The sequence below is a fragment of the Arthrobacter sp. 10T413_2 genome (assembly GCF_056394205.1).
On record NZ_JBFTHK010000014.1, the window covers coordinates 1 to 48,711 of the forward strand.

The following is a 48,711-nucleotide window of genomic DNA, read 5'->3' on the forward strand; positions in this document are numbered from 1 at the left end:
TTGGTGGTGATGACGATGCCGGCCGGGACCGTGGGGTTGTTGGACGTCTTGGTGGTGAGGGAACCGGTCAGTCCCTCTTGGTGCAGGAGGTCGCGGGCCGCCGCCTCCGTCCGGCCGKGCAGGTCCGTCGGGATGGCGATAGTGCTGGGGCCTTCGGAGATGTTCAGGATGATGTCCGAGTTGGCTTCCAGGGAACTTCCCGAGGACGGCACCGTGCCAATGGCAGTGCCCTTCGGAATGGTGTCGTGCTGCAGCCGTTTGAGCTGCGGCTTGAATCCGGCGTTATAGAGCCTCTGCAGAGCCTCTGATTCCGTCAAGGACGTCACGGTGGGTATCAGGACCTTGGCCGCCTGCGGCGGGCTTTGGTTCATGAGGTTGTACAGCCACAGGCCGCCCCCGGCCAGCACCAGCATCGTCAGGACCACCAGGGTCGCGATCCAGGTGCGGCGGCGGGACTTCTGCCGCTGCGTGCGTTCGCGTTCGACCGGCAGCGCCAGGGGCAGGCTCCCGGTGTCCGCGGTGCMGTACAGTTCGGTGCCGGCAGGCTGCAGCACGTGATCGTCCAGGGGCGCTTCCTCGGCGGGCCGCAGCCGGCCGCCGGGGGACTCGTCCAGGAACTTGGCCCCGGTCAGCGAGAAGGCTGCCGTGGGTGCCAGCGGGTCCTGACGGGAAACGGCGTTGGTGGGGTCGGTTGGGGCCTCACTGGCCGCCGGCGCGGCAACCGGTACACCGTTGCGCGCGGCCCGCAGGGCCCGGCGGAAGGCAGCCGCGTCCTGGAAACGGTCCGCGCGGTTCTTCTGGAGCGCCTTCATCAGCACGCTGTCCAGCGCTTCGGAGACCTCCGGGTTGAGGCTGCTGGCCGGCTCAGGGATTTCACGGACATGCTGGTACGCCACAGAGACCGGGCTGTCCCCGATGAACGGCGGCCGGCCGGTCAGCATTTCATACAGGAGGCACCCGGCGGAGTACAGATCGCTCMGTGCGTCGACCGTTTCACCGCGGGCCTGCTCCGGGGACAGGTACTGGGCCGTGCCCACCACGGCCTGCGTCTGCGTCATAGTGGCCGAGGAGTCCGCCATGGCGCGGGCGATCCCGAAGTCCATGACCTTCACGCTGTTCGATTCCGGGCAGAACATCACGTTGGCGGGTTTGATGTCGCGGTGCACGATTCCGGCCTTGTGGCTGTAATCGAGGGCGGACAGCACACCCAGGGTGAAGTCGATGGCCTGATCGATGGTGACTTCCTTGGCCCTAACCAGGTCACGGATGGTTTTGCCGGAGACGAATTCCATCACGATGTAGGGCACCCGGACGTTGTCTTCGCGGTCACCGGGGACGGCATGGTCCCCGGTGTCGAAGACAGCCACAATCGAGGGATGGTTGAGCGCGGCGACGGCCTGGGCTTCGCGCTTGAACCGGGCCTGGAACTGGGGATCCCGGGCCAGGTCCGGGCGCAGCAGTTTGACGGMRACAGTGCGTCCCAGCCGGGTATCGAGACCGCGGAACACGTCCGCCATGCCGCCGCGGCCGATCAGCTCACCCAGCTCATAGCGTCCGCTGAGGACGCGCTGCGTGTTCACAGGGCGATCCTCCCTGTGCGACGGTGTGCGGGGTGTGTTGTTCATGATTTCTTAGGGTGCCGACTTGGTAGGTGAAGGCGTTGTGGCCGAGGCCTTGGCGAGGTGGTAKGTCACGACGCTCCCGGAGGCTACCTTGCTCCCGGACGCGGGTTCCGAGCTCACAAAGGTTCCCGGGTCTTCCTTCTTGTTCGTAGGGCTGACGTCGGCTCCCTTGGCCCAGCGCAGTCCGGCGTTTTGGATGGCCTGTTGGACTTCGGCCTCGCTGGCGCCTGCCGGAATGGACGGGACGGCGACCATTTCCGGACCCTTGGAGTAGCTCACGGTGATCGTGGTCCCGGGCTGGACCGGACCGGAGGGGTCAATATTGGTGACCGTACCCGGTGTCGCGTCGTTGAAGACCTCGGCGCCGGTGACTTGGAGTCCCTTGCCGACCAGCTCGTTGCGGACGTCGGCGTAGGGGCGCCCCAGGTAGGCGTCCGGGATCAGGTTGATGGCTGCCGGGGTGGACTCGGTGGGCGTCGCGGAAGTGGCGGTGGGGGTGGGGGTCTCGGAGGGCGACGCGGACGACGGCGAGGGGCTGGCGCTGCTCGGCTTCACGCTGCTGGACGTGGGGGCACTTGTGACCGGCGCCTGTGAGGGAAAGAGGTTACCGGCCTGGCTGATGACTACACCGGCCAGGGCGAAAACGACCAGCAGGATCAGCGCAATCAGCGGCCAGGTCCACGGGCTGCGCTTGTGGCGCTGCGGTTCCTCGGCGTGTTCGTCTTCCTCGTCGTATTCTGCCTCGTCCTGCACCCAGTTGCGCTCGGCGGCCAGGGCGTCGGCGCGGTTGAGCGCGTTGCGTGCCCCKTAGCCGCTGGCTGCTGCCGCGCCGGCCGCAAGGCCTGCCGCCGCGCCGGCACCGGCGGCGMCGACGACGGGCAGCGCGGAGGTTGCCGACGTCGACTTGTCCTCCGCGGCGCTGGAGGCAATGACGCTGGTGGCTGCCGTGGGGAGATCKACCGGGGCCGTGATGGGCCCGGTGGCCGCGTCGAAGAGGAGCATGCCCGGAACAGCTGCGTGGGCCGCCGCGATGTCACCGTTGCGAATGGCCTCAGCCGCCTCGGACAACTTGATGGCGTCAGCAGGGCGGTTCCTCGGATCCTTGGCCAGCATGGACATCAGGAGCGCCCGGACGGGCCGGGGCAGTGTCTCCGGCAGCGGCGGCGGCGCATCATTGACCTGGGCCAGCGCGATGGCGATCTGGGACTCCCCGGAGAACGGCCGGTGGCCCGTGAGGCACTCGTAGCCGATCACGCCCAGGGAGTAGATGTCCGAGGCCCCGGTGGCCGTCTGCCCCGTGGCCTGTTCCGGTGCGAGGTACTGGGCGGTGCCCATCACCTGGCCGGTCTGGGTCAGCGGAACCTGGTCGGCCAGGCGGGCGATGCCGAAGTCGGTGACCTTGACGCGCCCGTCCGGGGTGATGAGCAGGTTTCCCGGCTTGATGTCGCGGTGCACGAGGCCCTGGGCATGGGCGACGGCGAGGGCACGCGCCGTCTGCGCCATCATCGAGAGGGTACGGTCCGGGGAGAGGACCTGCTCGTGCTCGATGATGCTGCTCAACGGCTGGCCCGGAACCAGTTCCATGACGAGGTAGGCCGAGCCCTCTTCCTCGCCGTAATCGAAGACGTTGGCGATACCCACGTGGTTCAGGAGCGCGGTATGGCGTGCCTCGGCGCGGAACCGCTGCAGGAACCCGGGATCACCCGTGTATTCCTCCTTGAGCACCTTGATGGCGACAATGCGGCCAAGGATCAGGTCTTTGGCTTTCCAGACTTCTCCCATGCCGCCGATCGCAATGCGTGTGGTCAGCTGGAATCTGCCGCCGAGGGTGATTCCTGAAGTAGGCCTCACTTATTCAACACCGCCTCAAAAATCTTCTTCGCGTTCGGACTGGTTAGGTTTGCGCCGGTGGTGATGTCTACGCCTTCCATGACGATGGTGACAGCCACCTGCGGGTCATTCGCCGGGGCAAACCCGGTGAACCATGAGTTGTTCAGGCCGTTGCCGAGTTCCGCGGTTCCGGTCTTGCCGGCCACCTGGACGCCCGGCACGGCTGCCCGCTTGGCGATGCCGTCATCAACGACGCTGACCATCCACTCGTTGATCTGCCGCGCAATCTCCGGCGTCGTGGAGGTGCGCAGGGCCTGCGGTTTCGGCTCGCTGATGGTCCGCAGGTCCGGGGCGCGTACGGCCTTGATCAGGTTCGGCTGCATCTGCACGCCGTCGTTGGCGATCGCGGCCGTCATCGTGTTGATCTGGAGCGGCGTGGCCCGGACGTCCCGCTGGCCGATCGAGGACTGCGCCAGCCCGGCGTCGTCCAGCGGATCGCTCGGGAAAAAGCTCGGCGCCGAGTCCAGCTTCAACTGGTCGCCGAAGTCCTGCCCGAAGCCGAACTTTGAGGCCTGGTCCCCGATGGCCTGCTGGCCCAGGTCCAGCGCGATGCTGGCGAACGGCGTGTTGCAGGACTGCTGCAGGGCAAACGCGAACGACGCCGTGCTGCGGGTGTAGCAGTTGCCTCCCGCGTAGTTGGGAAGCTTGTATTCGATGCCGGGGAACGACATCTCCGCCGGGTTGGGCAGGACGCTGTCCTTGTTGTACTTGCCCGACTTCAGCGCCGCCGCGGTGTCGATGAGCTTGAACACCGATCCGGGCGCCAGCAATGCGCCCGTGGGGCCGCTGACGTTCTGGTTCAGGTTGATCCCGGGGATCTGGTTGAGCTCGTTGTAGTTGGACTGTTCGGCCACCGGATCCTGCGTGGCAATCAGGTTGGGGTCATAGGAGGGCTTGGAGACCATGGCCAGGATTGCGCCGGTCTTCGGGTTGGTGACCACGATGGAACCGCGCTGGCCGTCCGGGATGAKGTCGTAGGCCAGCTTCTGGATCTTGGGGTCCAGTGTCAGCTCCACGGAGGCGCCCTTGGGCTGGTTGCCGAGGAACAACTGGCCAACCCGGTCCAGGAACTGCTGGTCCGAGCTGCCGGCCAGCACGTCGTTCATCGATTTCTCAAGGCCGGTGAGGCCGTAGTTCTTGGAGAAATATCCGGTGACGCCCGCGTAGAGCTCGGGCTGGGAGTAGGTCCGCTGGAATTTGCAGCTCTCCGTGGCAGGCACCGATTCTGCCACCGGGGTGCCGCCGACAATGATGGCGCCGCGGTCGTTGCAGTAGTTCTGCAGGATGGCGCGCCTGTTCCAGGCGTTGGCTTGGAGCTCGTCCGCGCCAACCACCTGCACGTAGCTGAGCGCGCCGAAGATCAGCACGAACATCGCGATGGCGGCGATCCATGAATTGCGGATGGCCTGGTTCATAGCTGTTTCACCGCCTCGGTGGGTGCGAAGGGACTGGTTTGGGGAGCGGGAGCGCTGGAAGGCGCCGCGGGGAGGTTCTTTCCGGCGCCTGGTTCCTGGCCGGGTGGCAGCGGCGTCGTATCGACCGGCCGGCGCGCGGTGTGCGAGATCATCAGCAGCAGGCCCACGATGATCCAGTTCGCCAGGAGGGAGGATCCGCCGGCGGCGAGGAACGGCGTCGTGAGTCCGGTTAGCGGGATCAGGCGCGTGACGCCGCCAATCACCACAAAGCACTGCAGCGCGATCGCGAAKGAAAGTCCGGTGGCCAGCAGCTTGCCGAAGGCGTCGCGCGTGCCCAGCGCGGCGCGGAAGCCCCGGGTGAACAGCAGCAGGTACATCAGGACGATCGCGAAGACGCCGATCAGACCGAGTTCCTCACCGAATGAAGCAATGATCATGTCGCTGTTGGCAAACGGGACGAGGTTGGGCCGGCCCTGGCCGAGGCCGGTGCCGACCAGCCCGCCGTTGGCCATGCCAAACAGGCCTTCGACGATTTGGAGGCTGCCGCCGAACTCCCGGCCGTAGACCTCAGGGGTAAAGGCATTAAGCCAGCCGTCGATCCGCAGGGCGACGTGCGAGAACGCCTTGGCTGCCACGAAGCCGCCTACCACCATCAGGACGAGTCCGATGATGACCCAGYTGATGCGGCTCGTCGCGACGTAGATCATGACGAGGAACAGGCCKAAGAACAGGATCGAGGTGCCGAGGTCGCGCTGGAAGACGAGCACACCGATGCTGACGAGCCAGGCGGTGATCATTGGTCCCATGTCTTTGAACCGCGGGAACTGCACCGGGCCGATCTTGCGGCCGGCCAGCAGGATCAGGTCCCGGTTCGAGGACAGGTACCCGGCAAAGAATATGGCGAGTGTGATCTTGGCGATTTCACCCGGCTGGAAGGTCATGGAACMGATCTTGATCCAGACGCTCGCGCCCAGGACTTCTCCGGCCGAGATGCCCGGAACCAGCGGCAGGACGAGGAGCGCCGCACTGACGGCCAGCGAAATATAGGTGAAGCGGCGCAGGATCCGGTGGTCCTTGAGAAACCAAATGACGACGATCGCGACCGCCATGGCCACCAGGGTCCAGCGGAGCTGGTTGTTGCCGGTGTCTTCGCCCACCCTGTCCAGCCGGTGGATCATGGCAAGGCCCAGTCCGTTGAGGGCGACCACGAGCGGAAGTATTACCGGATCGGCATATTTCGCGCGGATCCGCAGCACCACGTGGAAGGCCAGTGCGGCTGCTGCCAGGAGGCCGGACTGGAACCAGAAGTCAGTGTCGAACGCTTTTTGCCGGTCCACGCCCACGAGGGCCTGGGCGCCGATCCCGACGGCGAGGGCCAGGACCAGCAGGACAAGCTCCACGTTCCGGCGCGGCTTGGGCACGGGGTCGATGGGTGTCATTTGGCCCCCTCGCAGTTCGTTGTCKGGGCGGGGGACGCCGAAGGTTTGGCCGCTCCCGGCGCAGCCGTAGCGCCGGGTGTCGCGGTGGCGCCCGGCGACGCTGTGGCGCCGGGGGTGGGAGTGGCGCCGGCCGTCGCGGAGGGGGAAGGCGTGAGGCATTCGTCGGCCGGGGCTGTGGTACCGGTGCGCTCAAGGTTCTTGACGATCCGCTGTGCGTCGTRGAGATMGCGGGCAGGCACGGTCTGTCGAACCCGCTGCTGCGAGAATTCCGGAAGGTCGGACATCTTGATATCGGTCACCGCTTCGAGAGTGGAAAGCTGGATGGGTCCCAGGCGCTGGGAGACCCCGTTGAAGATGGCCACATGCTGATCGTGCTCGCCGATGTAGTAGCGCGTCTGGGTCCAGGCGTAGCCAAGCCAGAGCCCGATTGCCAGCAGCGCGACGATGGCGGCGGCAATGGAGACCGTGAGCCAGCGGCGCGGCCKCCCGGCGGGCTTGGATTCTTCGGTGTCCTCGCGGGCCTGTTCCGACTTGTGCGTCAGGACTGTGGCCGCGCGACGGGCCACGGTGCGTCCGGCGATCGACGGAATGGACCCTGATTCCGCCGCTGCGGCCGCAGCTCCAACAAGCTCGTGCGGACGGGTGGAGAGCTCTTCGCGCAGGACTTCGGCCGAGAGGTGTTCGCCCAGATGCGGGTCCGTAGTGGTCTCGGGTTCTTTGTTGCCGGCCGTCTTGTCCGCTTCCTTGCCGTCGGACCCGGGGGCGGGGGCGGGGGACTGATTGCCCGGCGCGGCTGCGGACCCGCCAGCGGCGCCGGCGTCGTTTTTCTTCCCGGGCTCGGCAGAGGACTTCGCGGCACCCACCGCATTGCCGGTCAGCGCTCCGGGCAACGGGGCGGCGGCTGAAGTCCCGGCGCCGGGGGCTGCCGGTGCGGGGACGACGTCGACGGCGGCGGTCCGGACGTCGTCGGGCGTCTGGTCGCCGATGTCCAGCACCACAACGGTCACGTTGTCCGGGGCGCCGGCTTCCAGGGTCAGTTCAATCAGTAGGTCGGCGCATTCGTTGAGGTCTTTGGTTTCCCGAACCGTGCGCTCCACGACATGGCCGGCCACGTAGTTCAGACCGTCCGAGCACAGCAGCCAGCGTTCCCCGGGCTGGACGGCGAGGGTGTCGAGGTCCAGCTCAGGGCTGGCATCGACGTCGCCCAGGACCCGCATAAGGACGTTCTTGTGCGGGTGTGTTTCGGCTTCTTCGGGCCGCAGGCGGCCTTCGTCGATGAGCCGCTGGACAAAGGTGTGGTCGATGCTGACCTGTTCCCACTCGTCGTTGCGCAGCCTGTAAGCGCGGGAGTCTCCGATATGGGCGAAATGAAGCTTGCCCTCGGCGAGCAGCAGGGCCGTGACTGTGGTGCCCATCCCGGCGAGCTTCGGATTGATATGGACCAGCTCGGACAGCAGGGAGTTGGCGGTCTGGATTTCGTCGGCTAGGACGGTGCCGGCGTMGCCGTCGTAGTCATCGTGATCCAGGTGAATCATGTCCAGGACGGTCGCTGCCGACGCGACATCGCCGCCGGCGTGGCCGCCCATGCCGTCGGCGACGACGGCGAGGTGCCGGCCCGCGTAGGCAGAGTCGTCGTTCTTGGCGCKGACGCGGCCGACGTCCGATCGCGCGGCGTAGCGCATGATGAGAGGCCGCTTCGGGGCAGTTGCCTTGCCTTCGGCCCTGTCTGCGGGAAGATCCGGGGCAGCCATGGCTACGGCCTCAATTCAATGACCGTCTTGCCGATTCTCACGGGGACGCCCAGCTCCACCGGGAGGGCCCGGGTCAGCTGCTGGTCTGCCAGATACGTGCCATTTGTGGAGCCGAGGTCCTCGATGAACCAGCGGCTGCCMTGCGGGAACAGGCGGGCGTGGCGGCCCGAGGCATAGTCATCCTCCAGGACAAGGGTGGCTTCCTGCGCCCGGCCCAAGAGGATGGGGCTCGCCGCCAGCGGGAGCGTGGTGCCCTTGAGCGGACCCTCGGTCACCACGAGTTGGCGTGCCTGCTGCTTGACGGGCGGGGGCGGGGGCTCAGCGAGGGACGGGTTCTTGCGCACCTGCCGTGCCGTGGGGGCTCCGGCCGCTGCCTTGCGGCCGATCATGAGATCCCGGCGCATGGCCGAGACGATGCCGAAGATCAGCACCCACAGGAGGATAAGAAACCCGAAACGCAGGGCCGTAATGGTCAGTTCGCTCATGCGCGTCCGCCTGTTGTGGCGGGCAGTAGGCGGAAAATGATTTTGGTCCGTCCCATCGTGATTGTGGCGCCGTCAGTAAGTTCCGAACTGCCCACGATCTTTTGGCCGTTGACATAGCTGCCGTTCGTGGAGCCGAGATCGATCGCCTGGGCTGAACCCGGCCCCGTCCGGATTTCCAGGTGGMGGCGCGAAACACCGGTGTCGTCAATGAGGATGTCCGCGTCCGAGGACCGTCCGAGGACGATCGACGGCGCGTTGAGAGAATAGCGCTGCCCGTCGATGTCAAGCACGGGTTGAAGCTGCGCGGGCTGGCGGGTCGGAGCKGCTGGCACATGGCCGTGAACTCCCGGATGGGCCGGGACGKAAGGCGCAGAGGCCTTCTCGGTCCGCGAGGTGATGTCGAAATTTCCGGCKCGCTGCTCCTCATCGCGGCGGAAACTGATCCGGACCGGTCCCTGGAGGGTGTAGCCCTGGCTGCGGACGTGGTTGATGACGACGTCGCACAGTTCTTCCGCAAGCGGGGTGCCCCATTCCTGGGCGCGCTGGAAGTCGTCGGGGCTGAGGAGAACATCAAAGACGTTGGGGGCCAGCGTGCGTCCAGCGGCAATGGTGATGGCCTTGTTGTCCACTTCGCCACGGAGCCGGCTTGCGATTTCGACAGGCTCAACCTGGGCACGAGAGCCGGTGGAGAAGACGCCGCGGACGGCCTTTTCGATGCCGCGCTCGACTTTGTCCAGCAATCCCATGGTCCTTCTCCTTTCCTGATGGCTGCCGGGCAGCGTTCGTTCCGGAACTCGGTTTCCAACTTTTGCGAGCCCGCTGTCCGCGGACACTCCTACATCAGATACTACTGGGCGTGTCTGGGAATGGCCTCAATGGACGCCCCCGGTGCGACGCCGAAAACAGCCCCGGCCACGCCCTGAAGTGCGCGGACATCCCCGGTGCGGCCGTCCCGACGGTACCCGACGCGGGGCCCGGCAGCAGGGCGCCCCGACCTCCGAATACATTGGGAACCGGCACCCATCCGGCCCGATTGGTATTTTCCCGCAATTGTCCGTTATGCTTGATCTCGCTGCTTTTACGAGGTTGGCGGTCCGGGAAACCGGCCCTATCCGAGTGGAAGAAGTTGCGCGCGAGTGGCGGAACGGCAGACGCGCTGGCTTCAGGTGCCAGTGTCCGAAAGGGCGTGGGGGTTCAAATCCCCCCTCGCGCACGCAATCGAAAGAACCCCGGTCTTCGGACCGGGGTTCTTTCGTTTAACCCACGCGGGGCGCATGCGGTCCGGGGGCACTTTGACACCCACACGCCGCGGACACCGKACCTAAGGGTCGGAATCGTGTCCAAAGGCGCCCCGGTCGGCGAGTGTTGGCCGGATGCACCGGGAATGCATGGGCTTCCGCCTTCCAGGTAGGGCCACTTCGCGATGGCGCGCATCAGGGTCTCCACCCGAGCGGCGCCGCCCAGCACTGGGAAGCACGCCCCTCCCATGCACACGTTATGTCCTATTACCCTGAGGCGAGACTGCTGGCTGCCAACCCCGTAACCGCCGATAGCCCCTTTTCCCCTGCTACGCGCCCGGTGGCGCAGGCGTGGGCTCKAACTGCCAGCCCCCGAACGAACCGAGAGTTAACTTCGCGGAAACGGCAAGGCGCGGATTCCTGAAACAACCGTTCCCTAGGGTCAGTGCCAGACGGCCCCGCGGGGGCCGCTTTTCATGTGACCGCCTTCCGGTTTGGAGAAGAAGAATGACGGCTTTTGGTTCKGAATTGCGCCCTACACGTCGGATGCTGCTGGCAGGGATTTCCTCCGCGGCACTCGTAGCTCTCGCCGGCTGCGGKGGTGAGACCAGCGCCGCGCCGGCGACGGCCAGTGGTGCGGCGGGGGATCTCGGCGCACTGGAGGTCCAGTTGTCGTGGTTGAAGAACTCGGAGTTCGCCGGCGAATATTTCGCCGATAGTAAGGGCTACTACAAGGAGGCGGGCTTCACGGCGGTCAACCTGATTGCCGGCGGTCCGGGCGGCGCCTMAGCCGAGACCATGGTCCTTTCCGGCAAGGCGCTCGTTGGTACGTCTTCACCGGTGGGAGTGGCCCCGGTGGTGCTCAATGAGAGTGCGCCCTTGAAGATCATCGGCTCCACGTACCAGAAGAACCCCTTCACCATCGTGTCGCTCGCCGGAAAGCCGATCACCGCCCCTGGCGACCTCGTCGGTAAGAAGATCGGAGTCCAGGCGGGCGTCAACGAGACACTCTTCGATGCCCTCCTCGAGGTCAACAAGATTGATCCGGCCAAGGTCACGAAGGTGCCAGTGCAGTACGATCCCCAGCCGTTGCTCAACGGCGACGTCGAGGGGTTCTTCGCCTACCTCACCAACGAGGTCCTGACGCTCGAACTGGGCGGGCACAAGACTGCGGTGCTGCCGTTMGCTGACAACGGTCTGCCCTTCATCGCCGAAAGTTTCGTGGCCACGGAAGATTCCATCAAGAACAAGAGGAAAGAGCTGAAAGCCTTCMTGACGGCAACCATCAAGGGCTGGAAGGACGCGTTGGCGGACCCGGCGGAATCAGCCAGGCTCGCCGTGGAGGTTTACGGCAAGGAACTCGGCCTCACCCTCGACAAGGAAAGAGCCCAGGCCGAGGCGCAGAACAGCAAGCTCATCAAGACCTCGGACACGGACACCAACGGCCTCTTGTCCATCTCCAAGGACCTCATGGAGAAGAACATCGAAATCCTCAAGCTGGCCGGCTACGACACCACGGCCGAGAAAATCTTCGACATGAGCCTTCTCGATGAGGTCTACGCAGAGAACCCGACCCTTAAGTAGCCGTGCCCGGAAGCAAGCAGGACGAACGTAAGTAGGACGAATGACTGACGTGAGCACGGCTGCCGTCACCCACGGCATGCTGTCCGGAACCGGCATATCGCTCAGCYGGCTGGGCAAGAGTTTCAGCATGGGCCGTAAGAGCGTCGTGGCCCTGGAAGACGCCAACCTGATGACATCGAAGGGAACGTTCCTGTCCCTGCTCGGCCCCTCAGGATGCGGCAAGTCCACCATTCTGAGGATCCTTGCCGGTCTGGAGACCCCAACCTCGGGCCAGGTCACCGTGGACGGTCACACTCCGGCCGAATTGCGTACCCGGCATGAACTGGGCATCGCCTTCCAGGATCCGGCCCTCTTGCCGTGGAGAAACGTGGCCGCCAATATCCGCCTGCCCTTCGAAGTGGCCGGTCTGCCCGTTGATCATGCCATGGTGGACGAGTTGGTGGGCCTGATCGGCTTGAAAGGGTTTGAAAAGGCCAAGCCTGCGCAGCTCTCCGGYGGGATGCGGCAGCGGGTCTCCATCGCCAGGGCGCTGGCACTCAAGCCGTCAGTGCTCCTGCTGGACGAGCCGTTTGGCGCCTTGGACGACATGACGCGGCAGCGCCTCAACCTTGAACTGCTGCGGATCTGGACCGAAAAGCCGGCCACCACGCTCATGGTTACCCATGGAATCGCGGAGGCAATGTTCCTCTCCGACGTGGTGGCCGTCATGAGTGCAAGGCCCGGCCGGATCAAGGAGATCATCACTGTTGACCTGCCCAGGCCAAGGACACCGGAGATGATGCGGACGCCKGAGTTCCATGCCCTGTGCGACAGGGCTTCGGAGTTGCTGTTCGGCGACGCCGGAGCTCCCCGTGAGGAGGGATCTTCCCTTGACGAGGACTGACGCGAAGACTGCGGCCGTTTCCCGGCCGCTTCCGACGTGGGCGGCGGCGGGAATCGGGGTGGCTGCCACCGTTGCGCTCTGGTGGCTGGCCGCGGGCACCGTCCTGGCCGGGGTGGGAGCCACAGCCGATGGCACGGGCGGCGCCGTACCMACACCGGGCGAGGTTTTCCGCCAACTGGGGAGCGACGGCGTCGGCTTCTACTGGCCCAATCTTGTCGTCACGCTTGCGGAGGCCTCGGCCGGCTATTTTTGGGGGAACCTTGCAGCGCTCCTGCTGGCGGGCAGCGTTCTGGTGCTGCCGGCGCTGGAGCGGCTGGTCACCCAGCTGGCCGTCATCAGCTACTGCCTGCCGATCGTGGCCATCGGGCCGCTGGCCTTCATTGTGATCGGATCGCCCGCGCGCGGCCAAGCGTCGGGAACGGCCGTGCTCCTGGCCGGCATCTCCGTCTTCTTCACCACCGTCGTGGGCGCCTTGTCCGGATTGAAGAGTGCGGACCGGGCGAGCCTGGATCTCATTTCAGTCTACGGCGGCGGCCGGTTCCAGCAGCTGATMAAGGTGCGGCTCATTTCGGCGCTGCCKGGGGTCCTCAACGCGCTCAAGATCGCCGTTCCCGCCGCCGTGCTGGGGGCGGTCCTGGGCGAATACGTGGGAGGAGTGGACCGTGGGATCGGGCCGGCGCTGGTCAACGCGCAACAGAACCTGCAAATTGCCCGGGCCTGGGGGGTTGCCCTGGTTGCGGGACTCCTGGCCGGCGCGGGCTACGGTGTGTTTGCCGTCATCGCACGGTTCGTTGCCCCTTGGTCCGCAGGCCGCAGGGGAGTCTCGTGATGACGCGGCAAGCCTTGAGTCTCGCATTGAGAAGCTTCGGCCGTGCGGCCCTGGGGCTGCTGGTCTCGCTGGCCGTGGTGCTGGTGCTGTGGGTGGCACTGCTGAAGCTATTCAATATTTCMCCCTTCGTGGGCAAAGGCCCACTGGATGTCTTCAACTTCCTCTTTACCGTCCCGGCATCGGTCGGCAACCGGCTGGCCGTTCTGCAGAACCTCGGCCAGACCATGATCGATGCCTTTCTCGGGTTTGCGGCCGGGATGGTCGGCGCCGTAGTGGTCGCCGGCGTCTTTGTTCTCTTCCGCGGGGTTGAGACCGCCCTGATGCCGATCGCCATGCTCCTGCGTTCCGTGCCGCTGGTCGCTTTGGCGCCCATCATCATCCTCATTTTCGGCCGGCAGGAACCAGCCGTGGCCGCGATCGGGGGGATCGTGGTGTTGTTTCCCGCCTTGGTGACGATCGTCTTCGGGCTGCGCTCGGCGTCGCCGGCCATGCTGGAGGTGATCGATGTCTACGGCGGTTCCCGGTGGACGGCCCTCCTGAAAGTGKCTTTGCCATMGTCCCTTCCGGCCTTCTTCACGGCAGTCAAAGTCTCCGTCCCGGGAGCGGTTACGGGGGCACTGCTRGCCGAATGGCTCGCCACCGGCAAGGGGATCGGCTACGCGATCATCTCGGCCGTCTCCCGCGCCAAAAACAACGAGGTGTGGGCCTCGGTGGTGGTCATCACCCTCGTGTCGATCATCCTGTACACGAGCGTGGCGCTCTTGGAGGACGCCATGCTGAGGAGGTCCGGGCAGGCGCCGTCGACGTCGTCGTGACTGGACCGGTGCGCCCGAAGGGCCGGGGCCGCGCTTGGCCGTACTGTTCCCGGCTGGAGTCCGTACGCTACGCGGTCCGCAGTGCCCCGAGTCCGGCCAGGAGTGCCTCGAGCCCCAGGCTGAAAGCGACGTCGGCCGGTTTTTCGTGGCTGTCCTCGGCCAGGCGCTGGACGGCGGAGGTGAAATTCGGCGTCGAGGACGCCATGCTGCCGGAATCGAAGATGTCCGCCGGCGCCGTGGCGTCGTAGGCCGAGCCAAAGATGAAGGACTCGAGCGCCACGATGGCCGGAATGATGCGCTCTTGCGGGAAGCCCGCGCGGCTGAAGCCGGCGCTGACGGCCTCGTACATGGCAAGCGTCCTGGGCGCATCGGCGACGGGCAGTACGGCGATGACGGGGATCAGGGGCGTGTGCTTGGAGAACACGTCGCGGTAGCTCCAGGCCCAGTCCCGCACGGCCTGCTCCCAGGGCCCGGACTCGAACGCGGCGACGTCCACGAACGAGGTCAGGTGGTCCTGGACCAGGACCAGGACGTCCCGCTTGGAGGAGACATGGTTGTACAGCGCAGACGGCGCCACGTTGAGGGTTCTCGCCAGAGCCGCCATGGTGAAGCCGTCATAGCCGCTCTTGCCGATCAGCTGCAGGGCCGCCAACGTGATGCCCGCCTGGTCCAGCACGGCCGCGGCGGGCCGGCCCGCGCGGCGGCGCGGATTGGTGGCGGAGCTGTGCGGATCCGCGGGGGCGCTGGTTGCTGCCGTCATTCCGGGCCTTTCTGCTCAGCTTGGCTGGCGGTTTCGGATGTTCCCATTCTGCTCCCACTTTACGGGCGAAGTTTTCTTTAGGCGGGGGGTCTTCCCCAATCCGGCAGAAAGTCCTATCATCATAAATGAACGTCATTCATTTAGTGGTCCGCATCACCTGAGCGGCCACGGGGAGGAAACATCATGCTGGAACTTGACCGCGACGTCGTCATCGTCGGAGCAGGCCCGTCCGGGCTGACCGCCGCACGCCAACTGAAGAAGGCCGGACTRACCGTCGCAGTGCTCGAGGCACGGGACCGCGTCGGCGGGCGGACCTGGACCGACACGATCGACGGCGCCATGCTCGAAATCGGCGGCCAGTGGGTTTCGCCGGATCAGACGGCGCTCCTGGCGCTGATCGAAGATCTTGGACTGCAGACCTACTCCCGCTACCGCGATGGCAAGTCCGTCTACATCGGCGCGGACGGCAAGCGCACCCTCTACACCGGGGAGACCTTCCCGGTCAGCGAAACCACGGCCGCCGAAATGGACAAGCTCACGGCCCTGTTGGACTCCCTCGCCGCCGAAATCGGTCCCGAGGAGCCCTGGGCACACCCCAAGGCCCGCGAGTTGGACACCATTTCCTTCCACCACTGGCTGCGGGAGAATTCCTCAGATGAGGAAGCMTGCAACAACATCGGCCTGTTCATTGCCGGCGGCATGCTGACCAAGCCCGCCCACGCCTTCTCYGCCCTGCAGGCCGTCCTGATGGCAGCCTCCGCCGGGTCCTTCACCAATCTCACGGATGAGGACTTCATCCTGGACAAGCGGGTTGTCGGCGGGATGCAGCAGGTTTCGCTGCTGCAGGCAGCGGAACTGGGGGACKACGTMGTCCTGGACAGCCCGGTCCGCACCATCAACTGGGCCGAAGACGCGAGCGGCGCACACCGTGTCACCGCCGTTTCCGAACGGGCCATCGTKAACGCCCGCTTCGTCATCATGGCCGTGCCGCCGAACCTCTACTCCCGGGTGTCCTTCAACCCGCCGCTGCCCCGCCGCCAGCACCAGATGCACCAGCACCAGTCGCTGGGCCTGGTCATCAAGGTTCACGCCGTCTACAGCACGCCGTTCTGGCGTGAAGACGGCCTCTCCGGCACCGCATTCGGCGCCGGCGCCCTGGTGCAGGAGGTCTACGACAACACGAACCACGAGGACCCCCGCGGCACGCTGGTGGGCTTCGTCTCGGACGAGAAGGCCGACGCCATGTTCGAGCTCAGCGCAGAGGACCGCCGCCGCGCCATCCTCGAATCGATCGCGTCCTTCCTCGGCGAGAAGGCCCTGGATCCCGAGGTCTACTACGAGTCCGACTGGGGCTCGGAGGAATGGACCCGCGGTGCCTACGCCGCGAGCTACGACCTCGGCGGCCTGCACCGTTACGGCAAGGACCAGCTGAAGCCGGTCGGCCCGATCTACTGGTCCTCCTCCGACCTCGCGGCCGAGGGCTACCAGCATGTTGACGGCGCCGTGCGGATGGGGCAGATCACGGCGGCACGGATCGTCGCCGCCGCAGACCGCGCGTCCGTCACCTCCTAAAAATCACCCAACAGTCCTGTTCAGTTCAGTAAGGAGAGCGGCCGGATGCGTTACGTAGTGGGGTACTCAGCCAATGCCAGAGGCCACGATGCGGTCAATCTGGCCGTTTCCCTGGCTCTCGGGCGGGGAGCGAGCCTGGAACTTGTGCTGGTGGTTCCCGAAGTGCAGCAGTTCGGGGCCGCCCACGCACCCAGGGTCGGATTCGAGCACCTGCTCAATGAGCAGGCGCAGGAGTGGCTGGACCAGGCGCTGGCACTGGTTCCGGCCGGTGTCCCGGCCCGGGCCCACGTCCGCAGCGGCGATTCCGACGCCCACGCGCTCATCGCGGCCGCCGAGGAGTTCGGGGCGGACCTGCTCATCATCGGTGCCACCAGCAGCGGGATCTTCAAGCGGTTCTCGATCGGGTCGGTGGCCAGCGCCCTGCTCCACGCGTCCACCGTTCCGGTGGCCCTGGCACCGCATGGCTACCACCGCCAGGAGGCCCTGACCCGGATCAGCTGCGGGCTCGGCACCCGGGCGGGCGCCGAGAAGCTGCTCGATTTCGCCCTCGGCATGGCCGCGAACCGGGACGTCCCGCTGCGCGTGGTGTCGCTTCTGGCGCTCGACGGCGGCGATGATGCCGGTGCCGCCAGCGCCGCCGAAGCGGCCCGGGAGTACGCGACAAAGCACCTCGCCGCCGCCCTGCCCGGTGGCGAGCAGGACGTCCGGGAGGAGCCGAAGACGGAAGTCGTCGTCGCGCAGGGCCGCAGCATCGAGGAAGCGGTGGACCGTCTGAACTGGGAAGACGGCGAGGTCCTGTTGATCGGATCGAGCAGGCTTGCCACGAGCCGGTCCATCTTCCTCGGCAGCACCGCCAACCGCATTCTGCGCGCCCTGCCGGTGCCGATGATTGTGGTCCCGAGTGACTATGAACTCAAGCAGATGAACCATTCAGCGTCGAATGACGTCCCCCGAGAGGCACAAAAATGAGCGCCGACCACGCGATGTCCAATACGTCGCAAACCGGACAGCACCCCGGACAGAACACCGAAGACCAGCACGGACTCAGCGAGAAGGGCCTCAAAGCAGGCTCGGTGGGCCTGATCGGCGCCGTTGTGATCGGCGTTTCCTGCATCGCCCCGGCGTATACCTTGACGGCGGCCCTGGGCCCCACCGTCGMCGAGGTCGGCGTGCACCTGCCGGCGATCTTCCTGGTGGGCTTCGTCCCGATGCTGCTCGTGGCATTCGGCTACCGCGAGCTGAACAACGCCATGCCCGACGCCGGCACCTCCTTCACGTGGKCCTCGCGGGCCTTTGGTCCGTGGCTTGGCTGGATGGGCGGCTGGGGGCTGGTTGCKGCGACCATCATCGTGCTCTCGAATCTKGCCGCCGTCGCGGTGGACTTCTTCTACCTGATGCTGGGGCAGATCTTCGGCAATCCGGACCTCGCCGATCTCACCAAGAACCTGCCACTGAATATCGCCACCACGCTGGTGTTCATCACGCTCGCGTGCTGGATCTCGTACCGCGGCATGGAAACCACCAAGACGGTCCAGTACGTGCTCGTGGGATTCCAGCTGCTGGTGCTCGGCTGGTTCGCCGTGGCTGCGTTCAGCCACGTCGCCAACGGAACCGCTTTTGACGCCACGGCCATCGCGCCGGACTGGTTCAACCCCTTCGCGGTCGAATCCTTCTCCGCCTTTGCCGCCGGCGTTTCGCTGTCCATCTTCATTTACTGGGGCTGGGACGTCACGCTGACCATGAATGAGGAGACCAAGAACCCGGAAAAGACCCCGGGCCGTGCCGCTACCGTCACCGTGCTGGTCATCGTGATCATCTACATGACCGTTGCCCTGGCCACGCTCTCGTACGCCGGAATCGGTACGGAAGGCCTGGGCGCCGGCAACCCGGAGAACCAGGGCAGCATCTTCGCCGTCCTCGCGGGACCCGTGATGGGCCCCTTCGCCATCCTGATGTCCCTGGCCATCCTCAGCAGCTCGGCCGCGTCCCTGCAGTCCACCTTCGTCTCACCGGCGCGAACCCTGCTGTCCATGGGCCACTACAAGGCCCTGCCGAAGAAGTTCAGCAGGATCAGCCCCACGCACAAGTCGCCGAGCTATGCCACGATCGCCTCGGCCGTGGCGGCCGCCGCGTTCTACGTCATTACCCGCACGACGTCGGAGAACGCGCTGTGGGACACCATCACGGCCCTGGGCATGATGATCTGCTTCTACTACGGCATCACCGCGCTGGCCTGTGTCTGGTTCTTCCGCGCCGAGGCGTTCAGCGGAGCGCATGCGTTCTTCTTCAAGTTCCTCGCGCCCCTCCTGGGCGGCGTCATCCTGCTGGTCATGTTCTTCAAGACCGCCTACGACTCCATGGATCCGGCGTACGGTTCAGGCTCCTCAATCGGCGGTCTGGGACTGGTCTTCATCCTTGGCATGGGCGTCATCCTGCTGGGCGTGGTGCTCATGCTGATCATGGCCAAGGTGCGGCCCGAGTTCTTCAAGGGCGAGGTCCTGTCCCGGGGAAATTGAGTCCGCGGCCTCTTCCGGCCAGGGAAGGTCCCCGTCCGGCAGCCCTTGGAAAGTAAGCACACTTACCAATAGGCTGTCCGGAGGGGGACCTTCCTCCGTTGGAACGAGAACGAGGTGAGAGCATGTCGGATGCCGCCAGCATCAGCAAAGTCACGGACATCATCAACGATTCGCACATCGGAATGTTCACCACCATCAACGAAGAAGGCGCGCTCGTCAGCCGGCCGCTGGCCGTCCAGGAGGTCAAGGACGACGGCGACATGTGGTTCTTCACGTCGGCGACCACCTCGCAGGTGGCCCACATCCAGGCGAACCCGGCCGTGAACGTCTCCTTCGGCAAGCGCACCGAATGGGTATCCGTGGCCGGGACCGCCAACGTCGTGACCGACCGGCAGCTGATCCATGACATGTGGAACCAGGTCGTGGAGGCCTGGTTCCCGGACGGACCGGACACCCCGGAGGTGGTTCTGCTGCACGTCGACTCGGACTCCGCCGAGTACTGGACCAGCCCGGGCGGCACGGCGGCCACCGCGCTGCAATGGATCAAGTCCAAGGTCACCAACAGCCGCATGAGCGTCGGCGAGAGCGCAACCGTAGAGCTGTAGCATGCCGGACCGGGCCGGCGGGGAATCCGGGCTGCTGCCGGCTGATTCCTAGTCGATGATTTTCAGGCCGGTGCCCCAGTTGAAGTCGGGATACGCGGGGTTGGCCTGCAGCGCCATGATCAGCAGCTGGAAGCCTTCGAGCTCCCGGGCGTGGCGCAGTCCGCCGACCTGAAGCGGACGCAGGCCCGCGGCTTCGGCAAATGCTGCGACTTCATTGCGGGCCTGTTCCGAGTCCGAGGCGATGAAGACATCCAGCGGCATGCCGCCGGTGGTCCCGGCGCCGAGCGTCCCGGCGAAGGTGGTGTTGAACGCTTTCACCACCCGTGCGCCCGGCAGCAGCKCGGCGATTTCCTCGGCCGCTGACGTCCCCGGGCCGACTATCAGTGAATCGAAGGTTTCAGTGTCGATCGGATTGCTGATCTCCACCACGGTCTTGCCGCTGAGGGTGTCGCCGAAATGCGTGGCAACTTCCTTGGCCGGGCCGAAGTAGAGCGCGAGGACGACGATGTCGCCCTCGGGAACCTCGCTCAGGCCGCCGGAGGTGGTGGTGCCGCCAAGTTCAGCAGCGAGCTTGGCGGCATTCTCCGGTGTCCGGTCCAGAACCTGGACKGAACGGCCGGCGGCGACAGCCCGGGTTCCGATCGCCCGTGCCATATTGCCGCTGCCGATKATCGTGATGTCAGTCATGGTGGTTCCTTCCGAGGTTGGGCGGGAACTGCGGAATCAGCAATTCCGGAAGTCAGCTGTGGGCGCGGTCCGGGCCATGGAGCCCCGCGGGGTTGACGCCGGCCGCGCGTTCAGCGGCAGCCAGGGCATGTTCCAGCCGGTCCACTGCCGGAGCGTACGCCGTGTCAGCGGAGCCGCGGTCCGTKGGGCCGCCGGGACGCCCGGCGGCCTTGATGGCCCGGATCAGGGCGGCCGTTTCCGGTTGCCGGGGATCGCTCATCGCCGGGTAGTCAATCGAGTACCCGGGATCGAGTTCGTAGCGTTGCCACCGGGCGAGGGCATTCCTGTGCCGCTCAGCCGCGGCCTCATTCATGAGCTGAGTCTTCCGGCCGGCCCGGCGCGATTCCTGCCGCCGGAGCAGCCGGGGAGCGGCCGCAAAAGCCGCCAGTGCCGTCACGGCGGCCAGCATGCCGAGCGCCAAGCCGGCCCAAGGCCACGTGAAGGAGGCGATCAGGACGGCGGGAACCACAACGGCGAGCCCGGCGAAAATGTCCCAAAACGCGCCGTCTGCGCCCTCTGAGCGTCCGTCGCCGGCTGCCAGGTGCTTGCGGGCGAGGTACACCGAGACGAATGCCGCCCCGGCAACGACGAGCGCAAGGGCCAGGAACTGCCCGGCCGCGAGGGCACCGGATTGTGAGAGCGACGTCATTGCACACCTCCGGCGGAACCGTCCCGGACGGGCGCTGTTCCGCTAGTTCCATTGGAATCCCTCGCGGCGGGGCCGTCAATGGCCGTTCGGCCCTGCCGGACGGCTGGCAGGGCCGCGCTCCGGCGAGCCGGGACCGCCGCCGCTGAGGCTGTCGCGGAGGCCGCGCCACGGTTCCTTCAGCGGTGCTCCCGGCGTAGCCTAGGGGCCATGCGACTGAAAATGTGCAGTATCCACGTCAAGGACCCGGCCTCGGCCCATGAGTTCTACACCGGCATCCTGGGCTTTGAAACGTTGATGGCCATGCCGGAGCACAACCTCTTCATCGTCAAGGATCCGGACGGACCCGGCGGCKCCGGACTGCTGCTGGAGCCCAGTGACAACCCGATCGGGGCGGCGTACATGAACGGCCTGCACGACGCCGGAATTCCGGCGATCGTCTTTGGCGTGCCCGACGTGCACGCCGAATATGCCCGGCTGGCGGCCAAGGGCGTGATGTTCCAGGCAGAGCCGTCCGAGGGCCCCGGCGGGACCATCGCGGTGTTGGATGACGGCTGCGGCAACTACGTGCAGCTCCACCAGGACTAGCCACACCAGKACCGGCCGCACGCAAGTCATATCAGCGGCTCACTTTGTCCTTGTCCGGGTGCTCGTCGCCGATATGGCCGGGTGCGTTGGCGGCCAGGACCCGCTCCACGAAGGAGGCGTACTCCTCCATGTAGTGGCGCAGCAGCTTGGCCGTGGCCTCGTCTTTGACCTCGCCGTCCTCGCCGTAGACCTCCGGAACGAAGCGGATGTACGCCTCCGGTGCATTGAGCTGCGGCGCGTCGAGGAAGCTCAGCACGCTCCGGAATGAGGACTGCATCACTGCCGTGCCGATGCCGCCGGGGGAGGCGCCGATGATCCCGGTGGGCTTGCGGGCGAAGGAATTGGTGCCCCAGGGCCGGGATCCCCAGTCGATGGCGTTCTTGAGCGCCCCGGGGATGGACCGGTTGTATTCGGGCGAGACAAACAGGATGCCGTCGGACGCGGCGATTGCATCCTTGAGGGCCTGCGCCTCCGGCGGAAAGGCGGCGTCAAAGTCCGGGCTGTACAGCGGCAGGTCTTTGATGGGGATTTCCGTGAACTCCAGCTCCGCCGGTGCAAGCCGGATCAGGGCCTTGGACAGGGTGCGGTTGATGGAATGGCTCGAAAGGCTCCCGACAAAGTATCCGATCTTGAAGGCCATKGCCTGTTTCCTTCCCGATGCTCCGCCKGTGGCTGGTGGATTGGGAGTGAACATGGAGATCGGGCCGGCGGTCCCGACTMATCCMGCGAGCATAGTCCTGCGTCCGCGGGATGAAAATAGGGGCCGGGAGGAGCCCTCCACCGCTATTCGGCCGTGGCGCGGGCCTTCTTGGCGTCCTTCTTGGCGGCCTCGTCCTTGACCCGMTGGGCCTCGGCGCGGACGGCGGCGTGGGTGGAGCGTTCGGCGACCAGCCACGCGGKGGGAGCCTGCAGCAGCGCGGTGATTTCCGCCGTCGTCAGCGCTTCTTCAACACCGCCGCGGGCCAAGCCGCTGATGGAGACGTTGAGCTTCTGCGCGACCACCGGGCGGGGGTGCGGGCCGTTGCGGCGCAGTTCCGCGAGCCACTCCGGCGGGTTGGCCTGGAGCTCGGCGAAATCGGCGCGGGTGATGACCGAATCCCGGAACTCCTGGGGTGTTGCGGGCAGGTAGATGCCAAGCTTCTTKGCAACGGTGGCCGGCTTCATGGACTGGGAGTTTGCAGAGGTCATGCTTCAAGKGTATCCGGCCAGAGGCTGACCGGRCACCGGCACTGAGCCCTGCACCAGCCCGGGCGGTACTGTGAACATGTGTCCGCAGCCGATGAAACACCCCAGACCCCCGACGAAACCGCCGCCGTCCCCGCCGAAGCAGCAGTGMGGGAGCTCCGCTTCGCGTACGTCGCCGGCGTCACGCCCGGAAAATGGATCCGGCGCTGGGAGGAACGGATGCCCGATGTTCCGTTGCACTCCTTTATGTCCGACGACGGCACCCAGCTCGCCGTGCTCCGCGACGGTTCCGCGGACCTGAGCTTCGTCCGGTTGCCGGTGGAACGCGATGGCCTCAGTGTGATCCCGCTGTACGAGGAACAGCCGGTGGTGGTGGCACCGAAGGGACACGAGATCTCGGTGTTCGAGGAAGTGGACCTGGCGGACCTCTCCAAGGAGACCTTCCTCGACGTGCAGGAACTTGGCGGCGCCGCGATGGCCCTGCAGGTGGTGGCKACCGGTGCCGGGCTGGTGATCCTGCCGATGTCCGTGGCCCGGCACTTCAACGTCAAGGACACCGTGGCCCGGAAACTCACCGGTGCGCCCGTCACGGAGATCGCCCTGGCCTGGCCCAGCGACGCCACGGATGAGGTGATCGAGGAATTCATCGGAATTGTCCGGGGGCGCACCGCGGCGAGCTCCCGCCAGCCCTCGGCGCAGCAGGAAAAGCCCAAGCGGGAGCCCAAACCGGACCGGCGTGGCCCTGCGGTGAAGAAGCCCAAGGTGGCCCAGCGGTACGCGCCGAACCCGGACAAGGGCCGCGGCAAGGGATCCCGGAAAAAGGGCAAACGCTAGGCATAGCCGTGTGAGGGCCGGCACGCATAGGCTCGGTCCGTGGACATCGTCGAGTTCCTGACCGCACGGATAAGAGAAGACGAAGCTGCCGCCCTGAAGCTGCTCGGCGACCCCACCCTGGCCGTTTCCGGCGAGTGGTACGAACGCCGCCTGCTTCGCGAGTGCGAGGCCAAACGCCGGCTGATCGACATCATTGAATCCGCCCGGCAGTCCGTCCTGGCGGCGCTGGTCAGCCAGGAACCGGCCGACGCCGGATGGGTGCCGGACGTGATCGAATGGACCACCCTGTCCTTGAACACCCTGGCCCTGCCGTACGCCGACCACCCCGAATTCCAGGCCCGCTGGCGGCCCCCCGGGTAGGGATGCGGGTAGGATGCGGGAGCCGTGCCCGACGCCGGCACATGTGACGCCGGAAACACGCGGGAAATCTTCCCGGCCTACGCTGGTCACACCGCAGCATCCGCGGTCCGCCAGCCGGCCGGTTCTTGAAGGGATTCCGTCATGCACTTATTGCMCCGTGAGCAGGAAAAACTCATGATCGTGGTCGCGGCGGACCTCGCCCGGCGCCGCCAGGCACGCGGCCTGAAGCTGAACTTCCCCGAGGCCGTCGCCATCATCAGCTATGAACTGATCGAGGGCGCCCGGGACGGCCGGACCGTGGCGGAGCTCATGAGTTACGGAACCACCCTCCTGGGCCGCGACGACGTCATGGAGGGGGTGCCGGAAATGATCCACGACGTCCAGGTCGAGGCCACCTTCCCGGACGGCACCAAGCTCGTCACCGTCCACGATCCCATCCGCTAGGAGAGCCCCGATGATTCCCGGAGAATACGTTCTCGGCGCCGCGCCGCTGACGCTCAATGCCGGCCGCGAGGCGATTGACGTCGCCGTGACCAACACCGGCGACCGGCCCGTCCAGGTGGGCTCGCACTACCACTTCGCCGAAGCAAACGCCGCGCTGCAGTTCGACCGGCAGGCCGCCTACGGCCGCCGCCTGGACATTCCGGCCGGCACCGCCGCACGGTTCGAACCGGGGGACAGCAGGACCGTCCGGCTGATCGAACTCGCGGGCCGCCGTGAAGTGTACGGCCTCAGCAACGCCGTCAACGGCACACTCCGCGAGACAGGACTCCACGTTTCCGAGGGGACAGGTGACGCACAATGAGTTTCGAATTGTCCCGCAGGCAGTACGCGKACCTCTACGGCCCGACGACTGGCGACGCCATCCGCCTGGCCGACACCGATCTGTTCCTCGAGATCGAGAATGACCTCACCGTCTACGGCGAGGAAGTGGTCTTCGGCGGCGGCAAGGTGATCCGCGACGGCATGGGCCAGAACGGCCAACTGACCCGGGACGGGGACGGAAGTACTGGTTTCGGCAGTGTCGGTTCCGGCGGCGGAGTTCCGGACACCGTGATCACGAACGTCGTGGTGCTGGACTACACCGGCATTTACAAGGCCGACGTCGCGCTCCGGGACGGCCACATCTTCCGGATAGGCAAGGCAGGGAACCCGCAGATCACCGACGGCGTGGACATCGTGATCGGTGCCAGCACCGAGATCATTGCCGGCGAACGGAAGATCCTGACCGCCGGCGGCGTGGACTCCCACATCCACTTCATCTCCCCGGACCAGGTCCCCGCCGCCCTGTGCAGCGGGGTGACCACGATGGTGGGCGGCGGCACCGGCCCCGCCGAAGGCACCAAGGCCACCACGGTCACKCCCGGGAAATGGCACATCCAGCGGATGCTGCAGGCCGCCGAAGGGCTGCCGATCAACATCGGCCTGTTCGGCAAGGGGCACGCGTCCGCCGTCGAACCCCTGGCCGAGCAGATCCGCGCTGGCGCGATCGGGCTGAAGGTCCATGAGGACTGGGGCTCCACCACCTCCTCGATCGACACCTCGCTGCAGGTCGCGGACCAGTACGACGTCCAGGTGGCCATCCACACCGACACCCTGAACGAGTGCGGGTTCGTGGAGGACACCATCCGGGCCATCGACGGCCGCGTGATCCACACCTTCCACACCGAGGGCGCCGGCGGTGGCCACGCCCCGGACATCATCAAGATCGCCGGGCTGCCCAACGTCCTGCCGGCCTCCACGAACCCCACGCTGCCGTACACGCGCAACACGATCGAAGAGCACCTGGACATGCTCATGGTGTGCCACCACCTGAACCCGGACATCCCGGAGGACGTGGCGTTCGCGGACTCCCGCATCCGCGCCGAAACCATCGCCGCCGAGGACGTCCTGCAGGACCTGGGCATCTTCGCGATCACGTCCTCGKACTCCCAGGCCATGGGCCGCGTGGGCGAGGTCATCATCCGAACCTGGCAGGTGGCGGACAAGATGAAGAAGCAGCGCGGCGTGCTCAAGGACCCCGACGGCGGTGTCCACGGAGCGGCTTCTGGTCTGGGCGCTGAGAGCGATAACTTCCGGTTGAAGCGCTACGTGGCGAAATACACCATCAACCCGGCCATCGCGCAGGGCATGGCCCATTCCATCGGCTCGGTGGAGGTCGGAAAGTTCGCCGACCTCGTGCTCTGGGACCCGGCGTTCTTCGGAGTGAAGCCGGAGCTCGTGATCAAGGGCGGCCAGATCGCCTACGCCCTCATGGGGGACGCCAACGCCTCCATTCCCACCCCGCAGCCGCGCACCATGCGGCCGATGTTTGCCGCCTACGGCAAGGCACTCCAGCAGTCCTCCATCACCTTCCTGTCCCAGGCAGCCATAGAGGCCGGGGTCGCGGAAGAACTCGGACTGGAGAAGGTCATCCGGCCGGTGTCCGGCATCCGCAGCCTGACCAAGGCGGACCTGAAGTACAACGGCGCCACCCCGGAGATCGAGGTGGACCCGGAAACGTACAAGGTGACGGTCGACGGCGAGGACGTCACGTGCGAACCGTCGGACGTCCTGCCCATGGCGCAGCGCTACTTCCTTTTCTAGGCTTCCAGAGGAGACGAACATGATCATCGAAAAGGTCCTCGGCAACACACACGATMTTCCTCCCGGGCCGGACCCGTACGCCGGGTTGCACCAGGAAAAGGTCATCCTGCCCAGCGCCCAGCTGGTCAAGCGMATCCAGCGCGTCACCACCGACCACGGGAAGGAGTTGGGCCTGCGCCTCCCCTCCGGTTCCGGGGACCTGCGCGACGGCGACATCCTGCACGTGGCCGAGACCAACATGATCGTGGTCTCGGTGCTGCCCACCGACGTCCTCGTGATCGCCCCGCGCTCCATCCACGAGATGGGCGTCGTGGCGCACTCCTTGGGCAACCGGCACCTGCAGGCCCAGTTTTTCGATGCGTCCTCGGACTATGGGGCAGAGGTAATGGTGTGCCAGTACGACCACACCGTGGAGGACTATCTCAAACACGTCGGAGCGCCCTACGACCGCCAGGAACGCGTGATGCCCGTCCCCTTCCGCCATGCCGAACACTCGCACTAGTTTTCTCTTCCGTGGCTGGGGCGCCGTGGGCGCTGCGGCGGGTGATAGGGGTCGTGCCCGTCCCCAGCCGCTCCCAACTCTCGCAAGCTCGAGTCGGGGCCCTCGCGGCAGTGGGCCCACCGCGGTGCCCGCCACGCCGCGACCCCTATCACCCGCCTCCGCAGATTCGACAGCTTGCCTTGCGTCGTGGGGCCAGTTATGACCTATCAGTTGGCATTGCAGCAGCTGACGGATTCTGCGCTGCCTACCGGGGCGTTTGCTCACTCGCTGGGGTTTGAGAGCTATGTGGAGCGCGGACTGGTGCACGACGAGGAGTCGTTTGGGGTGTGGCTGGCTGCGTTTGTGGGGCAGCAGCTGACGTATTCGGACGCGCTGGCCATCCGGTTCCTCTATGAGGGCGTTGCTCTTGTTGAACTGGACGCTTTGCTGACCGCCCAGCTGTTGCCGCGGCAAATGCGCGAGGCCAGCACCAAGATGGGAACCCGGCTGCTGGAGATTGGCGCGGAGGTCTTTCCTTCCCCTGAACTGGCGGAATACCGGGAACTGGTGGTGGCCGGGCCCGCCGCCGGCCACCAGCCGCTGGCGTTCGCGGTGATCGCCCGTTCCCTGGGAGTCCCGCTGCCCGAGGCCCTCGCCGCCTACCTGTTCGCCACGGTCACGTCGCTGACGCAAAACGCCGTCAGGGCGATCCCCCTGGGGCAGAACGCCGGCCAGCGGCTCCTGCGGAAGGCCGCCGCCGACGTCGCTGCCGCGGCCGAGCGGGCCGTCCACCTCACGCCTGACGACTTCGGGGCCGTCAGCCCCGGATTGGAAATTTCGCAGATGCGGCACGAACGCCAGCGCGCCCGCATGTTCATGAGCTGAGCTGACCGAGCACTACAAGTTGGTCCAATACAGGAAATATGTCTGGAGAAGAATATGTCTGAGCCCATCAAAATCGGCATCGGCGGCCCGGTGGGTGCCGGCAAGACCCAGCTCGTGGAGCGCCTCACCCGCCACATGAGCGGGGAAATCTCCATGGCGGCCATCACCAACGACATTTACACGATCGAGGACGCCAAGATCCTCGCCGCCAACGGGATCCTCCCGCTGGACCGGATCATCGGCGTCGAAACCGGCGGCTGCCCGCACACCGCCATCCGMGAGGATACCTCCATGAACACGGCGGCCATCGAGGAACTGAAGAAACGGCACCCGGACCTGCAGGTGATCTTTGTCGAATCCGGCGGCGACAACCTCTCCGCCACCTTCAGCCCGGAACTCGTGGACTTCTCGATCTACATCATCGACGTCGCCCAGGGCGAGAAGATCCCGCGCAAGGCCGGCCAGGGCATGATCAAGTCCGATCTCTTCATCATCAACAAGACCGACCTCGCACCCCACGTGGGCGCAGACCTGTCCGTCATGGAACGGGATTCCAAGGAATTCCGGGGTGAGAAACCGTTCTGTTTCACGAACCTCAAGACCGACGAAGGGCTGGAGCGCGTCATCGAATGGATGCGGCGCGACGTCCTGATGCTCGACCTGGCGTCATGAGCATTGTTCCTCTGGTCCAGACACCTGGCAACGTGATCGCTGAGGCGACGAGGCCGGATTTTGGGGCCGCGGCGTGGCGGGCACCGCGAAGCGGGCACGGCCCCAAATCCGGTGAAGCCGCCGGAGCCGGCCAGAGCGCCCAAGAACCTATGGGAGAGCTCGAACTCGTCGTCACCGACCGTGCAGGACGTTCTGTGGCCACGCATCAGTTTCATCGCGGGGCTATGAGAGTGTTGCGGCCGCATTACTTGGATGGGTCCGGGCAGGTTTGTTATGTGCTGGTCAATCMTGGCGGGGCGTACTTGGGGGCTGACCTGTATGTGATTGACGTGGAGGTGGCGGACGGGGCGAAGTTGTTGCTCGCCACGMAGTCGGCCACCAAGATCTACCGGACTCCGGGGTCCTTTGCGGAGCAGCGGATGCGGCTGCGCCTGGGGGAGGGGGCGCAGCTGGAGCTCGCCCCGGACCAGGTGATTGCCTACCGGGAGGCCAGCTACCGGCAGAATACGCACGTGACGGTGCGGCCGTCGTCGAGCCTCATCATGGCCGAAATCCTCACTCCCGGGTGGTCGCCGGACGGGGCCTCGTTCCGGTATGAGGAGCTGCGGCTGCGGACGGAGATACGGGTCGAATCCGGGGGAGAAGGCGGCCGTGAGAGCGGGCTGCTGGCCCTGGACAACGTGCTCATCCGGCCGCCCCTGGGCGATGTGACTGGCATGGCGTTCATGGAGGGCTTCAGCCATCTGGGGTCGCTGATCGTGGTGGATCCGCGGGTGGACCAAACCCTCGCCGATGAACTTCACGAGATCACGGCCGGCTACGGGGCCCATACCGGCATCTCGCTCACCGCCACGGTACTGGGAACGGCCGGGCTGGTGATGAGGTCGCTCTCGACCAGCACCGAGGAACTCCAACGCGTGGCGGGAGCCGCCACCTCCTTGTTGCGGAAACGCTGGTACGGGCAGGATCCCCTGGACCTGAGGAAGTACTGATGGCCACGACCGGGCGGATGGCGGTATTGTCCCGGCTCTACCGCGAGCGGGCGCAGCTGCCGCTGCRGACCCGGATACTGGTGACCTTCGGTGCGGTGGCCGCACTGCACGCTGCGGCCGTCGTGCTCCTGGTMGCCGGCGCGGCCGGAGGCGGACAGCCGCTGGGGATCGGGCTGGTCCTGACGGCCTACCTGGCGGGGGTGAAACACAGCTACGACTGGGACCACCTGGCCGCGATCGATAATTCCACCCGGAAGTTCGCGGCCGAACACCGCGATCCGGTCAGCGTGGGCTTCGCGTTCAGCCTGGGCCACAGCTCGGTGGTGGTCCTCGCCGGAGGGCTCGTGGTGTCCGGGGCATCCGTGGTGGTGAGCTTCATGGCCGAGGGGACTCCCGGGAACCTGCTGCTGGGGCTCGTCGGCAGCGGGGTGTCGGGGCTGTTCCTGCTGGCCATGGGTGCCTTCAACGGCTCTGCCTTCCTCCGGACGCTCAAGGTTTACMGTGGCGTCCGGGACGGTGCCACGGTCTCTCCCGAGGACCTTGCAGCGAGGGGCTTCGTGGCCCGGCTGCTCGCGTGTCCGCTGGCCCGGGTCCAGCATCCCCGGAACATCTACGTGATCGGCTTTCTCTTCGGGCTGGGGTTCGATACCGCCACGACGATCGGGCTGCTGGTCATGGCGACGGCGGCCTCGCTGGCCGGCGTTTCCCCGCTCGCCCTGCTGGCGCTCCCGCTGGCGTTCGCCGCGGCCATGACGCTGTGCGACACCGTCAACGGGGTGGCCATGATGCGGATGTACCGCTCGGCCCTGACGGATCCGCGGCGCAAACTGGGCTTCAATGCCGTCATAACGGGCATTTCTGCGGTGTCGGCACTCTTCATTGCGGTCATCACCCTGGGCGGGGCCGTTCATGAGGTGTTCGGGCTGGGGGATCCGCTGACGGGCTGGCTCGGCTCGGTGGACCTGGGCGACGCCGGACTGCTGCTGGTGGCGCTGTTGATGTCCGTCTGGGCCGTAGCCTCGCTGCGCCGGCGGGCTCCCGGGGAGTGACCCGCGCGGCTGATTACAGCCGCTAGTCCCTCTGCCGCGAGCCCGCCGCGCCCCTCGGCCGGCAGCCCGGCGATGTTCAGACGGCCTGGACGTGCAGGAGCAGGGCATGCTCCGGATTCAGGACCGGCAAGGGCAGGCCGACGTGCTGGAGGAAGGCGCCGGAGGCGACGGCCCCGTCTTCCAGCCATGCCGGCGGTCGGATCTGCGTGAACGTGTGCGCGTAGTCGCCGTCGAGGGGTGTAGGCAGCGCGGCCCGGACACGATAGGTCCGCTTGGGGTCGAGGCCCGGCAGGGACGCCTGGCCGGGGACTTCTGCCGGGGCGGACGCCAGCGACACGGCCGCGAACAGGGCCTCGCCGGCGTCGTGAGCGACCACTCCGTGGACACTCAGGGTGGGCTCGGCGGTGTCCGCGTTCACGCGTTTGCCGGAGTGGATCAGTGCCCGGTGGCGCTTGTAGAGCGCAATCGCGCGGCGCAGCGTGGTCCGCTCGTCATCCGTGGCCGCGCGGATGTCCCACTCCATGCCGAAGTGGCCAAAGAGGGCGGTGATGGCGCGGAACGAGATGTCGTGGGTGCGTGCGGTGGTGTGCGAGGTGGTGGGGCCGACATGCGCTCCGACGAGTTCCGGCGGGAGGACCGCCTGGGTCCACCGCTGGATGGTCTGGCGCTCGAGGGCGTCGTTGCAGTCCGATGCCCACACGCGGTCGGTGCGCTGCAGGATCCCGAGGTCCACGCGTGCCCCGCCGGAGGAGCAGCTCTCGATCTCCACCTCCGGGTGGGCAGCCTTGAGCGCGTCAAAGAGGCGGTAGGCGGMCAGCGTCTGTTCGTGGACGGACGGGCGTCCGCCGCTGCCGTGTTCGGTGAGGTCGCGGTTCTGGTCCCATTTGAGGTAGGCGATGTTGTTCTCGCGCAGCAGGGCGTCGAGGCGTTGGTAGATGTACTGCCAGGCGTCCGGGTTGGCGAGGTCCAGGACATGCTGGTGGCGCCAGGGCTGCGGGAGGCGGCCGCCGTCCTTGTGGGAAAGCGCCGAGGGGCCCACGATCCAGTCCGGGTGTTCGCGGGCGACGTCGGAGTCCAGGTTGACCATTTCCGGCTCCACCCAGAGGCCGAACTCCATGCCGTGGCCGGTCACGGCATCGATCAGCGGGGTCAGGCCCTTGGGCCACAGGCCTTCGTCGACGTACCAGTCGCCCAGGCCCGCGTGGTCGTCGCGGCGGCCGCGGAACCAGCCGTCGTCGAGGACGAAGCGTTCCACGCCGAGCTCGGCGGCGGAGTCGGCGAGTTCCAGCAGGGGTTCGAGGCGGTGGTCGAAGTACACCGCCTCCCAGGTGTTGAGGACCACGGGGCGGAGCCGCCCGGACGTGGTGTCCACGTGTTGGGGCCGGGCGCGGAACCAGTCGTAGAAGGCCTCGGTGATGCCGTCCAGGCCGTGGTCGGAGTACGCGGCGAAGAGCGATGGCGTCCGGTAGCTGCCGCCGGGGTGCAGCACCACTTCGCCGGAGCCGAGCAGCTCCGCGGCGCCGATCATCCGCCGGCCGTCGGTGAGGCTGTCCAGGTACTGCTCGTGGTTGCCGCTCCAGCCGAAGTGTGTGGCCCAGACCTGGCCTCGGCGGTTGGAGAAGCCGGCGGTGCCAGCGGCGACCAGCAGGGAGGAATCGTGGCCGGTGCGGCCGTGCCGGCCGGTGCGGACCCAGGTGCCCTGCTGGACGGAGTGCCGCTGCGGGTGGTTTTCGCGGCACCAGCGCCCGGTGAGGTCAAGCAGTTCGGTGGCATTCCGCGGCACCGGCAGCACTGCGGCGAGTTCCTCGAGCTGGTAGGCGGCCGTGCCGCTGTTGCTCAGGGTGTGTGCCAGCTCCAGGAGGCCGCCGGGGTGAAGGGTGAGCCCGGTGCTGACCTMCAGCCCGGCGTCGGAGTCCTGCTGGATGATGAGGACGCCGCGGCCGCCGTCGCGCATCTCGGTTGAAACCACCCGCAGGGCCGGCGAGAAGTCCCGGCCGGGGACGCCGTCGGCGCTCCGGTACCCGCGGAGGCCGGGCCGACCGGCCCAGCCGGAGGAKGCCTGCGGCAGCAGCCCGGCGATGACCGGAACGTCGAAGGCGGAGTGGGGGRCGGCCCCGCGGAGGATCGCCAGATCGGGGAGGCGGTCCCCGAGGTCGGCGCCCCAGTGGACGATCTCGGCCTCGCCGGAGTCGAAGGCCAGCAGGAGGCTGGTGCCGGCAGAACGCAGGTGCACGGGGTGCATGGGATTCGCTTTCAGTAGTGCGGAAGTCAGGTGCTGGTGCGCGGGATCCCGGCTCGGKACCCCGCGCACCGGGCGCCGCCGTGGCGGGCGGCTGTGGCTTCAGAGGCTCACTTGTTGAACGGCTTACTTGTTGAACGGCCTACTTGTTGAACAGCGAGTTGACCTGGTCGTTGGCCTGCGAGAGGGAACTGGCCGGMTGCTTTCCGGAGACCACGGCGTCCATGGCCGGCTTCATGATGCCGTCCACCTTGGCCGCCTTGTMAGCGATCGGGAACAGGAAGGTGGTGCTCTCCTTGACCTGCTGGGTGAAGGGCGTCACGTCCACGCCCTTGGCCTTGAACGCCGCTTCTGCCTTGTCCGAAGAGGACTTGATCGCGGGGAACACCACGGCCTTGGAGGCCACGACGTCCTGGCAGGCGGCGGAGCCCAGGTACTCGGCGAACTTCACGGCGGCGGCGGGCTTCTTTGTGCCGGCCCACACGGAGTCGGCCAGGCCGTTGAACATGGAGGACCGCTTGCCGTCGGGGCCGGTGGGGGTCGGGGCGATTCCGACGTCGACGCCCTTGTAGCCGGTGTACTGGCCGATCATCCACGACCCGTGGGCGTTGATGACAGACTTCCCGGCGGCGAAGGTGTCCGCCATGCTCGCACCGACGGTGGTTTCCAGTTTGGGCATGTAACCCTTCTCGGCCAGGCCGGCGAACCAGGCGATGGATTCCTGGAACTTGGGGTCGTCGTAGTTGAAGTGGGTGCCCCACGGGTTCTTGTCCGTGTGGGTCCACCCGGTGGTGCCGGTCAGGTAGCTCCACTCGGTCTGGCCCTGGCCGGAGCCGGAGCTGTTCAGGCCGAGGCCGTAGACCTCCACCTTCGTCTTGTCGAAGCCGGGCTCGTCTCCGCGCTTGCCGTTCTTATCGACGGTCAGGTGTGCGATCGCCTTTTCATAGGTGCCGCCGTCCTGCGGGTTCCAGGTCAGGGTTTTCATCTGTTCATCGCTGATTCCGGCGCCGGCGGCGAGCTTCTTGTTATAGAAGAGCGAGATCGTGTCCCAGTCCTTGGGCAGGCCGTAGCGCTTGCCGTCCTCGCCGACCCAGAGATCGGCGAGACCCTTGTTGTACTGGGTGAGGTCGACGTGATCGTTCGCGACGGCATCGTCCAAGGCCAGTAGCTGGCCGGTCTTGGCGAACTCGGGGTACTTGGCCAGGTGGTCGGTGAAGACGTCCGGGGCGGTGCCGGCGACAATGCCGTTGGTCAGGGTGCTCCAGTAGTCGTCCCAGCCGCGCTGGGTGATCTTGACGGTGATGTCCGGGTTGGCCGTGTGGAAGTCATCGGCGCACTGCTGGTAGGCCGGGAGCTGGTTRGAGTCCCAGAGCCAGTAGCTGATCTCGCCCTTGGCTTCCTCGCCTGAGGCGCCTGAGGCTCCTCCGCCGCTTCCGCAGGCGGAGAGGGCGAGGACAGCGGCGGMCGCGGCGGCGAGGGCGCCGACTGCTTTCTTGCCGGTTGCTTTCTTGTTCACGGGGGGTCCTTTCGGGACGGTGTTTTMGGGAAGGGGCTTTCGGGACGGTGTTTTTGGATGCGGGGGCGGCTGGAACGTCCAGCACAGGTTGGGGCGGGTTACTTGATTCCGGAGAAGCCGATGGAGTTGACGATCTTCTTGCCGAAGGCGATGAAGAGCAGCAGGACAGGCAGCGCGGAGATGAGGGTCGCGGCCATGAGACCGGACCAGTCCGGTGCACCCTGGGGTGACTGGGATTTGAAGACGCCCAGGCCGACAGTGAGAACGCGGACGTTTTCCTGGTTGCCGACCAGCAGTGGCCAGAAGTACTCGTTCCACTGCCCGATGAAGGTCAGCAGCGCCAGGGTGGCGATCGGAGCGGCGGCGTTGGGCAGGACAATCTGGAAGAAGATGCGCAGGTGTTTGGCGCCGTCGAGCATGGCGGCCTCCTCCACTTCACGGGACATGTTCAGGAAGAACTGCCGCAGGAAGAAGATCGCGAACGGGGTCATGAAGAGGTAGGGCAGCACCATGCCGAGCATGGTGTTCAGCAGGCCGAGGTTCTTGATCAGCAGGAAGTTGGGAAGTGCGGTGAAGATCGGCGGGACCATCATGGTGGCCAGGAAGAGGCTGAACACGGCGTTCCGGCCCCGCCAGCGCAGGCGGGAGAAGGCGTAGGCGGCCATGGCGCTGAAGAAGACGGCGCCAGCGGTGGTGATCCCGGCGAACAGGACGGTGTTGCGCAGGTAGATCCAGAAGTCGATCTTGGCTCCGGAACCTCCTTCCGCCATGGCTTCCTGGGCGGTCTGGAGGCCGAGGACCCGCTTGTAGGCGCCGAGGTTGAAGTCGGCCGGCAGCAGGTTGGACGCGTTGCTGGCCAGTGCGCTGTTGGAGGACAGCGACGTGCGCAGGACCCAGTAGAAGGGCAGTACCGAGACGGCGACGGCAAGGACCACAAGGGCCCAGGCTCCGGCGCGGCGCCAGTTGAAGCGGCGGGGACGCCGGGCGGGGATGGCTGAAGTGGCTGTGGTCATGCTGGGATTCCTTAGTCCAGGTCCGACTCGTTGCCCTTGAGGAACTTCATCTGGATGAAGGCGACCAGGGCGAGGATGACGAAGAGGATGACAGCGAGGGCCGAGCCATAACCGAAGTCAGACTCCGTGAACGCCCGCTGGTAGATGTAGTACTGCAGGACGCGGCTGGCGTTGATCGGGCCGCCCTGCGTGGTGACGGCCACGGTGTCGAAGACCTGGAACGAGCCGATAACGGTGACGACCAGGACCAGCACGACGACGGGCCGGAGCAGCGGCATGGTGATCTTCCGGAAGGTCTGGAAGGGTGAGGCGCCGTCCAGGTTGGCGACCTCATACAGGTGCTGGGGGATGGCTTGGAGGCCGGCAAAGATCAGCAGGGCCGTGTAGCCCATGTGCCGCCAGGTGTTGATCAGGGCCTGGGTGGGGATGGCCCATTCCTCGCTGCCGAAGAAGGCGATTCGGGGCAGTCCGATGGCGTCGATGAGGTTGTTCACGATGCCGATCTGGTAGTCCAGCAGCCAGAACCACAGGAGCGCGGCGATCACGTTCGCCATCAGGTAGGGCAGCAGCAGGCTGCCGCGGATGAAGGTCGACTTGGCGACCCGGTGCATCAAAAGGGCCAGGCCCAGGGCCAGGGCGGTCTGCAGGACGATGTTGATCAGGACGTACTGGRTGGTGACGCCCAGCGCGTTCCAGAACAGCGGGTCTTTGGCGATTGCCGCGTAGTTGGCGCCGCCGATCCACTTCGGCGTTCCGAGGATGTTGTATTCGGTGAAGCTCAGGTAGAGGCCCCGGATGCTCGGCACAAGGTAGAACACCACGAAGCCGAGCATGGCCGGGGCGATGAAGAGAAGGGCGACCCTCAGGTCGCTCCGGGTTCGACGCCGGCGGCGGGGGGCGGCGTCGCCTGTTCCCGTGCCGGGCGCCTTGCGGGCCGGGGCGGCTCCGCGGGCAGTTGTGGTGGTCATTTGTGGTTCCTCCGCTGTGAGGTGGATTACAACTGAGGCTTGAATCTACACGAGTAACTTTCGAATGCGCAACAGTTTCTTTCATGTTTCCGGGGTGAAACTTTCCGCTCATCATCAGGTATTGACTCGAGTAGAAACTGATGTGAAACTTKCCTGCATGACATTCTCACTAGGCATCGTTGGCGCCGGACAGTTCGCGGGCGCCTTCGCCAAACTCTTTGACGCCCACCCCGCGATTTCAGAAGTCCAGGTCACCGACGTCCTGCCGGAACGGGCCGAGGCCCTCCGGGAGCGGCTTGGCCTGGCGGGGACGTATCCCAGCTTCGAGGCCATGCTCGACAGCAACCTCGACGCCGTCGCGATCTTCACCCAGCGCTGGACCCACGGGCCGCTGGTCCTGCAGGCGCTCCGCGCCGGCAAGCACGTCTACTCGGCCGTGCCGATGGCCATCAGCGAGGACGAGATCGCGCGGATCATCGAGGCCGTCCGCGAGACGGGCCTGACCTACATGATGGGCGAGACCAGCTACTACAACCCCGCCACGGTGTACGCCCGCAAGCGCCGGGCCGAGGGCGCGTTCGGCCGCATCTTCTATGCCGAGGGCGACTACGTGCACGACATGGACCTGGGCTTCTACGAGGCCTACCAGTACAGCGGCGGGGAGGACTGGAAACGCACCGCCAGCTACCCGCCCATGCTGTACCCCACCCACTCCACCGGCGGGGTGCTGGGCGCGATCGGCGGCCATACCGTCAGCGTCAGCTGTATCGGCGTCCCCGACGAGCGCGGCGACGGCGTCTTCGACAAGGACATCAGCATGTTCGGCAACGACTTCTCCAACGCCACCGCGCTGTTCGAACTCTCCACCGGCGGGTCCATGCGCATCAACGAGATGCGCCGCGTCGGCTACCCCTCCCACCTGCGCGAAAGCCGCTTCCGGTACTTCGGTACCGAAGCCAGCTTCGAGCAACTGGCCCTGGTCAGCGTGTGGCAGGACAAGGAGTCCGTGACCGATGTCAGCGAGGAACTGGCCACCCGGGCCACGCTCGACGCCGACGATCCCGCGCTGGCCGGCGTCGCACCGGCCCTGCGGGACGCCTTCACCTCCGGGATGGCGCCCGTGCACGACGCCGGCCGGCTTCCCGCCGAGTTCCGCGGACTTCACAACGGGCACGAGGGCAGCCACCACTTCCTCGTGGATGACTTCGCCACCGCCGTCGACACCGGAACGCTCCCGCCCGTCAACGCCTGGGAAGCCGCCCGCTACACCCTGCCGGGCATCGTCGCGCACCAGTCCGCCCTCCGCGGCGGGGAACGGCTGCCCGTGCCGGACCACGGCGACGCCCCGGCCAAGCTGGCCGCGCAGGGAAGTGGTGGGGAGGGGTCCGCCGGGGAAACCCGGCGGTAGCATGGTCACTGTGCCACACTCGCCAGCCCCTGCCAGGCCCACGATCACCCGCAAAGACGTGGCCCGGCTGGCCGGTGTCAGCACCGCCGTCGTCAGTTATGTGGTCAACGACGGCCCCAAGCGTGTCTCCCCGGCGACGGCCGCCAAGGTGCGCGAGGCCATCAGCGCCTTGGGATACCGGCCGAACGCCGMGGCCAGGGCCCTGAAGCTGGGCTCCAGCGAGATGCTCGGCATGGTGGTCCCGGACACCACCAACCCCTTCTTCGCCACTCTGGCCCGCGCCGTGGAGGAAGCCGCCGCCGCCCGCGGCTACGCCCTGCTGCTGGCCAACTCGGGCGGATCGGCAGCCAACGAACGCCGCCAGATCAGGAACCTTGCCAGCCGCCGCGTGGACGGCGTCTTCCTCTCCAGCGTGCTGTTCGAACCCGACCTCACCGAACTCGAGCATTCCGAGATCCCCGCCGTGCTGCTCAACCACAGCAGCGAGGTGCCGGGCTTCAACTSGGTGGGCGTGGAGCTGCTGGAAGGCTCCCGGCGTGCCGTCGAGCACCTGGCGGGCCACGGCCACCGCAAGATCGCGCTGGTCATGGGTATGAACTCCGGCAATGATCTGGATGCCCGCGAAGTCGGGTGGCAGCAAGGGCTCGCGGAAGCCGGGCTCCCGGAAGGGCCCATTCTGCGCTGCGACTTCGACCGGCAGGGCGGCTACCGGGCCGGGCAGCGGCTGCTCGCGTCCGCGGACCGGCCCAYCGCCGTTTTTGTCAGCTCCGACCTGCAGGCTGTCGGGCTGCTGCGCGCCGTGTCCGAGGCGGGCCTTCGGGTTCCCGAGGATCTGGCTGTTTTCTCCTTCGACGGCTCGGCCGAGGCGGAGTACAGCTGGCCGCCGCTGAGCACGGTCGTGCAGCCTGTCCAGGCCATGGCCGAGGCCGCCGTCGAAGCGCTCATCGACTTCGACGGCGTGTCTCCCACCCGGAACAGGATCTTCCCCGTGGACCTGGTCCTCCGGGCTTCTTGCGGTTGCGTGCCCGTGCCCCTGCCCGTTCCCGCCGCCGCCGCCGTGCCGGGTCTGCCTGCCGGGCCTGCCAGCTAAGGTTCCCGCCCGCACGTCCCCGTTCTTCGTACCGTTCCCCGTTCCACATACCGGGCGCGTTGATGAGCCGCGCCCTGCCGAACCCCAGAGGTCCCCATGAATCTMCCCGCATMTGCTGTTGTTTCTGCTGTGCCGGAAGCGGCCGCGTCCCTGCMGCTATCCGCCGACCCGTTCCGGCCCGAGTGGCACTACTCGGCCGACATAAACTGGCTCAACGACCCCAACGGGCTGATCCACCTGAACGGCACGTACCACCTCTTCTACCAGCACAACCCCTCCGGAGACGCCTGGGGGAACATGTCCTGGGGTCACGCGACGTCGCCGGATCTCCTGCACTGGGAGGAACAGCCGGTCGCCATTCCCTGCGACGGGAACGAGGCGATATTCTCGGGCTCCGTGGTGTTCGACMCGGAGAACACCAGCGGCTTCGGCACCCCCGGGACGCCGCCGCTGGTGGCCGTCTACACCAGCGCATACACCGACGCCTCGCCGCTGCGCGGGCGGCAGGCCCAGTCCCTGGCCTACAGCCTGGACCGGGGCCAGACCTGGACCAAGTACGCCGGCAACCCCGTCCTGGACCGTGCTTCTGCCAACTTCCGCGACCCCAAGGTGTTCCGCTACGACGGCCCCGCGGGAAGCTACTGGGTGATGGCCGCGGTGGAGGCCACGGACTGTGTGGTGGTCCTCTACCGGTCGGCGAACCTGAAAGACTGGGAATACCTGAGCAGCTTCGGCCCCGCGAACGCCACCGGCGGCGACTGGGAATGCCCTGACCTCTTTCCCCTCGCGGTGGACGGCGACCCGGCCGACACCAAATGGATCCTGGTGGTCAACCTCAATCCGGGCGGCATTGCCGGCGGCTCKGGCGCCCAGTACTTTACGGGCACGTTCGACGGCGTGCACTTCCGTTCGGAGACCACGGTCACCGAGGGCCTCAAGCCGGACGGAAGCCGGATGCCGGACTATGCCTGGCTCGACCGGGGCCGGGACTACTACGCGGCCGTTTCCTTCAATGACGCCCCCGGCGGCCGCCGGATCATGATCGGCTGGATGAACAACTGGGACTACGCGGGCAAGACACCAACCAAAGGCTGGCGCGGCGCCATGTCCCTGGCGCGGGAAGTCACCCTGACACGGCTGCCCTCCGGCGGTGTCGTCCTGCGGCAGGCGGCAGTCGATCCCTTCGACGGCCCGGACGMCMGCCTGATCTCCCTGGATTCCCGGGAACTGCACCCCGGAACCGTGGACCTTGTGGCGCCGGATTCGGACGCCGTCGGGGGTGCCGCTTCAGCCGCTGCGCGCATCGACGTCGAGATCGAGCCGGGAACCGCCGCCAGGGTGGGTTTCCTGCTCCGGACCGGCGGCGCCGAGCGGACCGTACTGGCCTATGACACCGCCACGTCCAGGCTGTCCCTGGACCGTCGGGAGTCCGGCGCCGTGGAATTCCACGAGGGTTTCGCGTCGGTGGAACACGTTCACGTGCCCCTCGATGCCGGGCGGCTGCGGCTACAGGTATACCTGGACGCCTGCTCGGTGGAGGTCTTCGCCCAGGACGGCCTGGCCGTCCTCACGGACCTCGTCTTCCCGGCGGAATCCAGCACCGGAATGGCGTTGTTCGCGGAGGGCCACGGAGCGCGGGTGCGGATGCTGGACATCCGGCGCCGCTAGGCTCGCGTGCCGTTGAATTCTCCGGGTTCCGCCGCGGAGATTCCCCACCTTCAACGGCTCGACGTCGCCAAGTGCCGGCGGTTCGGTGCAACACGCCGGCCGGATCCCGCAAACATGGGGAAACCCCGACGCCGTTTGCCCGACACTCAGGCCGCAGCCGCCACCGGCATTTTTTGGTAGCCGACTTTCGTCCTGTTCCGGGCGTCCGCCGCGGTTGCCGAAAGGTCTACCGGAGGGATTCCCGCGGGCGTAACCTGTGCGAATCTGCAAGACGGTAGTTGATGGAGGTGCGGCACAATGATGGACAAGCAGCCCTTGGAAAATCGGCCCTGGCACAAGGCCCCGGCGGTGGGGGTCGGCGTCGGCGACCTGCAAAGTGCGGTAGCCCGCGAAACTGAACGCATCATGCGGGAGGCCAAAGGTGACCGTCTGGCGGCCACCAAAATAATCCTCGACAAGCTCCTGGAAATGGGCCTGATCACCGAATCCGAACTGCCGGTCCTGGTCGGGATCTGTGAGGAAGGATTCGCTGCCACATCCGGGAAGAAGGACGCGTCTGCCGCGTACCACGAGGTCCGGAAAACCTACGACGAAATGCTCCTKAAGCCCGGCGCCAGCCCCGTAGCGCTGGCGTTCGCGTCGGCGTCGGCCGGCTCCTATGTGGCCACGGATGGCACCGACAGCGGCGGCGGGACGACCGTGGTCTACAAGAAGCCCGGCGGCAACTGGCAGGAGACGCTCGCAGGGGCCGGAGCCGCTATCGGCGGCATCCTCGGCGGGGCGGCGGGCGCCGGACTGGGAACGGTCATTGGCKGTGTTGCCGGCAAGATCGTGGACGAGTGCTTGTCCTGACCGCGGGCGCAAGGCTAACCGGCGCCACCGACTGAATGCCCTGACCGGGTCCATGATGCGGAGAGTTTCCGACGACACCCAAAATTCCCACCGATGCCGGAATCCAGGTGTCGGCAGGAATATTGCGCGTCGCAGGGCTGACTAAGCGTCGCCGGGCTTTCCTGACCGGCCGCTCAGTCCCCGTGGACGGCAGCCTGGCGCTCCTCGGAACGGTCCAGGTAGGCCAGCAGCAGGTCCCCGGCGCGGTCCAGGTCGCCGGCTTCCAGGGCCGCGCAAATTTCCTCGTTGTCCGGCAGCCAGCCCTGGTAGAAGTGCGCATCCAGGGTGGCCTTGTGGAAGAAGAGCCGCATCTCGGCCAGGACCTGGGCCATGATCGTGTCCAGCCGGCGGCTCTCCGCCAGGGCCACGATCGCGCCGTGGAAGTGCTGGTTGGCGTTGCCCAAGGCCTCTTCGTSACCGGCGGCGGCCGCGGCTTTGCCCTCCTCCACAGCGGCGCGGACCGCTGCCACGCGCCCGGGGCTGCCGCCGCCGCGGATGGCGCTCACTTCGATGGCGCGGCGCACCGTGTAGACGTCGTGGATGTCCCCGGCCTCCAGGCTGGCCACGAAGACGCCCCGGTTCGGGTGGCGGACCACCAAGCGCTCGGCCGCCAGTTCAGCGAAGGCCTCGCGGACGGTGTTACGGGAGACGCCCAGATCCTCCGCGATGGTCGACTCCGTAAGCCGGGCTCCCGGCAGGAGCAGCCCCTCCGCCAGTTGCAGGCGCAGTTCAGMCGCCACCCGGTCCGCCACGGACGGCACCGCCACGCGCAGCCGTGCCGCCGCACCCAGGGCGGCCCCTGCCGCGGCCTCGCGCTTCTTATCCGCCGCGGCGCCCGCTCCGCTTCGAGGCGTGGCGGAAAGTACTCGGGATCCTGCTTCGGAGCTGGTCATACTCCAGAATTTACACGATCGTCACATCGTTGGATTGAAGAATCGTTGAACAATCGGAACTTTTGGTGCATCCTAGATAGGGGCCCAATCATGAGATGAGGATCACAATGGGAACGATCGACCTGAACAGCGACGTCGGCGAGTCGTACGGGCGGTGGACGCTGGGAGACGATATGKCGATGTTTCGCTCCGTCTCCAGCGCCAACGTGGCGTGCGGATTCCACGCCGGCGACCCCAGCGTGATCCGCCTGACCTGCCGCGAGGCCGTTGCTGCAGGCGTMATGATCGGAGCGCACGTMGGCTACCGCGACCTCGCAGGTTTCGGCCGCCGATTCCTGGACATCGATCCCGGCGAACTGGCGGACGACGTCGTCTACCAGATCGGCGCGCTGCAGGCCMTGGCTGCGGCAGAAGGCGGCAAGGTGGCCTACGTGAAGCCGCACGGCGGCCTCTACAACGCGATCGTGGCGCACACCGCGCAGGCGCGCGCCGTCGTCGAGGCCGTGAAATCGGTGGACCCGAACCTGCCGATCCTGGGCCTTCCGGGTTCGGAGGTGCTGCGCCTGGCCGAGGCCGCCGGTCTCCGGGCCGTCACCGAAGCCTTCGCCGACCGGGCCTACAACCCGGACGGCACGCTCGTCTCCCGCACGCTCCCCGGTGCGGTTCTGCACGACCACGCGGAGGTCACGGAGCATGTCCTCCGGATGGCCACCGATTCCGCCGTCCGCACGATTGACGGCTCCATCCTGAAGATCCGTGCGGAGAGCATCTGCGTGCACGGAGACTCCCCCGGAGCCGTCACCATGGCCGCGGCCGTCCGCGATGCGCTCAACGCCGCCGGAATCACCACCGCCGCGTTCGTCTAAGTCAGATCGCCGAAGGCAAAGGCCCCCCGCCCGGGCCGACGCTCACAGCATCGCGGCACCGCAGCACCGCAGCACCACAGCATCACACCGGATCCACCCGGTTCCCCCGACCGCACACCACGCAACAGGCAGCACCCCGCACACCTGGAGGAAAAATCATGACCACACCGCAGCAGGCCACCCCGGCCGCCAGCAAGAGGAAGCTGCCGCCCGGCGCCGTCAAGGCCTACATCGCGAGCCTCACCGGCACGTCGCTGGAATACTACGACTTCGCGATCTACTCGGTGGCGTCGGCACTGATCTTCCCCAAGATCTTCTTTCCCGTGGGCGATGAGCTGGTCGGCCTGTTGCTGTCCTTCTCCACGTTCGCGGTCGGCTACCTCGCCCGGCCCATCGGCGGCRTGATCTTCGGCCGGCTTGGCGACAAGATCGGCCGCAAGCATGTSCTGGTGGTCACCCTCATGCTGATCGGCGTCGCCACCGTGCTCATCGGCGTGCTGCCCGGCTACTCGGCTATCGGCGTCGCCGCCCCGGCGATCCTGGTCCTGCTGCGCCTGGCGCAGGGTATCGGCGTCGGCGGMGAATGGGGCGGGGCTGTCCTGCTCTCCAGCGAATTCGGCAATGCCCGGAAGCGCGGCTTCTGGTCCTCGGCCGCCCAGATCGGCCCGCCCGCCGGCAACCTGATGGCCAACGGCGTCCTGGCCCTCCTCGCGGCAACCCTCAGCACCGAGGCCTTCCTCTCCTGGGGCTGGCGCGTGGCCTTCCTCGCCTCCGCCCTCCTGGTGGTCTTCGGCCTCCTGATCCGGCTCAAGCTCGAGGAAACCCCCGTCTTCAAGGCCATCCAGGCMCACGGCGAGGCACCCAAGGCCCCCATAAAGGAGGTCTTCACCAAGGAACCCMGCGCCCTCGTGGCCGCCGCCCTGTCCCGGATCTGCCCCGACGTGCTCTACTCCCTGTTCACGGTGTTCGTGGCCCTCTACGCCACCAAACAGCTGGGCATGACCACGGGCAACGTCCTCGGCGCGATCCTGATCGGCTCCGCCTTCCAGCTGTTCCTGATCCCCGCCGCCGGCGCCCTCACGGACCGCTTCAACCGCCGCCTCGTGTACGGCATCGCGACGGTCGGAACCGCCCTGTACATCCCGCTGTTCTTCGTCATGATCCAGGGCAAGTCCGTGCTCATGCTGACCATCGGCGTCGTGATCGGACTGGCGTTCCACGCCTTCATGTACGGCCCGCAGGCCGCCTTCATCACCGAGCAGTTCCCGGCCCGCCTCCGCTACGCCGGCAGCTCGCTGGCCTACACCCTCGCCGGTGTGATCGGCGGCGCCGTGGCGCCCCTGATCTTCACCGCCCTCTTCGCCGCKACCGGCAACTGGTACCTGATCGCCGGCTACCTGGCCGTTGCCGCCGTCGTGACCGTGATCGGCCTGGCCATCGGCCGGAACCCGCAGACCCAGGAGGAAGAGCGGCTCCTGCAGGAAGCCCACGCCTGAGCGGCGCGGATCCTTTCAGCAAAACGGTGGCGATGATGGAGACAGCAATGGAAACCCTGGCAGTTCAGAACGACGCGGTTCCGCAGGGCACGGTTCACAAGGTCCGCTCCGTGCGGGCGGTCGGAACCCGTGCCGTCCTCGCCGAACTCTCCGGCACCCAGGACGTCCTTGCCCTGCAGGCACTGCTCCTCGAGACGCCGCTGCCGGGTCAGCAGGACATCCTGGCCGCCGCCGAGACCGTCCTGGTCAAGGCCGATTCCCCGGCCTCGGCCCGGCGCATCGCCRCCCGGCTGCTGCAGCTCGACCTCACCGCCCCCGCGCAGCGCGGCGGCGAGCTGGTGGTCATTGACACCGTGTACGACGGCGAGGACCTMACCGAAGTCGGCCGGCTCACCGGTCTGGGAGCCGAGGGCGTGATCGCCGCCCATTCCGGCCAGGTCTGGACCGTGGCCTTCGCCGGCTTCGCACCCGGCTTCGGCTACATGGTGGGGGAGAATGAGCAGCTGGAAGTGCCCCGCCGCAGCTCGCCCCGCACCGMTGTCCCCGCGGGCTCCGTGGCGCTGGCTGGCAACTATTCGGCCGTGTACCCGCGCCGCTCCCCGGGCGGCTGGCAGCTGATCGGCCGCACCAACGCCCGGATGTGGGACCTGGACCGGGAGCAGCCCGCCCTGGCCGCCCCCGGCCACCGGGTGCAGTTCCGCCCCGTCCGGGATGCAGTCGCGCTTGCAGCAGAGCCGGACGCTGAGCCAGTCGCGGAGCCAGCCGCCGAGTCCGCCGCCGGGCCGGCCCCGGAGCCCGCCATGGAAATTTCCGGATCCGTGCCGGAACCCGCCGTTATACAGGGCATCACCGCCGGACTCCGGATCGTGTCGCCGGGCCTGCAGAGCCTCGTCCAGGATCTCGGCCGGCACGGTCACTCCGGCCTCGGCGTCTCCGCCGCCGGAGCGCTGGACCGGGCCTCGCTGCGCCGGGCCAACCGCCTCGTCGGGAACGCGCCGTCGGCCGCCGCGATCGAGAGCGTCGCCGGCGGCCTCAAAGTCCAGGCCGCCGGGGACCAGGTCCTCGCGGTTGCCGGGGCGCCGTCGGAACTGAGCATCGAGTCGGCGCCGGACGGCGCCGGGGAGACCTGGCACCGCACCGCGCCGATGGCCACCCCCTTCGCGCTGCTCGACGGCGAAACGCTCAGCCTCGGTGCCCCGCAGAGCGGATTCCGCAGCTACCTCGCTGTCCGCGGCGGAGTGGGCGTCTCCCCGGTGCTGGGCAGCCGCTCCACGGACACCATGTCCGGAATCGGCCCCGCACCCCTGACCGCGGGGCAGCTCCTTGCCGCCGGCGGCGAGGCCGAGTCCGGCGTCGTCGGGCACCCCGAGCTGCAGCCGGACTACCCGGGCACCGGGGTGACCGTCCTCGACGTCGTCCCCGGCCCGCGCGCCGACTGGTTCGGCCAGGCCGCTCTGGACTCTTTCACCGGCCAGGAGTGGGAGGTGAAGCCGCAGTCCAACCGCGTCGGCATGCGGCTGGACGGGTCGCCGCTGCAGCGCACCCGTCAAGGCGAGCTGCCCAGCGAAGGAACCGTGGCGGGCGCCCTCCAGATCCCGCCGGAGGGGCTGCCCGTGCTCTTCCTCGCCGACCACCCGATCACCGGCGGCTACCCGGTGATCGCCGTGGTGGTCGACTCCCAGCTGGACCTCGCCGCGCAGGTCCCCATCGGCGGGAAGATCCGCTTCCGCTGGGTCGAATCCAGCACCCTCGAACACAACACCACCGAAAAAGAAGTGAGTAACTGATGCGCAAGGTCCTGATCGCCAACCGTGGAGAAATCGCGGTCCGCATAGCCCGGGCCTGCGATGACGCGCAGCTGGCGTCCGTCGCCGTGTACGCCGACATCGACGCCGATGCCCTGCACGTCTCCGCCGCGGATGAGGCCTTCAGCCTGAACGGCAACTCGCCCGCGGACACCTACCTGAACATCCCCAAGCTCCTCGGCGTGGCCGCCGAGTCCGGAGCGGACGCCGTCCACCCCGGCTACGGCTTCCTCTCCGAGAACGCCGACTTCGCCCAGGCCGTCCTGGATGCCGGGCTGACGTGGATCGGCCCCAGCCCGGACGCGATCCGGCTGCTCGGCAACAAGATCACGGCCCGCGACGCGGCGGTCCGGGCTGGCGCGCCGCTGGTCGCCGGCAGMGACGGTCCCGTGGACACGGCCGCCGAGGCCCGCGCCTTCGCCGAACAGCACGGCCTGCCGATCGCCATCAAGGCCGCCTTTGGCGGCGGCGGACGCGGCATGAAGGTGGTCCGGGTTCTCGATGAGGTCGAGGAAGCCTTCGACTCCGCCGTCCGTGAGGCGATCGCCGCGTTCGGCCGCGGCGAGTGCTTCGTCGAGCGCTACTTGGACCGCCCCCGCCACGTCGAGGCGCAGGTCCTGGCGGACGCGCACGGCAACGTGGTCGTCGTCGGAACGCGCGACTGCTCCCTTCAGCGCCGGCACCAGAAGCTCCTCGAGGAGGCTCCCGCGCCGTTCCTCAGCGCGGAGCAGACCACGCTGATCTACGACGCAGCCAAGGCCGTCTGCCGGGAGGCCGGCTACTCCGGCGCCGGCACGGTGGAATTCCTGGTCGCGGCCGACGGAACAGTGGCCTTCCTCGAGGTCAACACGCGCCTTCAGGTGGAGCACCCCATCACTGAGGAAACCACCGGAATCGACCTCGTCCAGGAACAGTTCCGGATAGCAGCGGGGGAGCCGCTGCGCCTGACCGAGGACCCGGCACCGCGCGGCCACGCCTTCGAATTCCGGCTMAACGCCGAGGACGTGGGCCGCGGMTTCCTGCCCTCGCCCGGCACCATCGGCGAGTTCGCCGGCCCCACCGGCCCGGGCATCCGTMTCGACACCGGCGTCCGCTCCGGCTCCTTCGTCGCGCCGCAGTTCGACTCCCTGCTCGCAAAGCTGATCGTCACAGGCGCGGACCGCCAGCAGGCGCTGCGCCGCGCCCGCCGCGCCCTCGCCGAGATGCGCATCACCGGCGTCGCCACGGTGCTGCCCTTCCACCGGGCCGTCCTCGAGTCCCCGGACTTCACCTCCGAGGATGCGCTGGGCATCCACACCCGCTGGATTGAGACCGACTTCGCGGACAGTGTCTCCATCTCGGCCGATCCCGATTACAGCACCACCGCGCCCGACGGCGAACGCCGCACCATCACCGTCGAGGTGGACGGCCGCCGTCTGGCCGTCGGGCTTCCGGCCGACCTGTTGGACGGCTGGGCACGCTCCGGCGGGGCGCTGCCCGGCAGCCTGTCGTTGCCGTCCGACGGCGGTACCGCCGCCGCTGCCCACCCCGGGGAACTGCGCGCCGACATGGCCGGCACCGTGGTGAAGTGGCTGGTCGAACCGGGCGCCGAGGTTTCGACCGGGGACCCGGTGGTCGTTCTTGAAGCCATGAAGATGGAAACCCAGGTCTCCGCGCACCGGGACGGGACCGTCACCGACGTCCGCACCGAAGCCGGCGGAGTGGTCACGGCCGGAGCGGTCCTGGCCCTGATCGGCTGACTACTTTTGGAGGTCGGTCCAGGCCGTCCAGGGTCTTTGCGCTTGCAGGTTCCGGGCGAGAATCGTCGGCCGGCAGAAACGATATGTTGCATGGCCTGGGCGGAGGTGCGTTCCGTCGGACCGCACCTCCGCCCTCGGGCGGCGCGTGTTTCAGTGTTTTTTGAAGGCGTCTTTGACTTTTTCGCCGGCCTGCTTCAGGTCGGCTTTGATCTGGTGGCGTTTGCCCTCGGCCTTCAGCCGGTCGTTGCCTGTGGCTTTGCCGGCGGCTTCCTGGCCCTTGCCGTGGAGTTTCGCGGCGGCGTTGTGGATCTTGTCACCCAGGCCCATGATGATCCTCCTTATTGGTCGCCCCCGCGACGTGAATGCCATGGAGGCCAACAATTAATTGTAGGAACAGAACTGTCGAAAGTGGGGGCGAAGCTCCATCACCATATGCGGCGCCCCGGACTAACGTGCGGTGCTGGGGCAACAACCCAAATCGGCAACACACCGGGCGGCTACTGCGATGAAATGCGGGCTCAAAATTCTAGGMGATCAAGGTATGCAGATCGACTCCGAAGAGGGCTCTTCACGGTTCATGGGGAAGCGAATCCCGGATGAGTGTCATGCCGCCGTCCGGACGGCACTTCTCATGAGAATAATCGATTTGTAATTGGCCGGGTTCCGGTATCCGCGGGCAGTGCGTTTGATGTGCTTGATGCCGGTGTTGTT

45 protein-coding genes and 1 tRNA gene are annotated in these 48,711 nt (G+C 67.0%); 28 read left to right on the forward strand and 18 right to left on the reverse strand.

Annotation, left to right across the window (positions count from 1 at the left end):
• The 7 genes from pknB to AC1DBQ_RS04330 form a co-directional block, all read right to left on the reverse strand.
• The coding region (gene pknB, locus AC1DBQ_RS04300; protein WP_476927322.1) for a Stk1 family PASTA domain-containing Ser/Thr kinase at positions 1 to 1,625 on the reverse strand (1,625 nt) is incomplete at its 3' end.
• Between the two features lie 6 nt (positions 1,626 to 1,631).
• Entirely contained in the window at positions 1,632 to 3,473 is a 1,842-nt protein-coding gene (locus AC1DBQ_RS04305) for a protein kinase domain-containing protein (protein ID WP_476927323.1), read from the reverse strand.
• Positions 3,470 to 4,927 carry a peptidoglycan D,D-transpeptidase FtsI family protein gene (locus AC1DBQ_RS04310; RefSeq protein WP_476927324.1) on the reverse strand — a complete coding sequence of 486 codons (1,458 nt, stop codon included), beginning with the start codon at positions 4,925 to 4,927 and terminating at the stop codon, positions 3,470 to 3,472. Before AC1DBQ_RS04310 ends, AC1DBQ_RS04305 begins: the two co-directional genes overlap by 4 nt.
• The gene (locus AC1DBQ_RS04315; protein WP_476927325.1) at positions 4,924 to 6,366 is read right to left on the reverse strand and encodes an FtsW/RodA/SpoVE family cell cycle protein; all 1,443 of its coding nucleotides are present in this window, start codon (positions 6,364 to 6,366) and stop codon (positions 4,924 to 4,926) included. The genes AC1DBQ_RS04310 and AC1DBQ_RS04315 overlap by 4 nt, the downstream gene beginning before the upstream one ends.
• On the reverse strand, positions 6,363 to 8,117 hold the full coding sequence (locus AC1DBQ_RS04320; RefSeq protein ID WP_476927326.1) for a PP2C family protein-serine/threonine phosphatase: 1,755 nt from the start codon (positions 8,115 to 8,117) through the stop codon (positions 6,363 to 6,365). The genes AC1DBQ_RS04315 and AC1DBQ_RS04320 overlap by 4 nt, the downstream gene beginning before the upstream one ends.
• A gap of 2 nt (positions 8,118 to 8,119) precedes the next feature.
• Entirely contained in the window at positions 8,120 to 8,602 is a 483-nt protein-coding gene (locus AC1DBQ_RS04325; RefSeq protein WP_476927327.1) for an FHA domain-containing protein FhaB/FipA, read from the reverse strand.
• Positions 8,599 to 9,348: an FhaA domain-containing protein gene (locus tag AC1DBQ_RS04330; RefSeq protein ID WP_476927328.1), complete on the reverse strand. Its 750-nt coding sequence runs from the start codon at positions 9,346 to 9,348 to the stop codon at positions 8,599 to 8,601. The genes AC1DBQ_RS04325 and AC1DBQ_RS04330 overlap by 4 nt, the downstream gene beginning before the upstream one ends.
• Positions 9,349 to 9,732: 384 nt before the next feature.
• Between AC1DBQ_RS04330 and AC1DBQ_RS04335 the strand changes: the two genes are divergently transcribed.
• The 5 genes from AC1DBQ_RS04335 to AC1DBQ_RS04355 all read left to right on the forward strand — a co-directional run bounded on the left by AC1DBQ_RS04335 (position 9,733) and on the right by AC1DBQ_RS04355 (position 13,951).
• A tRNA-Leu gene (locus AC1DBQ_RS04335) sits at positions 9,733 to 9,815 on the forward strand.
• Positions 9,816 to 10,368: 553 nt separating this feature from the next.
• Positions 10,369 to 11,424, forward strand: a complete 1,056-nt coding sequence (locus AC1DBQ_RS04340; RefSeq protein ID WP_476927329.1) for an ABC transporter substrate-binding protein — start codon at positions 10,369 to 10,371, stop codon at positions 11,422 to 11,424.
• 40 nt (positions 11,425 to 11,464) lie between these two features.
• On the forward strand, positions 11,465 to 12,307 hold the full coding sequence (locus tag AC1DBQ_RS04345; protein WP_476927330.1) for an ABC transporter ATP-binding protein: 843 nt from the start codon (positions 11,465 to 11,467) through the stop codon (positions 12,305 to 12,307).
• On the forward strand, positions 12,294 to 13,136 hold the full coding sequence (locus AC1DBQ_RS04350) for an ABC transporter permease (RefSeq protein WP_476927331.1): 843 nt from the start codon (positions 12,294 to 12,296) through the stop codon (positions 13,134 to 13,136). Before AC1DBQ_RS04345 ends, AC1DBQ_RS04350 begins: the two co-directional genes overlap by 14 nt.
• Positions 13,136 to 13,951, forward strand: a complete 816-nt coding sequence (locus AC1DBQ_RS04355) for an ABC transporter permease (protein WP_476927364.1) — start codon at positions 13,136 to 13,138, stop codon at positions 13,949 to 13,951. The genes AC1DBQ_RS04350 and AC1DBQ_RS04355 overlap by 1 nt, the downstream gene beginning before the upstream one ends.
• A gap of 67 nt (positions 13,952 to 14,018) precedes the next feature.
• Here AC1DBQ_RS04355 and AC1DBQ_RS04360 read toward each other — a convergent pair whose 3' ends face one another.
• Positions 14,019 to 14,711 carry a TetR/AcrR family transcriptional regulator gene (locus AC1DBQ_RS04360; RefSeq protein WP_476927332.1) on the reverse strand — a complete coding sequence of 231 codons (693 nt, stop codon included), beginning with the start codon at positions 14,709 to 14,711 and terminating at the stop codon, positions 14,019 to 14,021.
• A 183-nt stretch (positions 14,712 to 14,894) separates the two neighbouring features.
• Here AC1DBQ_RS04360 and AC1DBQ_RS04365 point away from each other — a divergent pair, with 183 nt between their 5' ends.
• The 4 genes from AC1DBQ_RS04365 to AC1DBQ_RS04380 all read left to right on the forward strand — a co-directional run bounded on the left by AC1DBQ_RS04365 (position 14,895) and on the right by AC1DBQ_RS04380 (position 19,404).
• On the forward strand, positions 14,895 to 16,283 hold the full coding sequence (locus tag AC1DBQ_RS04365) for a flavin monoamine oxidase family protein (protein WP_476927333.1): 1,389 nt from the start codon (positions 14,895 to 14,897) through the stop codon (positions 16,281 to 16,283).
• 45 nt (positions 16,284 to 16,328) lie between these two features.
• The gene (locus AC1DBQ_RS04370; protein ID WP_476927334.1) at positions 16,329 to 17,252 is read left to right on the forward strand and encodes a universal stress protein; all 924 of its coding nucleotides are present in this window, start codon (positions 16,329 to 16,331) and stop codon (positions 17,250 to 17,252) included.
• A gap of 14 nt (positions 17,253 to 17,266) precedes the next feature.
• Positions 17,267 to 18,799, forward strand: a complete 1,533-nt coding sequence (locus tag AC1DBQ_RS04375; protein ID WP_476927365.1) for an APC family permease — start codon at positions 17,267 to 17,269, stop codon at positions 18,797 to 18,799.
• Positions 18,800 to 18,921: 122 nt separating this feature from the next.
• Complete coding sequence (locus AC1DBQ_RS04380) at positions 18,922 to 19,404, forward strand: pyridoxamine 5'-phosphate oxidase family protein (RefSeq protein WP_476927335.1); 483 nt, start codon at positions 18,922 to 18,924, stop codon at positions 19,402 to 19,404.
• 48 nt (positions 19,405 to 19,452) lie between these two features.
• Here AC1DBQ_RS04380 and AC1DBQ_RS04385 read toward each other — a convergent pair whose 3' ends face one another.
• Positions 19,453 to 20,091, reverse strand: a complete 639-nt coding sequence (locus AC1DBQ_RS04385) for an NADPH-dependent F420 reductase (protein WP_476927336.1) — start codon at positions 20,089 to 20,091, stop codon at positions 19,453 to 19,455.
• A 52-nt stretch (positions 20,092 to 20,143) separates the two neighbouring features.
• Positions 20,144 to 20,779, reverse strand: coding sequence for a hypothetical protein (locus AC1DBQ_RS04390; RefSeq protein WP_476927337.1), 636 nt, complete (start codon positions 20,777 to 20,779; stop codon positions 20,144 to 20,146).
• Between the two features lie 207 nt (positions 20,780 to 20,986).
• Here AC1DBQ_RS04390 and AC1DBQ_RS04395 point away from each other — a divergent pair, with 207 nt between their 5' ends.
• Positions 20,987 to 21,364: a VOC family protein gene (locus AC1DBQ_RS04395; RefSeq protein WP_476927338.1), complete on the forward strand. Its 378-nt coding sequence runs from the start codon at positions 20,987 to 20,989 to the stop codon at positions 21,362 to 21,364.
• Between the two features lie 31 nt (positions 21,365 to 21,395).
• Here AC1DBQ_RS04395 and AC1DBQ_RS04400 read toward each other — a convergent pair whose 3' ends face one another.
• The gene (locus AC1DBQ_RS04400) at positions 21,396 to 22,004 is read right to left on the reverse strand and encodes an NADPH-dependent FMN reductase (RefSeq protein ID WP_476927339.1); all 609 of its coding nucleotides are present in this window, start codon (positions 22,002 to 22,004) and stop codon (positions 21,396 to 21,398) included.
• Between the two features lie 143 nt (positions 22,005 to 22,147).
• Positions 22,148 to 22,552: a DUF5997 family protein gene (locus AC1DBQ_RS04405; protein ID WP_476927340.1), complete on the reverse strand. Its 405-nt coding sequence runs from the start codon at positions 22,550 to 22,552 to the stop codon at positions 22,148 to 22,150.
• Positions 22,553 to 22,630: 78 nt separating this feature from the next.
• On the opposite strand from AC1DBQ_RS04405, the gene AC1DBQ_RS04410 reads away from it, so the two are divergent.
• From AC1DBQ_RS04410 to AC1DBQ_RS04455, 10 genes are all read left to right on the forward strand, one after another.
• Entirely contained in the window at positions 22,631 to 23,383 is a 753-nt protein-coding gene (locus AC1DBQ_RS04410; protein ID WP_476927341.1) for a LysR family substrate-binding domain-containing protein, read from the forward strand.
• A 39-nt stretch (positions 23,384 to 23,422) separates the two neighbouring features.
• Positions 23,423 to 23,743: a DUF6221 family protein gene (locus tag AC1DBQ_RS04415; protein WP_091248622.1), complete on the forward strand. Its 321-nt coding sequence runs from the start codon at positions 23,423 to 23,425 to the stop codon at positions 23,741 to 23,743.
• Between the two features lie 141 nt (positions 23,744 to 23,884).
• Positions 23,885 to 24,187 carry an urease subunit gamma gene (locus AC1DBQ_RS04420; RefSeq protein ID WP_476927342.1) on the forward strand — a complete coding sequence of 101 codons (303 nt, stop codon included), beginning with the start codon at positions 23,885 to 23,887 and terminating at the stop codon, positions 24,185 to 24,187.
• Between the two features lie 10 nt (positions 24,188 to 24,197).
• The gene (locus tag AC1DBQ_RS04425; protein ID WP_476927343.1) at positions 24,198 to 24,548 is read left to right on the forward strand and encodes an urease subunit beta; all 351 of its coding nucleotides are present in this window, start codon (positions 24,198 to 24,200) and stop codon (positions 24,546 to 24,548) included.
• Positions 24,545 to 26,329, forward strand: coding sequence for an urease subunit alpha (ureC, locus tag AC1DBQ_RS04430; protein WP_476927344.1), 1,785 nt, complete (start codon positions 24,545 to 24,547; stop codon positions 26,327 to 26,329). The genes AC1DBQ_RS04425 and ureC overlap by 4 nt, the downstream gene beginning before the upstream one ends.
• Positions 26,330 to 26,348: 19 nt before the next feature.
• Positions 26,349 to 26,831 (forward strand): urease accessory protein UreE, encoded by a 483-nt coding sequence (gene ureE / locus AC1DBQ_RS04435; RefSeq protein WP_476927345.1) that lies wholly within the window; start codon positions 26,349 to 26,351, stop codon positions 26,829 to 26,831.
• Positions 26,832 to 27,029: 198 nt separating this feature from the next.
• Positions 27,030 to 27,695: an urease accessory protein UreF gene (locus AC1DBQ_RS04440; protein WP_476927346.1), complete on the forward strand. Its 666-nt coding sequence runs from the start codon at positions 27,030 to 27,032 to the stop codon at positions 27,693 to 27,695.
• A gap of 54 nt (positions 27,696 to 27,749) precedes the next feature.
• Entirely contained in the window at positions 27,750 to 28,367 is a 618-nt protein-coding gene (ureG, locus tag AC1DBQ_RS04445) for an urease accessory protein UreG (RefSeq protein WP_476927347.1), read from the forward strand.
• Positions 28,368 to 28,642: 275 nt separating this feature from the next.
• A complete protein-coding gene (locus AC1DBQ_RS04450; RefSeq protein WP_476927348.1) occupies positions 28,643 to 29,359 on the forward strand; it encodes an urease accessory protein UreD in 717 nt (238 codons plus the stop codon).
• Complete coding sequence (locus tag AC1DBQ_RS04455) at positions 29,359 to 30,408, forward strand: HoxN/HupN/NixA family nickel/cobalt transporter (protein ID WP_476927349.1); 1,050 nt, start codon at positions 29,359 to 29,361, stop codon at positions 30,406 to 30,408. The genes AC1DBQ_RS04450 and AC1DBQ_RS04455 overlap by 1 nt, the downstream gene beginning before the upstream one ends.
• A gap of 76 nt (positions 30,409 to 30,484) precedes the next feature.
• On the opposite strand, the gene AC1DBQ_RS04460 is transcribed toward AC1DBQ_RS04455, so the two are convergent.
• The 4 genes from AC1DBQ_RS04460 to AC1DBQ_RS04475 form a co-directional block, all read right to left on the reverse strand.
• Positions 30,485 to 32,650: an alpha-galactosidase gene (locus AC1DBQ_RS04460; protein WP_476927350.1), complete on the reverse strand. Its 2,166-nt coding sequence runs from the start codon at positions 32,648 to 32,650 to the stop codon at positions 30,485 to 30,487.
• Positions 32,651 to 32,789: 139 nt separating this feature from the next.
• Positions 32,790 to 34,163: an ABC transporter substrate-binding protein gene (locus AC1DBQ_RS04465; RefSeq protein WP_476927351.1), complete on the reverse strand. Its 1,374-nt coding sequence runs from the start codon at positions 34,161 to 34,163 to the stop codon at positions 32,790 to 32,792.
• A 98-nt stretch (positions 34,164 to 34,261) separates the two neighbouring features.
• On the reverse strand, positions 34,262 to 35,176 hold the full coding sequence (locus AC1DBQ_RS04470) for a carbohydrate ABC transporter permease (RefSeq protein WP_476927352.1): 915 nt from the start codon (positions 35,174 to 35,176) through the stop codon (positions 34,262 to 34,264).
• Positions 35,177 to 35,187: 11 nt separating this feature from the next.
• Positions 35,188 to 36,144, reverse strand: a complete 957-nt coding sequence (locus tag AC1DBQ_RS04475; protein WP_476927353.1) for a carbohydrate ABC transporter permease — start codon at positions 36,142 to 36,144, stop codon at positions 35,188 to 35,190.
• A gap of 157 nt (positions 36,145 to 36,301) precedes the next feature.
• Here AC1DBQ_RS04475 and AC1DBQ_RS04480 point away from each other — a divergent pair, with 157 nt between their 5' ends.
• From AC1DBQ_RS04480 to AC1DBQ_RS04495, 4 genes are all read left to right on the forward strand, one after another.
• The gene (locus tag AC1DBQ_RS04480) at positions 36,302 to 37,552 is read left to right on the forward strand and encodes a Gfo/Idh/MocA family protein (protein ID WP_476927354.1); all 1,251 of its coding nucleotides are present in this window, start codon (positions 36,302 to 36,304) and stop codon (positions 37,550 to 37,552) included.
• 1 nt (position 37,553) lies between these two features.
• A complete protein-coding gene (locus tag AC1DBQ_RS04485; RefSeq protein ID WP_476927355.1) occupies positions 37,554 to 38,642 on the forward strand; it encodes a LacI family DNA-binding transcriptional regulator in 1,089 nt (362 codons plus the stop codon).
• Positions 38,643 to 38,738: 96 nt separating this feature from the next.
• Entirely contained in the window at positions 38,739 to 40,310 is a 1,572-nt protein-coding gene (locus AC1DBQ_RS04490) for a glycoside hydrolase family 32 protein (RefSeq protein WP_476927356.1), read from the forward strand.
• A 297-nt stretch (positions 40,311 to 40,607) separates the two neighbouring features.
• Positions 40,608 to 41,162, forward strand: coding sequence for a hypothetical protein (locus AC1DBQ_RS04495; RefSeq protein ID WP_476927357.1), 555 nt, complete (start codon positions 40,608 to 40,610; stop codon positions 41,160 to 41,162).
• A 173-nt stretch (positions 41,163 to 41,335) separates the two neighbouring features.
• On the opposite strand, the gene AC1DBQ_RS04500 is transcribed toward AC1DBQ_RS04495, so the two are convergent.
• Positions 41,336 to 42,094, reverse strand: coding sequence for a GntR family transcriptional regulator (locus AC1DBQ_RS04500; protein ID WP_476927358.1), 759 nt, complete (start codon positions 42,092 to 42,094; stop codon positions 41,336 to 41,338).
• Positions 42,095 to 42,201: 107 nt separating this feature from the next.
• On the opposite strand from AC1DBQ_RS04500, the gene AC1DBQ_RS04505 reads away from it, so the two are divergent.
• The 4 genes from AC1DBQ_RS04505 to AC1DBQ_RS04520 all read left to right on the forward strand — a co-directional run bounded on the left by AC1DBQ_RS04505 (position 42,202) and on the right by AC1DBQ_RS04520 (position 48,000).
• The gene (locus AC1DBQ_RS04505) at positions 42,202 to 42,960 is read left to right on the forward strand and encodes a LamB/YcsF family protein (RefSeq protein WP_476927359.1); all 759 of its coding nucleotides are present in this window, start codon (positions 42,202 to 42,204) and stop codon (positions 42,958 to 42,960) included.
• A 158-nt stretch (positions 42,961 to 43,118) separates the two neighbouring features.
• On the forward strand, positions 43,119 to 44,456 hold the full coding sequence (locus AC1DBQ_RS04510; RefSeq protein ID WP_476927360.1) for an MFS transporter: 1,338 nt from the start codon (positions 43,119 to 43,121) through the stop codon (positions 44,454 to 44,456).
• Positions 44,457 to 44,503: 47 nt separating this feature from the next.
• Positions 44,504 to 46,243 carry a 5-oxoprolinase subunit B/C family protein gene (locus AC1DBQ_RS04515; RefSeq protein ID WP_476927361.1) on the forward strand — a complete coding sequence of 580 codons (1,740 nt, stop codon included), beginning with the start codon at positions 44,504 to 44,506 and terminating at the stop codon, positions 46,241 to 46,243.
• Positions 46,243 to 48,000, forward strand: coding sequence for an acetyl/propionyl/methylcrotonyl-CoA carboxylase subunit alpha (locus AC1DBQ_RS04520; RefSeq protein WP_476927362.1), 1,758 nt, complete (start codon positions 46,243 to 46,245; stop codon positions 47,998 to 48,000). Before AC1DBQ_RS04515 ends, AC1DBQ_RS04520 begins: the two co-directional genes overlap by 1 nt.
• Before the next feature lie 150 nt (positions 48,001 to 48,150).
• Here the strand turns inward: AC1DBQ_RS04520 and AC1DBQ_RS04525 are convergent, their stop codons facing one another.
• Positions 48,151 to 48,327, reverse strand: a complete 177-nt coding sequence (locus AC1DBQ_RS04525; RefSeq protein WP_476927363.1) for a CsbD family protein — start codon at positions 48,325 to 48,327, stop codon at positions 48,151 to 48,153.
• Between the last annotated feature and the right edge of the window lie 384 nt (positions 48,328 to 48,711).

Excerpts from the sequence above, each read along its gene's own strand:
- AC1DBQ_RS04360 (WP_476927332.1), bottom strand. The coding sequence starts at position 14,711 with ATGACGGCAGCAACCAGCGCCCCCGCGGATCCGCACAGCTCCGCCACC.
- AC1DBQ_RS04370 (WP_476927334.1), top strand. The coding sequence starts at position 16,329 with ATGCGTTACGTAGTGGGGTACTCAGCCAATGCCAGAGGCCACGATGCG.
- AC1DBQ_RS04380 (WP_476927335.1), top strand. The coding sequence starts at position 18,922 with ATGTCGGATGCCGCCAGCATCAGCAAAGTCACGGACATCATCAACGAT.
- AC1DBQ_RS04400 (WP_476927339.1), bottom strand. The coding sequence starts at position 22,004 with ATGGCCTTCAAGATCGGATACTTTGTCGGGAGCCTTTCGAGCCATTCC.
- AC1DBQ_RS04425 (WP_476927343.1), top strand. The coding sequence starts at position 24,198 with ATGATTCCCGGAGAATACGTTCTCGGCGCCGCGCCGCTGACGCTCAAT.
- AC1DBQ_RS04440 (WP_476927346.1), top strand. The coding sequence starts at position 27,030 with ATGACCTATCAGTTGGCATTGCAGCAGCTGACGGATTCTGCGCTGCCT.
- AC1DBQ_RS04470 (WP_476927352.1), bottom strand. The coding sequence starts at position 35,176 with ATGACCACAGCCACTTCAGCCATCCCCGCCCGGCGTCCCCGCCGCTTC.
- AC1DBQ_RS04480 (WP_476927354.1), top strand. The coding sequence starts at position 36,302 with ATGACATTCTCACTAGGCATCGTTGGCGCCGGACAGTTCGCGGGCGCC.
- AC1DBQ_RS04525 (WP_476927363.1), bottom strand. The coding sequence starts at position 48,327 with ATGGGCCTGGGTGACAAGATCCACAACGCCGCCGCGAAACTCCACGGC.